The organism is Vibrio fluminensis (genome assembly GCF_015278125.1).
Lineage (GTDB): Bacteria > Pseudomonadota > Gammaproteobacteria > Enterobacterales > Vibrionaceae > Vibrio > Vibrio fluminensis.
On record NZ_JADILO010000021.1, the window covers coordinates 1 to 57,671 of the forward strand.

The 57,671-nt window shown below is 44.6% G+C and carries 55 protein-coding genes and 1 tRNA gene; 31 read left to right on the forward strand and 25 right to left on the reverse strand.

Annotated features, from left to right (window positions below):
- Positions 1 to 1,175, forward strand: a 1,175-nt coding sequence (locus IRQ95_RS14175; protein WP_284438309.1) for a transketolase-like TK C-terminal-containing protein, incomplete at its 5' end; no start/stop codon positions are given.
- A gap of 50 nt (positions 1,176 to 1,225) precedes the next feature.
- On the opposite strand, the gene IRQ95_RS14180 is transcribed toward IRQ95_RS14175, so the two are convergent.
- Positions 1,226 to 1,462, reverse strand: coding sequence for a hypothetical protein (locus tag IRQ95_RS14180; protein WP_194437538.1), 237 nt, complete (start codon positions 1,460 to 1,462; stop codon positions 1,226 to 1,228).
- Positions 1,463 to 1,683: 221 nt separating this feature from the next.
- Here IRQ95_RS14180 and epd point away from each other — a divergent pair, with 221 nt between their 5' ends.
- The 4 genes from epd to mscS all read left to right on the forward strand — a co-directional run bounded on the left by epd (position 1,684) and on the right by mscS (position 6,461).
- Positions 1,684 to 2,709, forward strand: a complete 1,026-nt coding sequence (gene epd, locus IRQ95_RS14185) for an erythrose-4-phosphate dehydrogenase (RefSeq protein WP_194437539.1) — start codon at positions 1,684 to 1,686, stop codon at positions 2,707 to 2,709.
- Between the two features lie 153 nt (positions 2,710 to 2,862).
- The gene (locus tag IRQ95_RS14190) at positions 2,863 to 4,023 is read left to right on the forward strand and encodes a phosphoglycerate kinase (RefSeq protein ID WP_194437540.1); all 1,161 of its coding nucleotides are present in this window, start codon (positions 2,863 to 2,865) and stop codon (positions 4,021 to 4,023) included.
- A 156-nt stretch (positions 4,024 to 4,179) separates the two neighbouring features.
- Positions 4,180 to 5,256: a class II fructose-bisphosphate aldolase gene (gene fbaA / locus IRQ95_RS14195; protein ID WP_194437541.1), complete on the forward strand. Its 1,077-nt coding sequence runs from the start codon at positions 4,180 to 4,182 to the stop codon at positions 5,254 to 5,256.
- Positions 5,257 to 5,594: 338 nt separating this feature from the next.
- Positions 5,595 to 6,461 carry a small-conductance mechanosensitive channel MscS gene (mscS, locus tag IRQ95_RS14200; RefSeq protein WP_194437542.1) on the forward strand — a complete coding sequence of 289 codons (867 nt, stop codon included), beginning with the start codon at positions 5,595 to 5,597 and terminating at the stop codon, positions 6,459 to 6,461.
- 78 nt (positions 6,462 to 6,539) lie between these two features.
- Here the strand turns inward: mscS and IRQ95_RS14205 are convergent, their stop codons facing one another.
- Complete coding sequence (locus tag IRQ95_RS14205) at positions 6,540 to 7,172, reverse strand: LysE family transporter (RefSeq protein ID WP_194437543.1); 633 nt, start codon at positions 7,170 to 7,172, stop codon at positions 6,540 to 6,542.
- A gap of 122 nt (positions 7,173 to 7,294) precedes the next feature.
- Here IRQ95_RS14205 and IRQ95_RS14210 point away from each other — a divergent pair, with 122 nt between their 5' ends.
- Together IRQ95_RS14210 and IRQ95_RS14215 are read left to right on the forward strand one after the other, a co-directional pair.
- A complete protein-coding gene (locus IRQ95_RS14210; protein WP_194437544.1) occupies positions 7,295 to 8,191 on the forward strand; it encodes a LysR family transcriptional regulator ArgP in 897 nt (298 codons plus the stop codon).
- A 79-nt stretch (positions 8,192 to 8,270) separates the two neighbouring features.
- A complete protein-coding gene (locus IRQ95_RS14215; RefSeq protein WP_194437545.1) occupies positions 8,271 to 8,984 on the forward strand; it encodes an oxidative stress defense protein in 714 nt (237 codons plus the stop codon).
- Positions 8,985 to 9,009: 25 nt separating this feature from the next.
- Here IRQ95_RS14215 and IRQ95_RS14220 read toward each other — a convergent pair whose 3' ends face one another.
- On the reverse strand, positions 9,010 to 9,669 hold the full coding sequence (locus IRQ95_RS14220; RefSeq protein ID WP_194437546.1) for a GntR family transcriptional regulator: 660 nt from the start codon (positions 9,667 to 9,669) through the stop codon (positions 9,010 to 9,012).
- Between the two features lie 169 nt (positions 9,670 to 9,838).
- Positions 9,839 to 11,251: a pyruvate kinase PykF gene (pykF, locus tag IRQ95_RS14225; protein ID WP_075649585.1), complete on the reverse strand. Its 1,413-nt coding sequence runs from the start codon at positions 11,249 to 11,251 to the stop codon at positions 9,839 to 9,841.
- Between the two features lie 464 nt (positions 11,252 to 11,715).
- Between pykF and IRQ95_RS14230 the strand changes: the two genes are divergently transcribed.
- The 3 genes from IRQ95_RS14230 (at position 11,716) to IRQ95_RS14240 (ending at position 16,430) form a co-directional block, all read left to right on the forward strand.
- Positions 11,716 to 12,477: a DeoR/GlpR family DNA-binding transcription regulator gene (locus IRQ95_RS14230; RefSeq protein WP_194437547.1), complete on the forward strand. Its 762-nt coding sequence runs from the start codon at positions 11,716 to 11,718 to the stop codon at positions 12,475 to 12,477.
- 59 nt (positions 12,478 to 12,536) lie between these two features.
- Complete coding sequence (glmS, locus tag IRQ95_RS14235) at positions 12,537 to 14,369, forward strand: glutamine--fructose-6-phosphate transaminase (isomerizing) (protein WP_194437548.1); 1,833 nt, start codon at positions 12,537 to 12,539, stop codon at positions 14,367 to 14,369.
- A 912-nt stretch (positions 14,370 to 15,281) separates the two neighbouring features.
- Positions 15,282 to 16,430, forward strand: a complete 1,149-nt coding sequence (locus tag IRQ95_RS14240) for a porin (protein WP_194437549.1) — start codon at positions 15,282 to 15,284, stop codon at positions 16,428 to 16,430.
- 98 nt (positions 16,431 to 16,528) lie between these two features.
- Here IRQ95_RS14240 and IRQ95_RS14245 read toward each other — a convergent pair whose 3' ends face one another.
- The 5 genes from IRQ95_RS14245 to IRQ95_RS14265 all read right to left on the reverse strand — a co-directional run bounded on the left by IRQ95_RS14245 (position 16,529) and on the right by IRQ95_RS14265 (position 22,685).
- On the reverse strand, positions 16,529 to 17,059 hold the full coding sequence (locus IRQ95_RS14245) for an MltR family transcriptional regulator (RefSeq protein WP_194437550.1): 531 nt from the start codon (positions 17,057 to 17,059) through the stop codon (positions 16,529 to 16,531).
- A 45-nt stretch (positions 17,060 to 17,104) separates the two neighbouring features.
- Positions 17,105 to 18,253, reverse strand: coding sequence for a mannitol-1-phosphate 5-dehydrogenase (locus IRQ95_RS14250; RefSeq protein ID WP_194437551.1), 1,149 nt, complete (start codon positions 18,251 to 18,253; stop codon positions 17,105 to 17,107).
- Between the two features lie 104 nt (positions 18,254 to 18,357).
- Positions 18,358 to 20,310, reverse strand: coding sequence for a PTS mannitol transporter subunit IICBA (locus IRQ95_RS14255; RefSeq protein ID WP_194437552.1), 1,953 nt, complete (start codon positions 20,308 to 20,310; stop codon positions 18,358 to 18,360).
- A gap of 538 nt (positions 20,311 to 20,848) precedes the next feature.
- Entirely contained in the window at positions 20,849 to 21,958 is a 1,110-nt protein-coding gene (locus IRQ95_RS14260; protein ID WP_431358056.1) for a TRAP transporter substrate-binding protein, read from the reverse strand.
- Positions 21,959 to 22,241: 283 nt separating this feature from the next.
- Complete coding sequence (locus IRQ95_RS14265; protein ID WP_194437554.1) at positions 22,242 to 22,685, reverse strand: exoribonuclease R; 444 nt, start codon at positions 22,683 to 22,685, stop codon at positions 22,242 to 22,244.
- Between the two features lie 391 nt (positions 22,686 to 23,076).
- Between IRQ95_RS14265 and IRQ95_RS14270 the strand changes: the two genes are divergently transcribed.
- On the forward strand, positions 23,077 to 24,453 hold the full coding sequence (locus IRQ95_RS14270) for an NCS2 family permease (RefSeq protein ID WP_194437555.1): 1,377 nt from the start codon (positions 23,077 to 23,079) through the stop codon (positions 24,451 to 24,453).
- Between the two features lie 130 nt (positions 24,454 to 24,583).
- Here the strand turns inward: IRQ95_RS14270 and IRQ95_RS14275 are convergent.
- The 5 genes from IRQ95_RS14275 to rpsU all read right to left on the reverse strand — a co-directional run bounded on the left by IRQ95_RS14275 (position 24,584) and on the right by rpsU (position 29,333).
- Positions 24,584 to 24,659, reverse strand: a tRNA-Ile gene (locus IRQ95_RS14275).
- Between the two features lie 142 nt (positions 24,660 to 24,801).
- The gene (rpoD, locus tag IRQ95_RS14280; protein ID WP_194437556.1) at positions 24,802 to 26,667 is read right to left on the reverse strand and encodes an RNA polymerase sigma factor RpoD; all 1,866 of its coding nucleotides are present in this window, start codon (positions 26,665 to 26,667) and stop codon (positions 24,802 to 24,804) included.
- A gap of 98 nt (positions 26,668 to 26,765) precedes the next feature.
- Complete coding sequence (dnaG, locus tag IRQ95_RS14285) at positions 26,766 to 28,529, reverse strand: DNA primase (protein ID WP_194437557.1); 1,764 nt, start codon at positions 28,527 to 28,529, stop codon at positions 26,766 to 26,768.
- Positions 28,530 to 28,647: 118 nt separating this feature from the next.
- Positions 28,648 to 29,091, reverse strand: a complete 444-nt coding sequence (locus tag IRQ95_RS14290) for a GatB/YqeY domain-containing protein (RefSeq protein WP_194437558.1) — start codon at positions 29,089 to 29,091, stop codon at positions 28,648 to 28,650.
- A gap of 26 nt (positions 29,092 to 29,117) precedes the next feature.
- Positions 29,118 to 29,333, reverse strand: a complete 216-nt coding sequence (gene rpsU / locus IRQ95_RS14295; protein WP_001145625.1) for a 30S ribosomal protein S21 — start codon at positions 29,331 to 29,333, stop codon at positions 29,118 to 29,120.
- Positions 29,334 to 29,796: 463 nt separating this feature from the next.
- On the opposite strand from rpsU, the gene tsaD reads away from it, so the two are divergent.
- Complete coding sequence (gene tsaD / locus IRQ95_RS14300) at positions 29,797 to 30,813, forward strand: tRNA (adenosine(37)-N6)-threonylcarbamoyltransferase complex transferase subunit TsaD (protein WP_194437559.1); 1,017 nt, start codon at positions 29,797 to 29,799, stop codon at positions 30,811 to 30,813.
- Positions 30,814 to 30,932: 119 nt separating this feature from the next.
- Positions 30,933 to 31,751 carry an alpha/beta fold hydrolase gene (locus tag IRQ95_RS14305; protein ID WP_194437560.1) on the forward strand — a complete coding sequence of 273 codons (819 nt, stop codon included), beginning with the start codon at positions 30,933 to 30,935 and terminating at the stop codon, positions 31,749 to 31,751.
- 34 nt (positions 31,752 to 31,785) lie between these two features.
- Here the strand turns inward: IRQ95_RS14305 and plsY are convergent, their stop codons facing one another.
- The gene (gene plsY, locus IRQ95_RS14310) at positions 31,786 to 32,424 is read right to left on the reverse strand and encodes a glycerol-3-phosphate 1-O-acyltransferase PlsY (protein WP_194437561.1); all 639 of its coding nucleotides are present in this window, start codon (positions 32,422 to 32,424) and stop codon (positions 31,786 to 31,788) included.
- Between the two features lie 220 nt (positions 32,425 to 32,644).
- Between plsY and folB the strand changes: the two genes are divergently transcribed.
- From folB to rpoS, 11 genes are all read left to right on the forward strand, one after another.
- Entirely contained in the window at positions 32,645 to 32,998 is a 354-nt protein-coding gene (gene folB / locus IRQ95_RS14315) for a bifunctional dihydroneopterin aldolase/7,8-dihydroneopterin epimerase (protein WP_194437562.1), read from the forward strand.
- A complete protein-coding gene (gene folK / locus IRQ95_RS14320) occupies positions 32,995 to 33,477 on the forward strand; it encodes a 2-amino-4-hydroxy-6-hydroxymethyldihydropteridine diphosphokinase (protein ID WP_194437563.1) in 483 nt (160 codons plus the stop codon). The genes folB and folK overlap by 4 nt, the downstream gene beginning before the upstream one ends.
- Before the next feature lie 22 nt (positions 33,478 to 33,499).
- Positions 33,500 to 34,303 (forward strand): undecaprenyl-diphosphate phosphatase, encoded by an 804-nt coding sequence (locus tag IRQ95_RS14325; protein ID WP_194437564.1) that lies wholly within the window; start codon positions 33,500 to 33,502, stop codon positions 34,301 to 34,303.
- A 108-nt stretch (positions 34,304 to 34,411) separates the two neighbouring features.
- Complete coding sequence (gene ftsB, locus IRQ95_RS14330) at positions 34,412 to 34,693, forward strand: cell division protein FtsB (protein WP_194437565.1); 282 nt, start codon at positions 34,412 to 34,414, stop codon at positions 34,691 to 34,693.
- Positions 34,693 to 35,400, forward strand: coding sequence for a 2-C-methyl-D-erythritol 4-phosphate cytidylyltransferase (gene ispD, locus IRQ95_RS14335; RefSeq protein WP_194437566.1), 708 nt, complete (start codon positions 34,693 to 34,695; stop codon positions 35,398 to 35,400). The genes ftsB and ispD overlap by 1 nt, the downstream gene beginning before the upstream one ends.
- Positions 35,401 to 35,403: 3 nt before the next feature.
- Positions 35,404 to 35,883 carry a 2-C-methyl-D-erythritol 2,4-cyclodiphosphate synthase gene (gene ispF / locus IRQ95_RS14340; RefSeq protein WP_194437567.1) on the forward strand — a complete coding sequence of 160 codons (480 nt, stop codon included), beginning with the start codon at positions 35,404 to 35,406 and terminating at the stop codon, positions 35,881 to 35,883.
- A gap of 44 nt (positions 35,884 to 35,927) precedes the next feature.
- Positions 35,928 to 36,974, forward strand: coding sequence for a tRNA pseudouridine(13) synthase TruD (gene truD / locus IRQ95_RS14345; RefSeq protein WP_194437568.1), 1,047 nt, complete (start codon positions 35,928 to 35,930; stop codon positions 36,972 to 36,974).
- Positions 36,971 to 37,729 carry a 5'/3'-nucleotidase SurE gene (gene surE / locus IRQ95_RS14350; RefSeq protein ID WP_194437569.1) on the forward strand — a complete coding sequence of 253 codons (759 nt, stop codon included), beginning with the start codon at positions 36,971 to 36,973 and terminating at the stop codon, positions 37,727 to 37,729. Before truD ends, surE begins: the two co-directional genes overlap by 4 nt.
- A 2-nt stretch (positions 37,730 to 37,731) precedes the next feature.
- On the forward strand, positions 37,732 to 38,358 hold the full coding sequence (locus tag IRQ95_RS14355; protein WP_194437570.1) for a protein-L-isoaspartate(D-aspartate) O-methyltransferase: 627 nt from the start codon (positions 37,732 to 37,734) through the stop codon (positions 38,356 to 38,358).
- Positions 38,359 to 38,360: 2 nt separating this feature from the next.
- Positions 38,361 to 39,281, forward strand: coding sequence for a peptidoglycan DD-metalloendopeptidase family protein (locus IRQ95_RS14360; RefSeq protein WP_194437571.1), 921 nt, complete (start codon positions 38,361 to 38,363; stop codon positions 39,279 to 39,281).
- 74 nt (positions 39,282 to 39,355) lie between these two features.
- Entirely contained in the window at positions 39,356 to 40,339 is a 984-nt protein-coding gene (rpoS, locus tag IRQ95_RS14365) for an RNA polymerase sigma factor RpoS (protein WP_123782321.1), read from the forward strand.
- 71 nt (positions 40,340 to 40,410) lie between these two features.
- On the opposite strand, the gene IRQ95_RS14370 is transcribed toward rpoS, so the two are convergent.
- Together IRQ95_RS14370 and IRQ95_RS14375 are read right to left on the reverse strand one after the other, a co-directional pair.
- Positions 40,411 to 41,685, reverse strand: a complete 1,275-nt coding sequence (locus tag IRQ95_RS14370) for an HlyC/CorC family transporter (RefSeq protein WP_194437572.1) — start codon at positions 41,683 to 41,685, stop codon at positions 40,411 to 40,413.
- Positions 41,686 to 41,800: 115 nt separating this feature from the next.
- A complete protein-coding gene (locus tag IRQ95_RS14375; RefSeq protein WP_194437573.1) occupies positions 41,801 to 42,595 on the reverse strand; it encodes a cytochrome C assembly family protein in 795 nt (264 codons plus the stop codon).
- A gap of 182 nt (positions 42,596 to 42,777) precedes the next feature.
- Between IRQ95_RS14375 and ffh the strand changes: the two genes are divergently transcribed.
- From ffh to rplS, 5 genes are all read left to right on the forward strand, one after another.
- On the forward strand, positions 42,778 to 44,160 hold the full coding sequence (gene ffh / locus IRQ95_RS14380) for a signal recognition particle protein (RefSeq protein WP_194437574.1): 1,383 nt from the start codon (positions 42,778 to 42,780) through the stop codon (positions 44,158 to 44,160).
- A 212-nt stretch (positions 44,161 to 44,372) separates the two neighbouring features.
- On the forward strand, positions 44,373 to 44,621 hold the full coding sequence (gene rpsP / locus IRQ95_RS14385; protein ID WP_005593968.1) for a 30S ribosomal protein S16: 249 nt from the start codon (positions 44,373 to 44,375) through the stop codon (positions 44,619 to 44,621).
- Positions 44,622 to 44,647: 26 nt separating this feature from the next.
- Positions 44,648 to 45,196, forward strand: a complete 549-nt coding sequence (rimM, locus tag IRQ95_RS14390) for a ribosome maturation factor RimM (RefSeq protein ID WP_194437575.1) — start codon at positions 44,648 to 44,650, stop codon at positions 45,194 to 45,196.
- Between the two features lie 27 nt (positions 45,197 to 45,223).
- Positions 45,224 to 45,973, forward strand: a complete 750-nt coding sequence (gene trmD / locus IRQ95_RS14395; RefSeq protein ID WP_194437576.1) for a tRNA (guanosine(37)-N1)-methyltransferase TrmD — start codon at positions 45,224 to 45,226, stop codon at positions 45,971 to 45,973.
- A 49-nt stretch (positions 45,974 to 46,022) separates the two neighbouring features.
- Entirely contained in the window at positions 46,023 to 46,376 is a 354-nt protein-coding gene (gene rplS, locus IRQ95_RS14400) for a 50S ribosomal protein L19 (protein ID WP_159655596.1), read from the forward strand.
- Between the two features lie 415 nt (positions 46,377 to 46,791).
- Here rplS and yacG read toward each other — a convergent pair whose 3' ends face one another.
- The 8 genes from yacG to mutS form a co-directional block, all read right to left on the reverse strand.
- Positions 46,792 to 46,986, reverse strand: a complete 195-nt coding sequence (gene yacG / locus IRQ95_RS14405) for a DNA gyrase inhibitor YacG (RefSeq protein ID WP_194437577.1) — start codon at positions 46,984 to 46,986, stop codon at positions 46,792 to 46,794.
- A gap of 54 nt (positions 46,987 to 47,040) precedes the next feature.
- Positions 47,041 to 47,781, reverse strand: coding sequence for a cell division protein ZapD (gene zapD, locus IRQ95_RS14410; protein WP_194437578.1), 741 nt, complete (start codon positions 47,779 to 47,781; stop codon positions 47,041 to 47,043).
- A gap of 33 nt (positions 47,782 to 47,814) precedes the next feature.
- Entirely contained in the window at positions 47,815 to 48,423 is a 609-nt protein-coding gene (gene coaE / locus IRQ95_RS14415; protein ID WP_194437579.1) for a dephospho-CoA kinase, read from the reverse strand.
- 1 nt (position 48,424) lies between these two features.
- On the reverse strand, positions 48,425 to 49,294 hold the full coding sequence (locus tag IRQ95_RS14420; protein WP_194437580.1) for a prepilin peptidase: 870 nt from the start codon (positions 49,292 to 49,294) through the stop codon (positions 48,425 to 48,427).
- A 48-nt stretch (positions 49,295 to 49,342) separates the two neighbouring features.
- Positions 49,343 to 50,605 (reverse strand): type II secretion system F family protein, encoded by a 1,263-nt coding sequence (locus IRQ95_RS14425; RefSeq protein WP_489114238.1) that lies wholly within the window; start codon positions 50,603 to 50,605, stop codon positions 49,343 to 49,345.
- Positions 50,568 to 52,253 carry a type IV-A pilus assembly ATPase PilB gene (gene pilB / locus IRQ95_RS14430; RefSeq protein WP_348541613.1) on the reverse strand — a complete coding sequence of 562 codons (1,686 nt, stop codon included), beginning with the start codon at positions 52,251 to 52,253 and terminating at the stop codon, positions 50,568 to 50,570. The genes IRQ95_RS14425 and pilB overlap by 38 nt, the downstream gene beginning before the upstream one ends.
- Positions 52,254 to 52,260: 7 nt before the next feature.
- The gene (locus IRQ95_RS22340; RefSeq protein WP_194437582.1) at positions 52,261 to 52,677 is read right to left on the reverse strand and encodes a pilin; all 417 of its coding nucleotides are present in this window, start codon (positions 52,675 to 52,677) and stop codon (positions 52,261 to 52,263) included.
- Positions 52,678 to 52,907: 230 nt separating this feature from the next.
- Positions 52,908 to 55,475 (reverse strand): DNA mismatch repair protein MutS, encoded by a 2,568-nt coding sequence (gene mutS, locus IRQ95_RS14440; RefSeq protein ID WP_194437583.1) that lies wholly within the window; start codon positions 55,473 to 55,475, stop codon positions 52,908 to 52,910.
- An 84-nt stretch (positions 55,476 to 55,559) separates the two neighbouring features.
- Between mutS and pncC the strand changes: the two genes are divergently transcribed.
- Both pncC and recA read left to right on the forward strand, forming a co-directional pair.
- The gene (pncC, locus tag IRQ95_RS14445) at positions 55,560 to 56,051 is read left to right on the forward strand and encodes a nicotinamide-nucleotide amidase (protein WP_194437584.1); all 492 of its coding nucleotides are present in this window, start codon (positions 55,560 to 55,562) and stop codon (positions 56,049 to 56,051) included.
- Positions 56,052 to 56,242: 191 nt separating this feature from the next.
- Positions 56,243 to 57,283, forward strand: a complete 1,041-nt coding sequence (recA, locus tag IRQ95_RS14450) for a recombinase RecA (protein WP_194437585.1) — start codon at positions 56,243 to 56,245, stop codon at positions 57,281 to 57,283.
- Positions 57,284 to 57,671: the final 388 nt, after the last annotated feature.

The following is a 57,671-nucleotide window of genomic DNA, read 5'->3' on the forward strand; positions in this document are numbered from 1 at the left end:
AATTCCTTGGTTGGGAACACCCTGCATTTGAAATCCCTGCTGACGTGTACGCGCAGTGGGATGCAAAAGCGGCAGGCGCAGATAAAGAAGCGGCTTGGGACGCGAAGTTCGATGCTTACGCAGCAGCATACCCAGCAGAAGCGGCAGAGCTTAAGCGTCGTTTAAATGGCGAATTGCCTGCTGAATGGGAAGAGAAAGCGAACCAAATCATTGCTGACCTTCAAGCAAACCCAGCGAACATTGCATCACGTAAAGCATCGCAAAATGCACTAGAAGCATTTGGTCAAATGCTACCAGAATTCATGGGCGGCTCTGCTGACCTAGCGCCGTCTAACCTAACCATGTGGTCGGGTTCTAAGTCTCTAGAAGCAACTGACTTCTCTGGTAACTACATTCACTACGGTGTACGTGAGTTCGGTATGACGGCTATCATGAACGGTATCGCGCTACACGGCGGTTTTGTTCCTTATGGTGCAACTTTCCTAATGTTTATGGAATACGCACGTAACGCGATGCGCATGGCTGCACTGATGAAAGTTCAGAACATCCAAGTGTACACGCACGACTCTATCGGTCTTGGCGAAGATGGTCCAACTCACCAACCTGTTGAGCAAATCGCGTCTCTACGTCTAACACCAAACATGAGCACATGGCGCCCATGTGACCAAGTTGAGTCAGCAGTCGCGTGGAAACTGGCGATTGAGCGTAAAGATGGTCCATCGGCACTTATCTTCTCGCGTCAAAACCTAGCGCAGCAACCACGCTCTGCTGAGCAAGTGGCTGACATCGCTAAGGGTGGTTACATCCTTAAAGATTGCGCAGGTAAACCTGAGCTAATCCTAATCGCGACAGGTTCTGAAGTTGAACTTGCAGTGAAAGCGGCAGAAGAGCTAACCGCAGCGGGTAAAGCAGTACGCGTCGTATCTATGCCTGCTACGGATGCATTTGATAAGCAAGATGCAGCTTACCGTGAATCAGTACTGCCATCAGATGTGACTGCACGTATTGCGATTGAAGCTGGTATTGCGGACTTCTGGTACAAGTATGTTGGCTTTGATGGTCGCATCATCGGTATGACAACGTTCGGTGAGTCTGCGCCAGCAGACCAGCTATTCGAAATGTTTGGCTTTACCGTAGAAAACGTAGTGAATACTGCTAACGACCTACTGGCGTAAGCAAAGATTAAAAATGAAAAACCGAGCGATTTTGCTCGGTTTTTTTATGTCTATTCAAACTCGCTACCTTTATTGTCCAGTTCTTTCTGACCACAAACTTTACACTCAACGTAGCGATCCATATCGTGATATTCGCCACCATTAACAAAAGTGTGTGCGAATAACTTAATACGGCCCATCAGTGAAGTGTCCGTATCGTAACTGCTAGGTTTACGAGCCAAAATTTCACTATGTGGCGTATCTGACTGACATTTCTTGCAATAGTGTGACGCTGGATATGACATCATAACCTTTCCCTCTGGTTGGTAAACTGTAGAAAAAGAGCCAAAGGTTGTTCAACACTATTTGGGATGTTAGCAGTGAGAAAGTGTAAATTGTTAATGGCATCAAGGATTACATAAGTGTACAGCGAGGCGCTGCGTAATATGTCACTCTTTTGCTGCTTATAGGGGGGATATCGAGTACCATCGGTAACCGATAGAACACATATAATAAAGGCGATGGAACTATGCTGAAAGTTGCGATCAACGGGTTTGGACGAATCGGTCGGAATGTCTTACGCGCGATATATGAAAGCGGCAGGCATCAACAGATCAAAGTGGTAGCAGTCAATGAATTAGCCCAGCCAGAAGCTATGGCACATCTACTTCAGTACGACACTAGCCACGGTCGATTCGGCAAGCGCATTAGCCATGATCAAGAACATCTCTACATAAATCACGACAACGGCGATCAAGATGCCGTGCGTATCCTACATCTAAATGAAATAAAATTACTTCCTTGGCGAGATCTGGATGTCGATATCGTTTTCGACTGTACCGGTGTGTATGGATGTCGAGCTGACGGTTTAGCCCATATTGAAGCGGGGGCGAAGAAGGTCTTGTTCTCCCATCCCGGTGATAATGATCTTGATAACACCATTATCTACGGTGTTAACCATGAAACTTTAACCGCAGAACAGACCATTGTTTCCAATGGCTCTTGTACCACTAACTGTATCGTGCCGATCATTAAAGTATTGGATGATGCCTTTGGCATTGATTCTGGCACCATTACGACGATTCATTCATCAATGAATGATCAGCAAGTGATCGACGCTTATCATACCGATCTGCGTCGAACTCGCGCGGCAAGTCAATCAATCATTCCGGTTGATACCAAATTGCATCAGGGTATTGAAAGGATCTTCCCGAAATTTTCTAACAAATTTGAGGCAATTTCTGTAAGGGTACCGACGGTAAACGTTACAGCAATGGATTTAAGTGTCACAATTAGTACAAATGTGAAAGTTAATGACGTAAATCAAACCATTATTAACGCTTCTCAGTGTACATTACGTAATATTGTTGACTATACTGAAGCACCACTGGTTTCGGTGGACTTCAATCATGATCCGCACAGCGCCATTGTTGATGGTACCCAGACAAGGGTAAGCAATGGTCAGTTAGTGAAAATGCTGGTGTGGTGTGATAACGAATGGGGCTTTGCCAACCGCATGCTGGATACGGCATTAGCGATGCAGGCAGCGAAATAGAGAGCCCTTAACGGATATGGAGAAATAATTTATTTCCACCCTTGAAATAAATTATGACGATCTCCATATTCGTTAACAGATTAAAGAATTCACAGGCTTGGCAGGGTTGCCGAGTTGTCAAAAAACTTTATTTAATATTTGAGAGGACAAATCATGTCTGTAATCAAGATGACTGACCTGGATCTAGCAGGTAAACGTGTATTCATCCGTGCTGACCTTAACGTGCCAGTAAAAGACGGTAAAGTAACTTCAGATGCACGTATCATCGCATCACTTCCAACTATCAAACTATGCCTAGAAGCAGGCGCGAAAGTGATGGTTACTTCTCACCTAGGTCGCCCAACTGAAGGTGAATATGCAGAAGAGTTCTCTCTACAACCTGTAGTTAACTACCTAAACGACGCACTAGACTGCGAAGTTAAACTAGCGAAAGATTACCTAGATGGTCTAGAGCTAAATGCTGGTGAACTTGTTGTTCTTGAAAACGTTCGCTTTAACAAAGGCGAGAAGAAGAACGAAGAAGAGCTATCTAAGAAATACGCATCACTATGTGACGTATTCGTAATGGATGCATTCGGTACAGCTCACCGTGCGCAAGCTTCAACTCACGGCGTGGGTATGTTTGCTGACGTAGCGTGTGCAGGTCCTCTACTTGCTGCTGAACTAGAAGCACTAGGTAAAGCAATGAGCAACCCAGAGCGTCCACTAGTGGCTATCGTTGGTGGTTCAAAAGTTTCTACTAAACTGACTGTTCTTGAGTCGCTATCTAAAATCGCTGACCAACTTGTTGTTGGTGGTGGTATCGCGAACACATTCATTGCAGCTGAAGGCCACAATGTAGGCAAGTCTCTATACGAAGCGGACCTAGTTGAAACGGCACAAAAACTAATGAAAGAGTGTGCAATTCCAGTTGCAACTGACGTTGCTTGTGCAAAAGCATTCGATGAAAACGCAGAAGCTGAAATCAAAAACGTTGCTGACGTTCAAGATGACGACATGATCTTCGACCTAGGTCCAGATTCAACTGCAGCTCTAGCTGAAATCATCGCAAACGCGAAAACTATCCTTTGGAACGGCCCTGTAGGCGTATTCGAGTTCAAGAACTTCGAAGCGGGTACGAAAGGTATCTCTGAAGCAATCGCTAAGTCTGCAGGTTTCTCTGTAGCAGGTGGTGGTGACACACTAGCAGCAATCGACAAGTTCGGTATCAAAGCTGACGTATCATACATCTCTACTGGCGGCGGCGCTTTCCTTGAATTCGTTGAAGGTAAAGTACTTCCAGCTGTTGAAATGCTAGAAGCACGCGCAAAGTAAGAATTAAAAGAGCGGGAGAGTAATCTCCCGCTCTGTTGTTTGCTGCATGTCACAATATTCTCTGATAGAATAGCTTGAGTTGTGAGCAAACGTTTGCAAAATTTTAAATTAGTAAGTTTTAATTTTTAAAACGACAGATAAATAGGACTACATCCCATGTCTAAGATCTTCGATTTCGTAAAACCAGGTGTAATCTCTGGTGATGACGTTCAGAAAGTATTTGAAGTTGCTAAAGAGAACAACTTTGCACTTCCAGCAGTTAACGTAGTTAACACTGACTCAATCAATGGCGTACTAGAAGCTGCAGCAAAAGTTAAAGCTCCTGTTGTTGTTCAGTTCTCTAACGGCGGTGCTGCTTTCTTCTGCGGTAAAGGTCTAAAACTAGAAGGTCAAGAAGCTCAAATTCTTGGCGCTGTAGCGGGTGCAAAATACGTACACGCTGTAGCTGAGTCTTACGGTGTACCTGTAATTCTTCACACTGACCACGCAGCAATGAAACTGCTTCCTTGGATCGACGGTCTACTAGATGCGGGTGAAGAGTTCTTCGCTCAAACTGGTAAGCCTCTATTCTCTTCTCACATGATCGACCTATCTGAAGAGTCTCTAGAAGAAAACATCGAAATCTGTGCTAAGTACCTAGAGCGCATGGAAAAGATGGGTATGACTCTAGAATTTGAACTAGGTTGTACTGGTGGTGAAGAAGATGGCGTAGACAACTCTGATATGGATCAGTCTGAGCTATACACTTCTCCAGAAGACGTTGCATACGCATACGAGAAACTAAGCCCAATCAGCCACCGTTTCACTATCGCAGCATCTTTCGGTAACGTACACGGTGTTTACCAAGCGGGTAACGTTGTACTGACTCCAACTATCCTACGTGATTCTCAAGCATACTGTGCAGAGAAATTTGGTATTGCACCAAACGCTCTAAACTTCGTATTCCACGGTGGTTCTGGTTCAACTGAAGCAGAAATCAAAGAGTCTATCTCTTACGGTGTTATCAAAATGAACATCGATACTGATACACAGTGGGCAACTTGGGATGGTATCCGTACTTACGAAGCTGAAAACCGTGATTACCTACAAGGTCAAATCGGTAACCCTACTGGTGAAGCAGCTCCTAACAAGAAGTACTACGATCCACGCGTATGGCTACGTTCTGGCCAAGCGTCAATGGTTGCACGTCTAGAGAAAGCTTTCGCTGACCTAAACGCAATCGACGTACTATAATTCTTAATTGAATTAGTATTTTCGAAAACCCGCTCATTGAGCGGGTTTTTTTATATCAATACATTGATACTTCAGTATATAAATTAAGACAGTGACGCGATTCACAAAAAAAATGTGGCGAAATGTTACGTGAATGATTAGGCTTTAACGAGCCTGTACCACAATAGGTAAGTAAGCTGTTGTTTTAGATTGTCTTTGCAGAATCTTTACTTTTCTAAAATAACATTCTGAGCTATCTTGCCGGCAAACTGACATTCGTTCAGTAAGTGGATAAGGATATTGTCGTTATTTAAGCAGCACGTAGCGAAATTCGCTGCGTATTTTAAGAGGAAAATTATATGGCAGGTGAGTCAACGGGGATCGAAGCTCCATTGGTAGATGGCCTTTCTCAAGCTCAGGTTTGGTTAACCGATAACTCTGACCTTTTGGTTCAGTACGGGGTTAATATCATCTCAGCGGTACTGATTTTATTCATTGGTAACATCGTAGCGAAAATGGTTGCGAATAGCGTTGCCAAAATGCTTGATAAAAAGAAAATGGATAAAGCCGTTGTTGAGTTTATCCATGGCATTGTGCGTTACACGCTATTTGTAATCGTTCTAATTGCAGCACTAAGCCGAATCGGTGTTCAAACTGCTTCTGTGGTAGCGGTAATCGGTGCAGCGGGTCTAGCGATTGGTCTTGCTCTACAAGGTTCACTTTCTAACTTTGCAGCAGGCGTACTGATTGTAGGTTTCCGTCCATTCAAGTCTGGTGACTATGTTGAAGTTGGTGGCGTAGCGGGTAGTGTTGAAGCGATTCAAATTTTCCAAACGGTACTAAAAACACCAGACAACAAAATGGTTGTAGTGCCTAACTCAGGTGTTATTGGCTCGCCAATTACTAACTACTCGCGCCATGATACGCGTCGTGTAGACCTAACGATTGGTGTTTCTTACAGCTCAGATCTAAAACTGACTAAGAAAGTGATTCAAGAAGCTCTAGAAAAAGATGAGCGTATCCTGAAAGACCACGACATCACAATTGGTGTGGTAGCACTAGCAGATTCATCAGTAAACTTCGTGGTTCGCCCATGGTGTAAGACGGCTGATTACTGGGACGTGTACTTTGATTCAAACCAAGCAATCAAAGAGGCGTTAGATGCGAACGGCATCGAGATCCCATTTCCGCAAATGGATGTTCACCTCAACAAGGTGGAAGCGTAATTATTTCTCTGAAATAACGCAAAATAGATAGCAAAAGCGAGGCAATTAATGCCTCGCTTTTTTATACCTCAATGAATCTTAAAACCAGTATTTTTCAAGCAATCCGTTGGCTAATACTGCCGCAATGGTGAACATCATGGTCGCCACCAATATATCGATGCCTTTTTTCACTTTTGGCTTTGACAGTGTTGGACCTAACTTTGCTGCGCCAATCGACAAAGTATAGAACCAAGCAAAGGACGCCATGATGGTTCCAATCGCAAAGGAGATTCTATCTTGTCCTTCAAACTGTCCGCCAATTGAGCCAAGAATCACCACTGTATCTAAGTAAAGGTGCGGGTTAAGAATGGTCACTGCCATTGCACCTAAGATCACTGTGCGGCGACCGCGAGCCAATACATGTTGGGCTTGCTCTTGTTTCGCAGGATCGCGAAAAGCACTTTTAAGCGCTAAAGCACCATAAATCGAAAGAAACGCAATACCGCCGAGTGTCACTAAATTGAGCAGCAATTCGTTTTGTGACAGCAGCGCACCACCACCAAAGATACCGAGAGAAATAAAAATCGTATCTAGAATGCTACAGGTAATCGCGGTGGTGAGATGATGCTGGCGTTTAATGCCCTGGTTAAGCACATACGCGTTCTGAGCACCAATGGGAATAATCATCGTTGCACCAAGCCCAAACCCTTGTAATAACACCCAAAAATTCACTGTTTCCTCTCCAAAGTGACATCAAATCTGCAGCGAAGATAACGGCAACAGTAAAATAAGTATATGTAATGATTTTAATGTAATATAAGTTTTTCTTATACAGTGTGCAGCAAGGAAAAGATATGCGTGGTTTAGATTACAAATGGATAGAAGCACTGGATGCAATAGTGCAATTTGGCAGCTTTGAACATGCGGCAGAGCAGTTGTTTATTTCACAATCTGCTGTCTCTCAGCGGATAAAGCAGCTCGAAAAATTTCTCGCTCAACCCGCACTGATTCGTGAGCATCCACCCCGTCCGACTCCTGTCGGTAAAAAGCTGTTAGGTCTTTATCGTCGAGTGCGCTTACTTGAAAGCGAATTGGTTCCTGAGTTGCACAATGATGCCAGTTTTACCCCTTTAGAATTATCTATAGCCACCAACGCGGACAGTTTGGCAACTTGGTTACTTCCAGCATTAACGCAGCTTCTAAAGCGTGAACGAGTCGCGCTAAATTTAGTGGTTGATGATGAAGGACGGACGTTAGAAAAGCTCAAAGGGGGTGAAGTGGCGGGGGCGATTAGCTTGGAGTCCCAATCGATCCCAGGTTGCGATGCGGACTACCTTGGTCGAGTCGATTATCTGTGTGTCGCCAGCCCAGAATTTTATCAGCAGTACTTTGCTGGTGGGGTTAACCGAGAAACGCTACTTAAAGCCCCTACATTGGCGTTTGATCACCATGATGATATGAACGACCGTTTCTTGCATCAGCATTTTAATTTGCCCAAAGGCAGCATTCTCAAGCACACCGTGCGCAGCTCTGAGGCGTTTGTAAAACTGGCGTTGTCCGGTGTGGCTTATTGCTTGATCCCCAAATTACAAATTGAAGATGAATTGGCAACGGGGGCTCTAGTGGATATCACCCCTGGTTTCTTCCTTTCCCAACGGATTTATTGGCATCACTGGCAGCTTGAAACCGGTCTGCTCAAAGCGATCTCTGATGCGATCATAAGTCATTCACGAGAAATATTGCCAAGTTGACACAGTTAGTTTTGTGTCATTTTCATCGTAGTTGGCTGGTTAACGAGTGATATTTACTTATTATGTATTGGTCAACTATATGAATAAGGTGATTGAGATGAATAAGTTATCTTTGGCTGTGATTGCACTTTCAACCAGTTTAAGTTTTGGCGCAATGGCAAATGAGTTGAGCTTTCCACATTTGTCGACTTCTGGGTACGGTGAAGTGGTTGCTAAGCCAGATATGGCGGAGTTTTCGGTACAAGTGGTTGAAACCACAATGACTGCCGAACAAGCTAAGCAGGGCGTTGATAAAGCGGTGGCCGCTTTTCTAGCTCAACTGAAAAAGCAAGGGGTGACGGCTGATGATATTGCTAGCACTAACCTTTACATCTCGCCTCAATACCACTACCCGAAAAAAGGGCAGGCTGAGTTAGTCGGTTATCGCGCGAGCCGCACAATTACGGTAACCGTAGACGAATTAGAAAACCTTAATCGTTACCTTGATATTGCATTAAGTTCAGGCATCAACCAAGTTGATAACATTACGCTGAAAGTAAAAGATGAAGCCAAGTATCAGCAACAGGCACGGATGGCGGCGATTAATGATGCTAAAGCAAAAGCGCAGTCATTAGCTCAGGGCTTTGAACAAGATTTAGGTAAGGTGTGGCAGATTAATTACAACTCACCGAGCACGAGACCAGTTTTGATGCGCGCCATGAGTATGGATATGAAATCAGAGTCGAATGGTTATCAGGATTCAACCATAGTGATTCGTGACAGAGTGGATGTGGTTTATCGACTTGAGGAGTGATCCTCAAGCCGAACAGTAATTAAGGTTATGCGGCTGGGCTAACTGCTTGGTCCAGCTGTAGAACCATATTAGATACGTAGTGCTCGTATTTCTGTACCGCATTGTCGGTATCTTTAGCCAGTACGCACTTCACGATAGATTCGTATTCATCAGCATTGAGATTGCAGATGTTCAAGCCGTTATTAATCGCATGGAACTGATAACGTTGTAGCTGAGTCAGCAATTCAGTAAAGAAAGAAAGCATGATCTTTGAGCTGGCTGCATTCAGTAGACAGTGATGGAAATGACACAGGCGGTTCTGCCACTCTAGCCATTCATACTCATCTTGCATTGTTTTCATGCGAGATAGCTTATGGTAAGCCGTAAGCAATTCAAGCTCCCAGCTTTCATCACCATATGCAATGGCTTGTTTGAGTAATACAGGAGTGATCACACGTAAACTGTCATGCAGGTCAGTGAGTTCATCGGCTGAAATGGGTGCTACCCAACAGCCTTTTTGAGGTTCTACTACCACAAATTTAGACCAAGAAAGCTGAACCAGTGCTTCGCGTATTGGCGATGCACCTACGTCATATCGGGTCTTAAGATCAGCGACAACGAGCTTTTCACTTGGAGCAAAATTTCCGACTAAGATGTCGTGACGAATCATCTTAGCGACTTTATCAGTTAATGTTGGACTTGGCACTATACAATCCTCGCTATAGCAATCAGAGCTACTTCAACCTTGAATCTGATTTAACGGTACGGAGTACTTTCGCGCGAATATACAGCGAGGTGAATAGGGTGGCAAGCAGGTATATAAAAAAAGGGGGCATAGCCCCCTTTTTGTTTATTTGTCACTGTACATTTTAAAATTATAAAACGTGTACAGATGCAGTGTTAGTTGTACCAGAAGCTACTAGAGCACCAGAAACCATAACTACGATGTCGCCTTTCTTACCAAAACCAGAAGTTAGAGCGTACTCTTTACCGTTTTTGTAGAAATCATCAGTGCTGTCGATAGAATCAACAAGAACTGGACGAACACCTTTAGTAAGAACTAGCTGTGCCGCAGTCTTAGGGTTAGTTGTTAGTGCAACGATGCTTGCTGTTGGGAAGTACTTACGTACTGAACGAGCAGATTTACCGCCTTCAGTTGCAACGATGATTAGTGGAGCTGCTAGTTTCTCAGCAGTGTCTACCGCGCCTTTACATACTGCTTCAGTGATGCGTAGACGTGGGCTGTCTAGACGAGAACCTAGCTCAGCTTTTAGAGCAGAGTCAGTGCGGTTCGCGATTTGAGCCATGATAGATACCGCTTCAACTGGGTACTTACCTTTAGCCGTTTCACCAGAAAGCATCACTGCGTCAGTACCGTCCATGATTGCGTTCGCAACGTCACCCGCTTCTGCGCGAGTTGGGCGTGGGTTGTTGATCATAGAATCTAGCATTTGAGTAGCAGTGATAACTACTTTACGTGCACGGTTACATTTCTCGATCATCATCTTCTGAGCGAAGATTACTTCTTCAGCTGGGATTTCAACACCTAGGTCACCACGAGCAACCATGATACCGTCAGAAAGCTCTAGGATCTCATCGAAGTTATCAACACCTTCTTGGTTTTCGATCTTAGAGATGATTTGGATATCTGCACCGCCGTTAGCCGTTAGGATCTCACGGATCTCTTTAACGTCAGATGCTTTACGGATGAAAGATGCTGCAACGAAGTCAACGCCTTGCTCACAGCCGAATTTAAGGTCGTTCTTATCTTTTTCAGATAGAGCTGGAAGTTGAACAGAAACGCCAGGAAGGTTCACACCTTTGTTTTCACCTAGTGCACCGTTGTTAAGAACTTTACACTTAACTTCAGTGTCAGTCGTAGAGATAACTTCCATCTCGATTAGACCGTCGTCTACTAGGATAGTGTTACCTGCAGAAAGGTCTTGTGCGAAACCTGCGTAAGTTACTGCTACAGTTTCTTTGTTACCTACAACTGAAGTATCAGTTGTGAAAGTGAATTCTTGACCAGCTACTAGATCAACGTCGTTACCGCCTTCTAGTTTGATAGTACGGATTTCTGGACCTTTAGTATCTAGAAGGATAGCTAGTTGCTTACCAGTTACTTCCATTACTTTACGGAAGTTATCGATACGAGTGCCGTGTTCAGCGTAGTCACCGTGAGAGAAGTTTAGACGCATTACGTTCATGCCAGCGTTTACAAGTTCAGTTAGCTTCTCTACTGATTCAGTTTTAGGGCCAATCGTACATACGATTTTGGTCTTTTTCATGGAAGATACTCTCCGGTAAATAAATATAGTTACAATTTCAAACCTAGTTTCTGAAAGTGTCGGCGTTATGCCGAACACTTCCGCTCCTGAAGCAAGCGCTGATCATTACATTTTGTGCCTGTAAGTAATCAGTGTAGTTACGCCTTCTGTATTTGCTCCAGTTTTGAAAGTCTTTTATCGAATTTAGTCATTTTATGACCATTCTGACTTCATAAAAGCGGGTTTTTTTGCGATTTTCACCACTTTACCCACCTTTGATTGCAAAAAAATTGCCGAATTCTGTAATTTTTTTTCTTTTCGGTTGCGAATTCTACCACCGAATCAAATCAATATCACTGCTTAAGAATTGTCTTAGGACAAGGTTTTCTCTCTAAATATTAATTTTTTGCTTCAAAATAAATGGACGAATAAGTTTCGAAATGACTATAATAAATTACGAATCGAAACTTAATGTCAGCCAGCTAATGTCAAAACGAAACACACAACTAAGAAGACACGCGATTTCAGCCTTGGTGAATACTAAAGGTGAGGTCAGTGTCGAAGAGCTTTCGATCAAATTTGAAACCTCAGAAGTCACAATTAGAAAGGATCTCGCTTCATTAGAGAAAAACGGTCAATTATTGCGCCGTTATGGTGGTGCAATTGCGCTCCCTTCGGAAGTTGTCAGTGAAGAATTGAATGGAAAAGTTTCGGTTCGTAAGATTGAGTTAGCAATAGCCGCTGCAGAGTTAATCCGAGATCACAATCGTATTGTTATCGACAGTGGCAGTACGACAACGGCATTGATCCAACAGCTAAATGCTAAACGTGGTTTAGTGGTAATGACTAACTCTCTAAGTGTCGCCAATGCGCTTAATGAACTGGAAAGTGAGCCACATTTGCTGATGACTGGCGGTACTTGGGACGCGCATTCAGAGTCCTTCCAGGGTCAGGTCGCTGAAAGTGTACTACGATCGTATGACTTTGATCAGTTGTTTATCGGCGCTGACGGCGTAGACCTAGAACGCGGAACGACCACGTTTAATGAACTTGTTGGACTAAGTAAGGTCATGGCGGAAGTGTCGCGTGAAGTGATCGTCATGGTCGAGTCTGAAAAAGTGGCGCGTAAGATCCCTAACTTAGAACTTAGCTGGGATGCGATCGATGTCTTGATTACCAACCAAGATCTCTCGCCAGAGTACCAGCAACAAATTGAATCACAGGGCGTAAGAGTCATTCTTGCGTAAATAAAATTTAGGGCCTTTGCTTGCTGCCCTTTGGAAACATAAAAAATCGGAGAAACTTTATGTGCGGAATCGTAGGTGCCGTAGCGCAACGAGATGTAGCAGAAATTCTGGTCGAAGGACTTAAACGCTTAGAATATCGTGGCTATGACTCGGCAGGGGTGGCGGTGGTCGATAGCCAGTCTAATCTGACTCGTCTGCGCCGTTTGGGCAAAGTGAAAGAGCTCGCGGACGCGGTAGAAAGCGCGCAAGTTTCTGGCGGCACTGGTATTGCACATACTCGCTGGGCGACTCATGGAGAGCCTTCTGAAATTAATGCTCATCCACATATTTCAGGTGATATCACCGTGGTACATAACGGCATTATCGAAAACCATGAAGAGCTACGCGCAGTGCTGCGTGAGCGCGGTTATGTGTTTGAGTCTCAGACAGACACTGAAGTGATTGCGCACTTGGTTGAGTGGGAGCTGCGTTCCGCTTCGTCGCTTCTTGAAGCGCTGCAAAACACCGCGAAGCAGCTTGAAGGCGCTTATGGTACTGTTGTGATGGATCGTAGAGATCCAAGCCGTTTAGTCGTGGCTCGCTCGGGCAGTCCGATTGTCGTGGGCTTTGGTGTTGGTGAGAACTTCTTAGCATCAGACCAACTTGCACTGCTTAATGTGACACGTCGCTTTATGTACCTCGAAGAGGGAGATGTGGCAGAAATCACTCGTCGTGAAGTAAACGTCTTTACTCAAAATGGTGAGCAAGTAGAGCGTGAGATTATCGAATCCAATGCAGAGCATGATGCGGGTGATAAAGGTAAATATCGTCACTTCATGCAAAAAGAGATTTATGAGCAACCAACCGCGTTGATCAATACTATGGAAGGACGCCTTACTGTCGATTCAGTCGTTACCAATGCGATTGGTGTTAAAGCTGTTGAAATTTTAGATAAAGTAGAGCACGTGCAGATTGTTGCCTGTGGTACTTCTTACAATGCGGGCATGGTGGCACGCTACTGGTTTGAAGATATCGCAGGGGTGAGCTGTGATGTCGAAATCGCTTCTGAGTTCCGTTACCGCAAGTTTGTGACTCGTCCAAATAGCTTGTTGATCACCTTATCGCAATCAGGTGAAACCGCCGATACACTTGCGGCGCTGCGCTTGGCGAAAGAAAAAGGCTACATGGCAGCAATGACCATCTGTAACGTGGCGGGTTCATCTTTGGTACGTGAATCTGATTTTGCCTTTATGACTCGTGCCGGTGTAGAAATTGGTGTGGCGTCAACCAAAGCCTTTACTACCCAATTGTCAGCGTTGCTGATGCTGGTAACGGCATTAGGCAAGCAGCAAGGTCGTATTGATCAATCTCGTGAGAGTGAGATTGTTGAAGCACTGCATGCACTGCCAAATCAAATTAACCAAGCTTTGTCGCTCGAGAAAGAGATTGAAGCACTCGCTGAAGATTTTGCCGATAAGCACCACACGCTTTTCCTTGGTCGCGGAGAGTTTTACCCAATTGCGATGGAAGCATCACTTAAGTTAAAAGAGATCTCTTACATTCACGCTGAAGCCTACGCAGCGGGTGAGCTGAAGCATGGCCCGTTAGCACTGATTGATGCCGATATGCCAGTCGTGGTCGTTGCACCAAGTAACGATTTACTTGAGAAGTTGAAGTCGAATATAGAAGAGGTACGCGCGCGCGGTGGTCTTTTGTATGTATTTGCCGATGCGAATGCGGGCTTTGCGGCAGATGAAACGATGAAGATCATCACTATGCCACACGTCAGCGACATTACTGCGCCAATCTACTACACCATTCCAATGCAGTTACTTTCTTACTATGTTGCTTTGATTAAAGGTACTGACGTAGACCAACCTCGTAACTTAGCGAAAGCGGTTACCGTAGAATAATATTTCACCGAATTAAATTAGTTTAAGCCTCCACTGATGTTGTGTCTGTGGAGGTTTTTTTGTTGTATCGAAACCGTTGTAACGTCAGCGTTTAGACGTGTTGCTCTGCGAAAAGCTGCGTCTAGTTTTTTGATTTTGTTGATAGTTTTCATTCGGTTGAACATATTGAACAACAGGGAGATTTAGTTGCAAATGATAGTTGCAAATTATGGCCGTTAAAATGATATTAAAATTATATTAATTTAATTATCAAAATATTTTATTGCCTAAAGTGTTTATTAAAACTTGTCTAAACAATAAAAATATATCCTGTGTCTTGTTGAATATGTGCTTTGATAAAACTGTGATAAATAGAATGTTTTAATTTTAGTGAAAAGATAAGGATCACACTTAACTATTAATTCTATTCGATTAATAAGTTTTTTGTTTGATTATTGCTCGGTCGGATTAATTTTAATTAGTAGTGAGAAAAATGAAGTCTATATTCAAATCAAGGCGATTAGGGTTAAAGGGTTACAGAGCTTGGTATACCTTTGATTTTAAACTTTCTATCCTACCATCTTGCCGTCATATCTAGTCTTTTATACTCGTCCCACTTGAAGTTGTAGCGGTGCTGATTGGCACTCACAAACCTCATTACATAGTACATCTATGCTCAGAGGCTTTGTTCCTTGGTCGCCTACCTACACCTCCAAGTTGTTTGGGTATACCCCTAGCATCACTTGCTATGGGATCCTCATGATTTACAAAATTTATTTTAATTACTCTTTATAAACTCCATTGCCATTTATATCTAAAGAGTACATTAATTAAGATTATTTAATCTAATTAACTTTAGTTCGAACTCTACTGCCTAAAATAACCCACCTATATGGATGGGTAGAATAACTATATCCAATATTGGAGCGTGAAATGAAATTTAATAATAAGAAAGTTATTTTATTATCTAGCTTAGTGGTATCAAGCCAAGCGTTTGCTGTAAATGTGTTTAAAAATGACACGACCAGTGTCGATATCTCTGGTGCATTTTTAATGGATTACTGGCAACCAGTACAATTCTTTGATGATCATGACTTCAATACCAGTCGCAGTACACTAGGCTTTGGTATTGCTCACCAATTTGGTAATGGTTGGTCTGGCGATGTGAAGTTTGAATGGGATAACTTAACCAGCGCTCCTACAGAAGGCGTATCTGGTTCAGGCGATCAATTCCGTACCCGTTTAGGTTACTTCTCAGTGCATCATGAAGAGTACGGTAGCTTGCGTTTTGGTAAACAGTACTCTGCCTACCATGATGTGGCTGGCTATATGGATAACTTGATTGTATTCGATCCAGATGCAACGCCAATCTTTAGTGACACTAAAGACGGTGGTTTTATGGGTACCGCACGTGGTGATGATCTAGTTACTTACCGTAATAGCTTTGAAAATTTAAATATTTCGGCGCAATATGGGTTTGAAGAAAATGGACCAGGTTCTCTGACTGCGCCAAGCGGTGATAACGCAGATCCTGACAACAAGATTGCACGTACATCAAACTATGCATTTGCAGCCAGCTATGATTTTGATTTTGGTCTAAGCATTGGTGCGACACATTTGGTTAACAAGGTTGAGACGACTGAGGGCACCCCTCTATTGAATCTTGACCCGAGTGATGAACAAAAACTTACGACTCTCGCAGTTAAGTATTCATACGAAGCGTTTAAAGTGACTGCCGCTTATACTGATGGTACTAAAGCGCATGAGACGGACTATCTAGGCTATGGTTTTGACGTCCCTGGTAAAAAGAATAACTATGCTGATGCAACCGGTATGGATATCTATGCAGAGTACTACTTCGCTATAGGTCTTCGTCCGTACGTTTACCTATCAAACGTAGATTTTGATGGTGACACTGCGGATACTAAAGGTGAGCGTAGCATCTATTCGATGGGTTTAAGCTACCACGCTGCGCCTAACTTCATCATTTCGGGAGAAGTGAGAAAAGTAGAAGAAGAAGCTTTAGGTGCTGGTGACCAAGATGATACGATTTCTGGTGTCACTGTAATTTACGCGTTCTAACCACTTAAAAAATGGGTCTCAATGAGACCCATTTTACTCTTTGAGATAAGTTAGTTTCAGAACCGTGTCTAAGTAGCGGTTTCGATGGTTAAACAAACTTAAAATGGGCTCTCTTTGTTGAGTTCATCGCAGATACCAACGATCGCCAATGACAACCCAGATTTTATTATTTGTTGTTGTCGTTGTAGTTGCAGCTGGTAAAACTCAAGATCGATATCATCGTCAGGTTCACTGACCTCCAATTGCACCATGCTCATTTTATTGACCAAATGCAGCTGTTTGATGGCTTCCAAAATCTTCGGGTCAGTAAAAGCAAAATCCTTTTCTTCACTGTTGAGTTTGTGCTTGAGCTTAATGATGCTATCGATATCGTGATAGACATCGTCAGGTAATACACCTAATCCATAGAGAAGCTTTAAACGTACCGATAGGTCACCTAATGGTCCTGAATCTTGCAATAACGGACCGACAACCGACTGCACGGCGAAGTTATCTTTGCGGAAAATACGCTGTATTAACGCGTCAATTGAGTCGTTAAATACATCCACAGCGGCAACAAAGAATCCGCGCACGGAAGCTGCGCTGTTCAGCCGTTCTATAATCTCGGTTTCGTTGATTCTATTTGCCATATACTGATCTAAAAATTAATGGGGGGAGCCGAGCTCCCCTGGTTGTTATAGTTGTTGGTATAGCGAGTCAATTTGAGCGACTTCAGCACTGTTTTTATCTAAGCCAGTGTAGTGTGCTAAAGTTTTCTTAACGCCCTGTTGCTGTAAAGCCGTTTGGAGCTCAATGGCTTGCGGGTCACTGTCACTTGTGTATTTCAGTGCCGCGGCGATACCTTTTAAAAGTGTTTTATTTTCAACACCATACTCAATTGTACCCAGTAATGGTTTAATTAATCTATCATTTGCGCCTAATTTGCGAATTGGTTGGCGTCCAACACGATCCACTTCGTCGACCAAGTAGGGATTGGCAAAGCGAGAGAGGATTTTGTCGATATACGCAGCATGAAATTCGCGGTCAAAGCCATAGCGACGAATCAGTACCTCACCACTTTCAAACATGGCTTGTTTTACTTCAGCGTGAATTTCAGGATCTTCAATAGCTTCACGTATGGTGCGGTGTCCTTTTAGATTACCCAAATACGCTGTAATGCAGTGACCGGTGTTGAGAGTAAACAGTTTACGCTCGACAAACGCCATTAAATTATCGGTCTTTTCCATGCCGTTAATTTCTGGAATCTCACCTTTAAACTGCTGTTCATCAACAATCCACTCGCTAAAGCTTTCCACCGTCACTTCCAGTGGATCATCGTTGGCAGCATCCGCTGGTGGTACGATGCGGTCAACCGCTGAGTCAACAAAGCCCACTAGCTCATCTACTTGTGGATGAAGTTGCTCATCTAAGTATTTGTAGACTTCACCTTTAAGGTGAGTGGTACCACGTACCATATTCTCACAGGCGATAATATTGAGCGGTTTGATATTGCCAGAGGCGAGGCGTTTCTCAATCCCCTTAGCGATAGTTTTGGCAATAATGTCTAAAACATTTGGACCCACTGCCGTGGTGACCATATCGGTTTTTACGATTTGGTTGATCACATCTTCGCTCGCAGAGTTCACTGCTGTAACGTGCGTAACCGTGTCGATAGTGCACTCAGAGCCGACGACCTTTACTTTGTATTCTTGTTTATGGCTGATTTGATCGACCAACGGCTCGTTAACATCAGCAAAGGTTACTGCTACATCGGCATCAGCGAGTAGCTTACCAATAAAACCGCGACCAATATTGCCTGCGCCAAAATGAACTGCATTTTTCATAATCTTACCTACTATAAATTAACTAACGACATGCTTAGGGGGAGGTCAACCGCATAGGGGGTGACAGTTGACCTCGGGACGCTCAGGAGCGCCTGTTTGCTGGTTTACGCAGCTTTAGTACCAGACAGAATGTTCAAAATCTCATTCACATCGGTGGTACTGGTGAGCGTATCGATGGCGTCAGGCTCATCGAGTGCGTTAGTAATGGTGGTAATTACTTGAATGTGTTCATCGTTTTTCGCTGCAATGCCAATGACTAGCCTTGCGACATCATCTTGGTCATCGGTAAATTGAATACCTGCTGGGTATTGGCAAATCACAATGCCGGTTTTCTTTACTTTATCTTTTGCTTCAATCGTGCCGTGTGGTACCGCAATCGACTCACCTAAATAGGTTGAAACCATCTTCTCACGCTCGAACATCGCATCGACATATTCAGGTTCGACATAGCCAAGTTCCACAAGCTTGTTGCCAGCAAAGCGAATCGCTTCTTGCTTGTTGGCAGCTTGCAATCCTAGATGAATATTTTCTGCTTGAATCTGAAATACAGACGGTTGTTGTGGCTCAAAGCTGTCGTCATTCGCGGCAAGCACCGACACTTTTACTAATTGGTCATCATTCGCGGCGGTTTGTTTTTGCGCTGCTAGCAGTTTAGTCACTAGCTGGTTATACATCTCGCTATCAAGGAAGTTAGTTAGCGAAATATGCATGGCATTCGGTGCGTGCTTACGAGCACGATCGGTTAGGTCTTTATGAGTAATCACGATTTCGACGCTCTCTGGCAAATTGTTGATGGCAAGGTTAGTGACATGGATAGTGAGTCCCGCATCTTGGACTTTTTTACGCAACATGCTGGCACCCATTGCGCTTGAGCCCATGCCTGCATCACAGGCGACGATGATGCTTTGTACGGTTGCCATGTCGATATTGTTTTTGCTCTTTGCCTCTACAGTTTGACCCGCTTTTGCGCTTGATTTCATCTCACGCATTTGGCTGGTTGCTTTGTCCAGTGCTGTCTCATCACCCTCTTCTTCTGTAGTGGTTTGAGTTTTCATGAGTAGTGCAGCGACCGCAAAAGAGACGGCTGTTGCAGAGAAAATTGAAGCAAGTACACCCACAATTGAGCCTTTTTGCGTCATCAGTAGAATCGCGAAGATTGAGCCCGGCGATGCTGGAGAAACGATACCTGCGTTAAACACTGTTAGAACAAATACACCCGTCATACCACCTGCAATCGCTGCCAGAATTAGGCGAGGATTCATTAAGATGTATGGGAAGTAGATTTCGTGAATACCACCAAAGAAATGGATGATCGAAGCACCACCAGCAGTTTGACGAGCTGTACCTTTGCCGAACACCATGTAAGCCAATAGGATGCCTAGACCAGGACCTGGGTTTGCTTCAATTAAGAAGAAGATAGATTGACCAGTTTCTGATGCTTGCTGAATGCCCAGTGGCGAGAAGATGCCGTGGTTAATCGCATTGTTTAGGAACAGGATTTTCGCTGGTTCAACAAAAATAGAAGTCAGTGGCAGTAGGTGTGCCGATACTAGGAAGTTTACGCCAGCAGCCAGACTACCAGAGAGGATCTTCACAAACGGACCAATTAGGTAGAAAGCGAGGATCGCACAGATCATACCGATGATGCCTGCTGAGAAGTTGTTAACCAGCATCTCAAAGCCGCTTTTCACTTTACCATCGATATAGTTGTCGAATTTCTTGATTGCCCAACCACCCATAGGACCGACCATCATCGCTCCCATGAACATTGGAATGTCGGTACCGACAATCACGCCCATCGTCGTGATGGCACCCACGACAGCACCGCGATCGCCCCCCACCAATTTACCACCCGTATAGCCAATGAGTAGCGGTAGAAGGTAAGTGATCATTGGACCAACCATCGAGGCTAATGTTTCATTTGGTAGCCAGCCAGTTGGGATAAAGAGTGCAGTAATAAAGCCCCACGCGATGAACGCGCCAATGTTGGGCATAACCATATTGGATAGGAAGCGACCAAAATTTTGTATCTTGATCTTAGTGTCTGGTGATATCATAAGGATTCCCCGTTCGACGTTCTGATGAAATTGTTTGAGTAACGGCTCGCCAAAAGCCGCTGATTGCTTAGTACCCAATCAATTTACCACACCATTTCAGTTTAGAACCGACGACGGGTTTTTCGTGATCATCTCCAAGAAAATTGCGCGATCAAATGATTTTTGCGTGATCTCTTTCAAGCTTCTTCGCTGTAATTTTTTGACAAAATTCGCATGGTCAAAAAGTCAACAATAATTAAATGTTCAACATCTCAAAATTAAATATTTAACATTAAGGTTAAGCGTGATATGTATCACTTTACTGCTTTATTTGATCATCCAAATAACACTAAACGTGATCTTTGTTTGATTTTTGTTTTGGGGTGTTAGAGGTTTAAGTGTGATATTTCTCGCATTTGCATTTGTTTTGAAACTTAATGACAGATTGAGACTTGAGGTTGGAGTAGGGCTGTGATAACCCCAAAGAGGTAGCTAGCCTCTATTTGATATCCTGATGGGATATAGAGACTAGCGGTCTGAAGTGGTTGATTGACTGCGCTTAATTACTATTTAGGTAAGCCTTGGTTGAAATGTCTGTCCATGGGCGAACCTTGCTTAAGTATTGACGCTGAGATTCGATAATGCGTTTTGCTAAAGGATCTTTGGCGGCAAATTCATTTAGTAGGTTTTCTTTTTCTTGGTTCAGACGTTCGATGACTTCAGGCGGCAAGTCCATCACCTTAATATCTGGGTACTCTTCACTCATTGAAGCCCAACTGTTGGCATTGGCATCAATGGCTTGAGTGTACATATCAAATGCAGCCACGCGGAAAGCAGTTTCCAGGATCACTTGCAAGTCACTTGGGAGCTTCTCCCATACCCTTTTATTGACTAAGAATTGGGTTTCTGAGCCCGGCTCATGCCACGCAGTATAGTAGTAGGGCGCGACTTTTTGGAATCCCATTCGTAAATCAAAAGCAGGACCAACCCATTCAAGCGCGTCGATAGTGCCACGCTCTAAAGAAGTATAGAGCTCACCTGGAGCTATATTGGTTGGCTTGGCGCCGACACGAGCCATGACCTCGCCCGCAAAGCCAGGAATGCGGATCTTAAGACCTTTTAGATCATCGATGCTCTTGATCTCTTTTTGAAACCAGCCACCCATTTGAATATCTGAGTTACCGCCTGGGAAGGACAGTAAGTTATGCGGAGCGTATACCTCTTGCATCAGCTCCATTCCACCACCGTGATAGAACCAAGCATACTGTTCGGTGGACATCATGCCAAAAGGCATGGCTGAGAAGTACATGGTGTTCGGGACTTTGCCTTTCCAATAGTAAGAGGCAGAGTGGCCCAGATCGTATTGACCCGATTTAACCATATCGAAGACACCAAGCGGTGCTTTGTGTTTATTGGCGGAATCGATGCGGATTTGCAGTCGGCCGTTAGACATCTCTTCGGCTAGCTTCGCCATGTTTTTTGAAGCGTCACCGAGTATGGGGGTGTTTGGGCCCCAAGTTTCAGCGAGTTTTAGACGGTAAACTTTCTCTTGGGCGAGGGCACTGCTAGAGGCGAAGCTGAATGAGACAGCAACCACGCTCGCTAGTGCGTTCTTAATCCATTTATTCATTATTATAACTTCCTGTTTTGACCACTTTAACAGTGTCAGAATTAAAGTGGTTTGTTCTATACGTCAAGCCAACATGTGGTTAACTATTGCTCATAGTTAAGCATAAGCTGTGGAGATTAGGCTTATTAATAGAAGGTGATCGGGTATCACTCTAGCTGAAATAGTGTTGATCACAAAGATAGCTATCTTGTTAGCGCATCATCGCTTTTTTATTAATCAAACTTGGATCACGACTGGGATTGATATCGCAATGATTATGCTTAGAAGAGAGATAATGGTTGGGATAAAGAAAAACCCGCGTTGGTGCGGGCTTTTGGTGTGATTAGGCTTGAGCGATTTGTGCGTATTGGCGCAGTAAATCTGTCAGTGTGGTTACCCACTCTAGCGTATTTTCTGGGCTTTGTTTGAGTAGCGTTTCGACATGATTACAGTGAACTTCCAATGGAATCGCACGCTCAAGACGAAATGATACCGCATAAAAATGCCACAGCACTAAACGCTGCATACGCAGAATATTTTGTGCTGCGTTTTCTGACTGTTCGAATAGAGCTGGCAGTTGACTCAAAGCAATCGCGTTTAGACGCAGCATGGCGTCCAACTGCGCCTCTTGCAGCTTATCTTCTGATTCAGTTTCTTCGCCATCAAATGTAAACAGTTCACTCATGTACTCTTCAGGTACGAGACGGTGAATCAAACGCTGGCTGAGTTCTTCCAACTCTTCGCGTGGCGTGTTCGATAAGTAGTTAAAGCTGTAGTCTTGCTGCATCGTAGTTATCTCATGTTCAGTGAGGTGGCATTGTATCTGGTTTAATTTAGTTTGCTAAGTTTTGTCATCTATAACTATAGGGAGTTAGCTTAGTGATTGAATTTAAGTTGGAATATTTTCGATTGTAAAACCATTAATACAATGGTGAAGAATCATTTGACGGTAACGTTTGCGGCAAAGGTTTAAATCACTTGTCATTGTGCTCATTTACAGGTAATTTCGTCGCCTTTAAATAGTTTGGGCTGCAATTTTCCCGCTATTTAACCAAAATTAGCAGCTTTGTTAAATTGCCATTACAGACCTGTTTCCTCCCATTCGATTATCAATTATTGGCTGTTTTTAATTGATATCACTGATGGTATTTGGGTCTAAAACGTAAATAGGAACTCCCATGTCTGACAAGACTCCATCCGATGTTCAACAAATTGAAAATCGACCTACGACTGGCGCAGGTAAATTAGATTCGTATTTCTCTATTACTGCTCGTGGCAGTAATGTTCGCCAAGAAGTGCTGGCTGGCTTAACGACTTTTCTAGCGATGGTTTATTCGGTGATTGTTGTACCGAGCATGCTGGGAGCGGCTGGTTTTGATCAGGGTGCCGTCTTTATTGCCACCTGTTTAGTCGCGGCATTTGGTTCGCTGCTGATGGGCTTTTGGGCAAATCTACCAATGGCGATTGGTTGTGCTATCTCGCTAACCGCATTTACCGCATTTAGCTTGGTATTGGGACAAGGTGTCTCGATTCCTGTCGCACTTGGTGCAGTATTTTTGATGGGTGTGGTGTTTACCGCAATTACGGTTACTGGTCTTCGTCAGTGGATTTTGACCCACCTGCCAACTGGTATCGCTCATGGTACGGGAATCGGTATTGGTCTATTTCTACTGCTGATTGCCGCTAATGGTGTTGGCTTAGTAGAGAAGAATGCTGCAGCCGGTCTACCCGTCAAATTCGGTGATTTCACCTCGCTACCGGTGATTATGTCAGTGCTAGGCTTAGCTGCAATTTTTGGTTTGGAGAAACGTCGCGTACCGGGTGGTATTTTACTGGTGATCGTTGCGATCTCTGTATTCGGTTTGATCTTTGATCCTAATGTGCAATACCAAGGCTTATTCGCGATGCCTTCATTTGGTGGCGAAAACTCTTTGTTTGGTACCATGGATATTATGGGCGCGTTTAGCCCACTGGTTTTACCAAGTGTACTTGCGTTAGTGATGACGGCAATCTTTGATGCAACTGGTACGATTCGCGCAGTAGCAGGGCAAGCCAACCTACTGGATAAAGATGGCAATATCATTGATGGTGGTAAAGCACTCACTTCAGATTCAGTGGCAAGTATTGCTTCAGGCTTCTTTGGTGGTTCACCTGCAGCGGTTTACATTGAATCGGCAGCGGGAACAGCCGCTGGTGGTAAAACAGGTTTAACGGCGGTTGTGGTCGGTTTACTGTTCTTACTTGTATTGTTTATTTCACCAATCAGTTACTTAGTACCAAGTTACGCAACTGCGCCTGCTTTGATGTATGTGGGTTTGCTGATGTTAAGTAATGTCAGTAAGCTAGACTTTGCTGATTCAGTGGATGCGCTATCAGGTCTTTTATGCGCAGTATTTATCGTGCTGACTGCGAATATCGTAACCGGTATTATGCTGGGCTTCTTGTGCCTTGTATGCGGTCGTGTTGTTGCGGGTGAGTGGAAGAAGCTAAGCTTTGGTATCGTGCTGCTGACAGCTGTATTGGTCGGCTTCTACGCAGGCGGTTGGGCGATTTAACTGTTCATCTGAACCGTCGCAAGATTTTGAGGCCAGCGCTTTAGCGTTGGCCTTTTTTGTGGCCATTTAAATTGCTGTGGCAATAAAACGAAAAAAGACCCGTAGATTTCTCTACGAGTCTTTCGAAACTTGGTGGCCCCTCCCAGACTTGAACTGGGGACCAATCGATTATGAGTCGACTGCTCTAACCACTGAGCTAAGGGGCCGATAGGTCAACGATTATAGGGGAAGCAGCTTAGAGTGTCTAGCCACTACCTAGGGTAATTCCGTTTAGTTTTTATCCACTTAAACCAATCAAATACAAAAAAGGTGAGCTATTGCTCACCTTTTTGTTTAGTTGACCGCGAATTACTCGTCTAGGAAGCTGCGCAGAGTTTCTGAGCGGCTTGGATGACGCAGTTTACGCAGTGCTTTTGCTTCGATTTGACGGATACGTTCACGAGTAACGTCGAACTGCTTACCAACCTCTTCTAGAGTGTGGTCAGTGTTCATGTCGATACCAAAGCGCATGCGTAGTACTTTCGCTTCACGAGGTGTAAGACCTGCTAGAACATCTTTAGTCGCAGCTTTCAGGCTTGTTGCTGTTGCTGAGTCTAGTGGTAGCTCTAGAGTGGTATCCTCGATAAAGTCGCCTAGATGCGAATCTTCGTCGTCACCGATAGGTGTCTCCATAGAGATAGGCTCTTTAGCGATCTTCAGTACTTTGCGGATCTTATCTTCTGGCATTTGCATACGCTCTGCCAATTCTTCCGGTAGCGGCTCACGACCCATCTCTTGTAGCATTTGACGAGAGATACGGTTTAGCTTGTTGATCGTTTCGATCATGTGTACCGGAATACGGATAGTACGTGCTTGGTCTGCGATAGAACGAGTGATCGCCTGACGAATCCACCAAGTCGCGTAAGTTGAGAACTTGTAACCACGACGGTATTCAAACTTATCAACGGCTTTCATTAGACCGATGTTACCTTCTTGGATTAGATCCAAGAACTGTAGACCACGGTTGGTGTATTTCTTCGCGATAGAGATTACAAGACGTAAGTTCGCCTCTACCATCTCTTTCTTCGCACGGCGAGCTTTTGCTTCACCGATAGACATACGACGACTGATTTCTTTGATGCTTTGAACAGTTAGAGAGGTCTCTTCTTCAATCATCTTAAGCTTAGTGATTGAACGACGGATGTCATCTTCACTTAGCTTGATCTTGTCAGCGTATGGCTTGTCTGATGCAAGGATTTCATCTAACCAAGCTTCGCTTGATTCGTTGCCAGTAAACAGAGTGATAAATGACTTCTTAGGCATTTTGCCGTATTCAACAGTTGCCTTCATGATTAGGCGCTCTTGAGTACGTACACGTTCCATTGAAGTGCGTAGCTCTTCAACTAGGTAGTCAAACTGTTTTGGTGTTAGACGGAATTCTTTAAATACGTCTAGAACTAGCTCATGAGCGATTTGCGCCTTCGGACTTTCTTGGCCGTGTTCGTTAACCGCTAGTTGGTAGTTCTGGAATGTATTACGAAGTGCAGTGAATTTCTCCAAAGCAACTTCAGGGTCGATACCGGTATCTTCTTCGCTGTCAGATTCAGAATCGTCATCGCCTTCTTCTTCCTCTTCATCTAGATCATCGTCTTCATCTTCAAGATCTGACTCTTGTAACTCTGAACCGATGTGAGTTGCCGTAGGTGCAGCTGTTTCTTCCGCATCTGGGTCAACAAAACCAGTGATAAGGTCGGTTAAGCGAAGCTCTTCCGCTTGAATCTTATCAAACTGTTCTAGGATGTATGGAATAGTGCCTGGGTATTCCGCAACGGCATTTTGAACTTGGTTGATACCATCTTCGATACGCTTCGCGATGTCGATTTCGCCTTCGCGAGTCAGTAGTTCAACCGTACCCATCTCGCGCATGTACATACGCACTGGGTCAGTGGTTCGACCGATTTCGCTTTCTACGCTTGAAAGCGCTGCCGCCGCAGCTTCTGCTGCGTCTTCATCGGTAATTGTGTCATCATCATTAAGCGCTAGATCATCAGCGTCCGGAGCAGTTTCCACCACTCGGATACCCATGTCATTAATCATTTGAATGATGTCTTCAACCTGCTCAGAATCTACGATTTCTGCTGGCAGGTGGTCGTTAACTTCTGCGTAGGTCAGATAGCCTTGTTCCTTGCCTTTAATGACAAGTTGTTTCAGCTGTGACTGCGGATTTTGATCCATAGACGGTATCCAACTTAGTATTTGGTGAAGGAATTAGTATGCGAGATGCAAACCATACATGTTAACAAATTAATTGATTGCTGCCTATACAAACAGGGTTACGCTTTCAAATCTAGCATTAGGGCTAGCAGCTCCCTTTTTTCCTCGGCTGATAAACCGACGCTTCTTTCTTTGGCCTGCAGGTTTTCAATTTGTTTTTCGACGCACTGGGACAGAATTTTGTCCAATGAGTCTAAGAATATATCCATTTCGTTGTCGTCATCGAGGGGAATTTCCCATCCCGCAAGACGCAACATAAGTGCTGAGTGGCTACTATTTCGCCATTGTTCTAGCAATTGACCTGTAGTGATATTGGGGTGAGCTTGACAATATTCAAGCACTTCAAGCAATAAACTTAGCCCCGGAACTGTTAGGCTCTTCACACTACTTAAATCCGGTACCATTTCAGCATAGCTCGGATTTTGGATTAGCAAAGCGATTACCTCACGCATTGGCGTTCGTTTAATCTCTTTATGCGGCAGCACGCGGACTTCTTTTTGTCCTTCTTTGCTAATTAATTGTTGTAACTGCCGCTCATCCATCAGGCCTAGGCGCTTACCCAGTAGATCTCTTAAGTAGAGACGCAGTGTTCCACCCGGAACCTTATCGATCAGCGGTACCGCGAGGCTGGTTAGTTTTGCCATCCCTTCACGGTTTGAGATGTCGACTTGCTTCATTAACGAGCTGAACATAAAGTCAGACAGAGACATAGATGTTTCAATCTGTTGTTCAAATGCTTCTTTACCATGTTGGCGAATATATGAGTCTGGATCTTCACCGTCAGGCAAGAACATGAACTTTAGCTGACGACCATCGGTTAAGAAGGGCAACGCGTTTTCCATTGCGCGCCACGCTGCGTCTCGACCCGCTCGGTCACCATCGTAGCAACAAACCACAGTACTGGTTTGTCTAAATAAGACTTGTAGATGATCGCCGGTGGTGGATGTACCCAATGATGCAACAGAGTAATCGACGCCATATTGCGCCAAAGCCACCACGTCCATATAGCCTTCTACGACGAGGATTCGAGGTGGTTCACGGTATGCTTGTAAAACTTCATAAAGACCGTACAGTTCTTTGCCTTTATGGAAGATCGGTGTTTCTGGTGAGTTAAGGTATTTTGGCGTCCCGTCACCAATGACTCGACCACCAAAGCCAATCACGCGACCACGACGATCTCGGATAGGGAACATCACACGACCACGGAAGCGGTCATAGCGGTTGCCTTTGTCGTTTTCGATCAACATCCCGCCTGTCACCAGCATTTCTTGGGTGGTGTTTTGTTGACCAAAGTTTTTACGTACCAGATCCCATTCATCGGCAACATAACCAATACCGAACTTTTGCACGATCTCGCCGGATAAGCCTCGATCTTTCAGATATTGGATCGCGATCTTACTGCTTGGCTGCTTAAGTTGGTCACGGTAGAACTGACCGATACTGCCCATAAGATCATACAAACTGCGCTTTTGATCGCTGCTGGCTTGTGGTTGATCTTTACGGACGTTGCCGCCTTGGCGTTGCTCTCGAGGAACGTCGAGTCCGAGGAAAGAGGCCAATTCTTCGATAGCTTCAACGAACTCTAAGCGTTCGTACTCCATCATAAAATCAATGGCATTACCGTGGGCACCACAACCAAAACAGTGATAAAACTGCTTTTCTTGGCTTACGCTAAAGGACGGGGTCTTTTCATTGTGGAAAGGGCAGCAAGCACCGTAGTTCTTACCTTTTTTCTTAAGTTTCACCCGTGCGTCGATGATATCGACAATATCAAGTCGAGCTAGGAGGTCATCAATAAAACTGCGGGGGATGTGTCCAGCCATAAAACCTAACAAAAAAGAGTGGTGAGTTGGATAACTATCATAGATATTCTGTTATCCAGATACAAACAAGCCGTGCGATCCAATGGAGAGCACGGCTTGCTGCAATATGGTTGGGTTATTAAGCCAGTTTAGCGCGAACTAAACCACTTACTTTACCCATATCTGCGCGCCCTTGAATTTGTGGTTTAAGAACACCCATTACTTTACCCATGTCTTGCATGCCCGCAGCTCCAGATTCCGCAACTGCAGCTTCAATAAGCTGAGCCACTTCGTCATCAGATAGCGGTTGAGGCATAAAATCCTCAAGTACAGTAATTTCAGCGCTTTCCACATCGGCTAAGTCTTGACGACCCGCTGATTCGTATTGAGCGACAGAGTCGCGACGTTGTTTAACCATTTTGGTCAGCACAGCAATAATGTCGTCGTCGTTCAGAGTGATCTGTTCATCGACTTCACGTTGCTTAATGGCTGACAAAGCTAAACGAATAGTACCAAGGCGCAATTTGTCCTTGGCTTTCATCGCTAATTTTTGCTCGTCTTTGAGTTTATCAATTAGAGCCATAACTATAATCCTTTAGGACTTAGTTATTAGTACAGGCGAACGCGACGAGCGTTTTCGCGAGCTAGCTTCTTAGCGTGACGCTTTTGAGCAGCTGCTTTAGCGCGTTTGCGAACTGTAGTTGGTTTTTCGTAGTGCTCACGACGACGCACTTCAGAAAGGATACCTGCTTTTTCGCATGAGCGCTTGAAACGACGTAGTGCAACGTCGAACGGTTCGTTTTCACGTACTTTAACTACTGGCATATGCCTTTCACCTCAGGGGTTAATTCGTTAACGCTGGCATTGGCAGTCCGAACGACTCTGTTCGGTCTATAACCAGCTTGATCAAAAATGGTGCGGAATTTTAATCCGATCACTATGGCTTTGTAAAGCACTTTGTCGAGTATATACCCATGTATTGCTTAGGGGTAGGTTGAGGTAATAAGCTTTATCTACAAAGGCTTTAGGGTGTATCGGTGCTTATTATTTTTAAATCAGCGTGTTAGTGCAGTTATTCAACCGCAGAGCACGCGAGGAAATCGAGTCTCGCTTACGCGAGGTGGACACGGTATTGAGCGGTGGAAATTGGTTTTTCCGCGGTGTTGAGTTGGTCAAAGCATAGACAATAAAAGTAACAATCCCATTTGTACAAAATTTGTTTGCAAGACGAAGGCGAGTTAAGATTGCCCCCAATTTGCAATTAATCAAGAAACATCCCGAGTAGACCATGCGTATTATTGGTATCGAAACTTCCTGTGACGAAACAGGTATTGCCATCTATGATGACGAGAAAGGCTTACTTTCTCACCAGCTTTATAGCCAGATCAAACTGCATGCCGATTACGGCGGTGTTGTGCCAGAACTTGCATCACGTGATCATGTGAAGAAAACGATCCCATTGATCAAAGCGGCCTTGGCAGAAGCAAACTTAGAGCCAAAAGACATTGATGGTATTGCCTATACTGCAGGTCCTGGTCTTGTTGGGGCGCTATTGGTTGGTGCAACGATCGGTCGCAGCCTTGCTTACGCTTGGGGGGTACCAGCCGTGCCTGTTCACCATATGGAAGGCCACTTGCTCGCCCCAATGCTAGAAGATAACCCACCCCCATTCCCATTTGTTGCGGTATTGGTATCCGGTGGTCACTCGATGATGGTTGAAGTTAAGGGTATTGGTGAATACAAGATCCTTGGTGAATCCATTGACGACGCGGCAGGCGAAGCCTTTGATAAAACCGCCAAGTTAATGGGCTTAGATTACCCAGGTGGTCCGCTGCTATCTAAATTGGCAGAAAAAGGCACGCCTGGTCGTTTCAAATTCCCACGCCCAATGACGAACGTGCCAGGTTTGGATATGAGTTTTTCTGGTCTTAAAACCTTTACTGCAAATACCATCGCAGCCAATGGTGATGACGAGCAAACTCGCGCGGATATCGCTTTGGCGTTTGAAGAAGCGGTATGTGGCACCTTGGTGATAAAATGTAAGCGCGCATTGGATCAAACAGGCTTTAAACGCATTGTAATTGCGGGCGGTGTAAGTGCGAATAAGCGTTTACGTGCTGAGTTAGGCAAGTTAGCACAGAAGGTTGGTGGTGAAGTGTATTATCCTCGCACTGAGTTTTGTACTGACAACGGCGCAATGATCGCATACGCGGGCATGCAACGTCTGAAGAATGGTGAAGTAGCGGATCTTTCTGTGACCGCGAAACCTCGCTGGCCAATTGATCAATTGGATCCGATCGCTTAAGTCATTTGGCTTTGCTCGTGGATCTTTAAGTAAAGATCCCAATGATTAAATAAAAAAGGTCGCCTTATTTGCGACCTTTTTTATCTTTGAACTGACAATAATAATCAATGGATAGAGTTATGAATAAATTTACGATTGACGGCAAACAAATGGCGTACCTCGACGTGGGTCAAGGTCCAGTTCTACTGTTTGGTCACAGTTACTTGTGGGACAGTAAGATGTGGGCGCCGCAAGTGGCGCATCTTAGCCAATCGTATCGCTGCATCGTGCCTGAATTTTGGGCGCACGGTGAGTCAGATTTTGCACCACAAGCAACTCGTTCATTGCAAGATTACGCTCAACATATCCTTGGTTTACTTGACCACCTTGAAATTCAACAATGTACTATGGTCGGCCTATCTGTTGGCGGTATGTGGGGGACTGAATTAGTTACGCTCGCCCCGACAAGAGTGAAAGCTTTAGTGTTGATGGATACGTTTGTAGGCTTAGAGCCAGAAGTTACCCACAAAAAATACTTCGCTATGTTGAGTACGATTGATAAAGAGCAAGCAGTACCTCAAGCGATTATCGATGCAGTCGTGCCGCTATTTTTTGCTCATAACGTCACTCAAGATAATCCACACTTGGTAGCCGAATTTACTGCTAGCCTTGCTGCATTAAAGGGAGATCAAGCTCGAGAGATTGCTCGAATTGGTCGTATGGTCTTTGGTCGACGCGATCAAATTGAAGAGGTTGAGAACTTTGCTTTACCGACTCTGATTGCGGTAGGGCAAGAAGACAAGCCAAGGCCTGTTCTTGAGTCCTATTTGATGCTCGATTGCATTGATTGCTCTGAGTTAGTGCAAATTCCTAATGCGGGGCATATTTCTAATCTTGAACAACCAGAAATTGTTAACCAGATGCTAGAAAGCTTTCTATCTCGAGTTCATGCTAAGTGATTTGTTTCTGTTATACCAAACAATAAAACAGGCCTCATTCTGAGGCCTGTTTTATTTGTTCATCATCTTGCTTGCTATTACTGATCTTCTTCTCACCAAGTTTCGGTTCTGTTCCATCGTAGAGACGACGAATGTTTTGGTGATGTTTAAAGACAATCAAACAACACAACATGGCAACGGGCAATGTATATTGCGGTTTGATCATCCATGTATACATAGGAGCCAGTAGCACGGTAACTAAAGCGGCGAGTGAAGAGTAGCGGAAGGTTAGTGCAATCACCAACCAAGTTGCGATGACCATCGCAGTAAGATCTAAGCCGATAGGAGCGATTGCACCAAGCGCAGTGGCCACCCCTTTTCCACCTTTAAAATGGAAAAATAGCGGGTACATGTGACCTAGGCAAGCAGCAATAGCAACCAAACCAAGCATGATAGGTTCTATATTAAGGAAATAGCCGCCCCAGACAGGAATGGTACCTTTTAGCATGTCGCAGACCAGAACAGAAAGCGCTGCTTTTCGTCCGCCAATACGTAAAACGTTTGTCGCGCCAGGGTTGTTAGAGCCCACTTTTCGCGGATCTGGCAGTCTCAGAACTCGGCAGATCAAAACCGCACTTGAGATCGAACCTAACAAGTAGGCTGAGATGATCATGGCAAGTGCTAAAGGGGTCATAAGGCTCAACTCGATAAATCAGATATTTGGATGCAACCCTTGATAGAGGCTAATGAGATCTCAATGCAGGATTCATCGGCATGTTACTCGCATATCTAGGTTACTTGGGTATATCATATCGCGCTTGTCGTGAGCAAACTACTCGCGACAAACATTTGATAGCAAATAGTACGATTTTTTCTCTTGATTGGGTATCCGACCTGTACAGGAAGCAGTAAGTATGGACAAAGTATTTATCGAACAACTAGAAGTTATTACGACGATCGGTGTGTATGACTGGGAACAGGAAATCAAGCAAAAGCTCGTGCTTGATATCGAAATGGCGCACGATAACCGTCCGGCGGGTAAGAGTGATGACGTACAAGATGCACTGGATTACGCACAAGTGAGTGAAGCGGTTATTAATCATATTGTGAACGGTCGATTCCTTTTGGTTGAGCGAGTTGCGGAAGAGGTCGCCGAGTTAATCATGTCACGTTTTAATGTGCCTTGGATAAAAATCCGACTAACTAAACCAGGTGCTGTACCACAAGCTAAAGGCGTGGGGGTTGTGATCGAGCGAGGAAGTGTATGATCACTGCCTATATTGGCGTTGGCTCAAATTTGGAACGCAGAAAACATATTGAGGCAGCGATTGTTGAGTTGTCTCAGATTGGAGAAAATTTACGACTTTCAAGTATTTATGAATGCGATGCGGTTGGCTTTAACGGCGAGGCTTTTTACAATCTTGTCGTAGAAATGAAAACAAGCATGAAGTTGACGGATTTTTCACGCGCCCTTCGTAAAATCGAACTTAAATGGGGCCGCAAGGAAGATGCCGCGAAGTTCGAACCACGTACTTTAGATCTTGATATTATCCTGTTTGGCGACGAAATTTCGTCAGCAGAGCCTAAAATTCCGCGTGATGATATCTATCAGTATGGGTTTGTTATTCAACCACTTAGTGAACTATGTCCGAATTTGGTTGTCCCTAATGACGGACGAACAATTGCACAAATTTTCCAGCAAGCAAATCATCCCGAAGTGTTAAGTAAGGTGCTTCGTTGGTTCTAGTTTTTTCTTTTGGTGAGTATACATGGGTTATTTTGAAGCGTTTGTATTGGCATTAATTCAGGGTTTGACTGAATTTTTACCGATATCAAGTTCGGCGCATTTAATTCTGCCATCGGCAGTGTTTGGTTGGGCAGATCAAGGTTTAGCATTTGATGTTGCAGTACATGTTGGCACTCTAGCTGCTGTGATGATCTATTTTCGAAGTGAAGTGGTGAGTCTTCTCAGTGCTTTTTTTGCCTCCATTTTTAAAGGTGATAGAAGTAAGGAAGCAAAACTGGCGTGGATGATCCTATTGGCGACGATCCCCGCCTGTATTTTTGGTTTGTTGATGAAAGATATCATTGAGATCTATTTACGTAGTGCTTGGATCATCGCGACCACAACGATCATTTTTGGCCTTTTACTTTGGTATGTAGATAAAAACTCCGCTCTGTCTGACGATGAATATCAAACGACGGGTAAGAAAGCGCTATTTATCGGTATAGCTCAGGCTCTAGCGATGATCCCTGGAACTTCACGCTCCGGTGCGACGATCACGGCTGCACTTTATCTGGGCTTTACTCGTGAAGCGGCTGCTCGTTTTTCATTTTTGATGTCAATTCCGATCATTTTGCTTGCAGGTGGCTATTTAACGTTGCAATTGGTGGTGAGTGGCGAACCGGTTGATCTTACTGTTTTGGCAACAGGCATCGTTACGTCATTTATTAGTGCCTATATCTGTATTCATTTCTTCTTGAAGCTGATTTCGCGTATGGGTATGACGCCATTCGTTATTTATCGATTGATTTTAGGCTTTGGTTTATTTGCTCTACTAGCACTTAATTAATTCGCCTTAAACAAACTCTAACTGCAAGACCATATAACCCAATCTCGCGCCTCTCGCGACATTGTGGTATATATGTGGTCTTTCTTTTTTCTTTCCTAACAAAATTTTATGCGAGTTTTTGCACTGTTCTTATTGTTACTTTTAGGCTGGCTCCAGTACACCTGGTGGGCGGGCAAAAATGGTATGGCTGATTATCAAACCGTCAGCTCTGAGATTGAGGTGCAAAACCAAGTGAATACCAACCTAACCCTGCGCAATAACGAAATGTTTGCCGAGATTGATGACTTGCGCCAAGGATTAGATGCGATTGAAGAGCGTGCACGACATGAACTTGGCATGGTGAAAGAGGGAGAAACCTTTTATCGCATGATCGGAGAAGAGCACGAATAATGACAACTATGAACTCTCCATCTATTGTCGCGATTGTCCCTGCGGCTGGTGTTGGCAGTCGTATGAAAGCCAACAAGCCTAAACAGTACCTGACCATTGGTCAGTTAACCGTTTTGGAACACACCGTGTTTAAACTGCTTGCTCACCCCAAAGTGAGTAAAGTGGTAGTAGCGATCACTCAAGGTGACCCTTATTTTCCTGAGCTATCAATTGCGACTCATCCTGATGTGGTGCGTGTTGATGGCGGCAGCGAACGTGCGGACTCTGTGTTATCTGGATTGCAGTATGTTGAGCAGCAGCAACTCAGTGAATGGGTGATGGTACATGATGCGGCGCGACCATGTGTGCGTGAGGCAGATTTAAATACACTGATAGAAGTATCGCAAGCGCATGCGGTAGGCGGCATTTTGGCCTCGCCTGTGCGTGATACGATGAAACGCGCTAATAGTGGACAAAATATTGATCACACTGTTGAGCGTGAAGCGCTGTGGCATGCGTTAACCCCACAAATGTTTAGAACAACTCAGCTTACGCATAGTTTATCTGCTGCTTTGGCGGCGGGTGCTATCATTACAGATGAAGCATCAGCGCTAGAATGGGCAGGATTACAGCCTGCACTGGTGCAAGGTTCTGCTGATAATATTAAGATCACTCAACCGGAAGATTTAGCGTTAGCCGAGTTCTATCTTGAGCGAAATAAAGGATAACCCATGATACGAATTGGTCACGGCTTTGATGTACACAAATTTGGTGGTGAAGGCCCGGTAATTATCGGCGGTGTTGCTGTTCCATACGAGCAAGGTTTGATTGCTCACTCAGATGGTGATGTCGCACTCCACGCGCTAAGTGACGCGCTATTGGGCGCGATTGCCGCTGGAGATATTGGCCGCCATTTTCCTGATACCGATGATAAATGGAAAGGAGCAGATAGCCGTATGCTGCTGCGTGACGTCTATCGCCGAGTGAAGGAGCAAGGTTACGTATTAGGTAACGCTGACGTTACCATTATGGCGCAAGCACCAAAAATGGCACCGCATATAGAGAGTATGTGTGTCGCTATTGCACAAGATTTAGAAACCGAGATTGGCAACGTTAACGTCAAAGCGACCACAACAGAGCGTCTTGGCTTTACTGGTCGTAAAGAAGGCATCGCTTGTGAAGCGGTGGTATTACTGATCAAACAAAACTAATTAAAATCGCTTATTACATGAAGTGATAGGTGATGGAATCAATCATGTCAGATATTTTATCTTCGCTAGCTTATTTAAATGGCAAACCAACCGCTCAAGGCAAACTGAAATTAAAGCCAGAGCACTTTCAAGTCTATGAAAACCTAGGTTTTGATTTTACCGGTGAAGGTGAGCACTTGATGGTGCGCATCCGTAAAACCGGTGAGAACACTAGCTTTGTCGCCAATGAATTAGCAAAAGCGTGTGGTGTAAAATCGAAAGATGTCAGCTGGGCAGGTCTTAAAGACCGTCATGCGGTGACAGAGCAATGGCTAAGTGTGCACTTACCTAAAGGTGAGATGCCAGATTTTAGCGCTTTCCTTACGCAGTACCCGTCAATTGAGATTGTTGCAACCGATCGTCACAACAAAAAGCTCCGCCCTGGCGATCTGGTTGGCAACGAGTTTGTCGTGACATTAGCTGAAGTGAGTGATGTTGATGATGTCCTTGCGCGTCTAGAAAAAATCGCTCAAACCGGCGTGCCAAATTATTTTGGCAACCAGCGTTTTGGTCATGATGGCAATAATGTCACAGAAGCGCGTCGTTGGGGACGTGATAATGTACGTACTCGCAATCAGAACAAACGCAGTCTATATCTTTCTGCAGCACGCTCTTGGATTTTCAATGGCATTGTTTCGGCACGTATCGAGCAAGGTGCGTTCGAGCAACCATTAGAAGGTGATGTTGTGCAAGCCGGTCGTGAACAACGTTTGGTTGAGCAAAGTAATCTCGCTGAAATGAGCGAAAAGATCACTCTAGGTGAATACCTAATCACTGCGGCGCTAGCGGGCGATAATGCACTGCCAACCCAAGCAAAAGCGCTAGAGATTGAACAGCCTCAATTGGATGCTGAGCCTGATTTAATGGCATTGATCCGTGGTAATCGCATGCGTCATGATCGCCGTGAGATTGCATTGAAAGCGCATAATTTAACCTGGCAAGTTGAAGGTAATGAGATCACTTTGCGCTTTGCACTGGACTCAGGTTGTTTTGCTACTGCTATCGTTCGAGAGTTAATTGAAGAGATTGAAGTGGAGCGCAGTTACTCATGAGTGAGTCACGCCTAAAAATTTTGCTCAGTAATGATGATGGAGTACATGCTGAAGGGATTCATACTTTAGCAAAAGCTTTGGCGTCGTTTGCGGATATTACTATCGTTGCCCCCGATCGTAATCGATCGGGAGCGTCTAACTCATTAACGTTAGAACAGCCATTACGTGTCACCGAAATAGCGCCTAGTGTCTATTCAGTGCAAGGCACACCGACAGATTGTGTCCACTTTGCGCTGAATGAACTAATGAAAGATAACCTGCCAGATTTGGTGTTATCCGGCATCAATCATGGCGCTAACTTGGGTGATGACGTGCTTTATTCCGGCACGGTTGCGGCGGCGATGGAAGGGCATTTTTTAGGTGTTCAAGCGATTGCGCTCTCTCTAGCCGGTAAAGTGAACTTTGCCACCGCGGCACAAGTCGCGGTTGAATTGGTTAAGCAGCACCTTAAACAGCCGATTCCGACCAATCGTTTGCTAAATGTCAATATTCCTGATCTTCCGTATGCGGATTTAGCGGGAACGGTGGTGACTCGTTTGGGGGCTCGCCATCACGCTGAAGATATGATTAAACAAAAAGACCCGCGAGGGCATGATATCTATTGGCTTGGTCCTCCGGGTAAAGAGCAGGATGCAGGTGAAGGTACAGACTTTTTTGCTATCGAACATGGCTTTGTCTCTATTACACCATTGCAAGTAGATTTAACAGCTCATGAGTCAATCGGAGCGATGTCTCACTGGTTAAAAGGTAATTAACAATGGCAAACCCACATGCCGACAAATTGATGCAGTTTCTTGTCGCGAGTGGCATTCAAAACCAAGCGGTACTGGAAGCGATCTATCGACTTCCTCGCGAAAGCTTTGTATCACAAGCTATGATGCATCAAGCTTATGATAACAATGCATTACCGATTGGCCATGGACAGACTATCTCACAGCCATATATCGTGGCAAAGATGACGGAAATGCTTGAACTTAAGCGTGAAAGTAAAGTCCTAGAGGTGGGAACTGGTTCCGGATATCAAACCGCAGTATTAGCGCAGTTAGTTGATCATGTGTATTCCGTGGAGCGAATTAAGGCGTTGCAGTGGGATGCCAAACGTCGTCTAAAGCAGCTTGATATCTACAATATATCGACGAAACATGGTGATGGATGGCAAGGTTGGTCAGCGAAAGCGCCGTTTGACGCCATCATTGTGACGGCGGCTGCGGAAAATATTCCTCATGACCTACTCGAGCAATTGTGTGATGGCGGTATTTTAGTCATCCCAGTTGGCGTTGACGAACAACAGTTGTTAAAGATTACCCGTCATGGGCATGACTATCTAACAGAAGTAATAGAAATGGTGCGTTTTGTGCCTTTGATTGCAGGTGAACTCGCTTAATCATGCGTAATAAGTCTAATTCATTAATGATATTTGCTTTGAGTAGCATTCTTGCAGGATGTGCTGCTCACTCCCCCGCACCCGTATCAAGTTTGAATAAAGATTATGACTCGATCTCCCGTGGGAGTTATCGAGGCAGTTACTATGAAGTTAAAAAAGGCGACACGCTCTATTTTATAGCCTATGTCACAGATAAAGATGTAAACGAGATCGTTCGTTACAATCAATTGTCGGCTCCGTACACTATTTATCCAGGGCAAAAGTTGAAGCTTTGGCAACCGGCTTATCGTCCGCCTGCCTATGCAGGTACTGGGGCGGGCGCATCATCAACTAAAGCGGTAGCAGTGGCTTCATCGACTGCTGTTGTAAAGCCAGTGGTTTCGAGTAAAAACTCGAATCAACAAGTTGCAAAACAAAAGACCAACAATACTAAACCAGTGGCACAAAAAACTGCGACAAAAGGGGTTGAACAATCTAAACCAAAGGAGTATGTTGAAACCAAGGGTAAACAAAACGTTAACAAAACTGTCAATAACACGACACCTGCTAACAGTAAAGTTACCAAGTGGTTATGGCCAACTAAAGGGAGAGTGATTAAAAACTTTTCGTCGGGAGACCAGGGAAATAAAGGCATTGATATCGCGGGACAACGCGGACAAGCAATACAATCTACAGCCGCTGGTACCGTCGTATATTCAGGTAATGCGTTAAGAGGTTATGGAAACCTCGTCATAATAAAACATAACGATAAATTTTTGAGCGCCTATGCGCACAACGACAAGTTGCTAGTAAAAGAAGGTCAGAGTGTTAAATCAGGCCAAAAAATTGCAACTATGGGCAGTTCAGGAACCAACAGTGTTCGCTTGCACTTTGAAATTCGCTACCAAGGTAAGTCGGTCAATCCGAAACGTTACCTACCATAACATTTGCTAACAGAGATCTATCAAGGACATGAGATGTTTTGAAATGTCTTGCTAACTCGCCAGGGGGAGGCGCTATGAGTATCAGCAACGCAGCAGCAAAAGTAGAAGAGTTTGACATCGAAAGCACGGAAAGCTTTGAGTCCGAATCACAACTCGATCAAAAGAACACCACATCCAATGAAACTGAAAAAGAAGAGTTTGAAGTATCGAATAAAAATCTCGATGCCACTCAACTATATCTTGGGGAAATCGGTTTCTCACCACTACTAACCGCAGAAGAAGAAGTACTTTACGCTCGACGAGCATTACGTGGCGATGAAGCGGCACGTAAACGTATGATTGAAAGTAACTTACGTTTGGTAGTCAAGATTTCTCGTCGCTACAGCAATCGTGGTTTAGCGTTACTCGACTTAATTGAAGAAGGTAACTTAGGCTTGATTCGAGCGGTAGAGAAGTTTGATCCAGAGAGAGGCTTCCGCTTTTCAACCTACGCAACATGGTGGATTCGTCAAACCATTGAGCGTGCATTGATGAATCAGACTCGTACGATTCGCCTACCTATTCATGTCGTAAAAGAGCTCAATATTTATCTGCGTACTGCTCGAGAGCTATCGCAAAAGCTTGACCATGAACCGACCGCAGAAGAGATTGCCACGCAGCTTGATAAGCCAGTGGATGACGTGAGTAAAATGTTACGTCTCAACGAGCGTATTAGCTCTGTTGATACGCCAATCGGTGGTGATGGTGAAAAAGCACTGTTAGATATTATTCCAGATGTGAAACATTCCGATCCGGAAGTTTCAACGCAAGATGATGATATCAAGAGCTCACTGATTAATTGGCTTGATGAACTTAACCCTAAGCAAAAAGAAGTTTTAGCTCGCCGTTTTGGTTTGCTAGGGTATGAGCCATCAACGCTTGAAGAAGTTGGTCGTGAGATTAATTTAACTCGCGAGCGAGTGCGTCAGATTCAAGTGGAAGGTCTACGTCGTCTACGTGAGATTCTTGTGAAACAAGGCTTAAGCATGGAAAACCTGTTTAACGTTGAAGACGACTAATAATTGTAAATAGAGCGCAAAACGCCTTGGCTAGCCAAGGCGTTTTTGTATCTTCAATATGAACTTACGGTTTAACTAGCTTGTTTGAGTTTGGGAAAAACCTTTACCAGTTTGATGCGGTTTTCTTCTAGCTCAACAATCTCCATAGGATGCCCAGAGACTTGCACACTGAGATGGCTTTCAGGAATATCTTCTAAGTGCTCTAAGATAAGGCCGTTTAATGTGCGAGGACCATCGGTTGGCAATTTCCACTTAAGTCCTTTGTTGATATCGCGAATATTCGCGCTACCTTCGATTAAAAAGCTACCGTCGCCTTGTGGAATGATCTCTTCCGATAAACTTGGCGCAATAGAAGTTGTAAATTCGCCAACAATCTCTTCTAAGATATCTTCTAGGGTGACTAAACCAATAATGTCACCATATTCATCTACAATCAGACCAATGCGCTGTTTCTTACGTTGAAACTTAAGCAGCTGAACATTGAGCGGTGTTCCTTCAGGGATGAAGTACACTTCATCGGCTGCGCGTAGTAGTTGCTCTTTAGTGAACTGATTCTTTTCCAACATTAAGCGGTATGCTTCTCGTAGACGCAGCATACCTACCGCTTCATCGATTTGATCTCGGTATAACACCACTCGACCGTGAGGAGAATGAGTAAGTTGACGTACAATCGACTTCCAATCGTCATTGATATCGATACCGGTAATTTCGTTTCTCGGCACCATAATGTCATTTACGGTGACATTTTCGAGGTCGAGAATCGAGACCAGCATATCTTGGTGGCGACGAGGAATAAGGCTGCCAGCTTCATTAACTACCGTTCGTAACTCTTCTGAACTTAAGTGATCCTCATCCCCATGGCTCGCTTTTACGCCCAGTAGGCGAATGAATCCATTGGTAATAAAGTTTACCAAAATCACTAAAGGAGAAAGTACTTTCATTAATAGTGATAGTAGAACGCTGCTGGCATAGGAAACGCGTTCAGGATAAAGCGCGGCAAGTGTTTTTGGGGTGACTTCAGCGAAGACTAAGATAACTAAGGTAAGGGCACCAGTGGCAATGGCAACACCGATGTCACCATAAAGGCGCATACCAAGAATGGTAGCGATAGCAGAAGCGAGAATATTGACGAGGTTGTTACCGATTAGAATAAGTCCAATTAAGCGATCGGGTCGGTCGAGTAGCTTTTCTACCCGTCTGGCACCTTTATGACCACTATTGGACAAGTGTTTTAATCGATAGCGATTCAGAGCCATCATGCCGGTTTCTGAACCTGAAAAATAACCTGAAATTACTATGAGACACGCGAGTAGCGCAAACAAGATACCCGTTGATATGTCGTCCAAAACTTACCTGTTCCTTGAGATGTTTAGATTAATTTATGACCTAACTGTTGCTGTAAGTCAATGATGGTAGAGTGAAAACTCATTTATGAAAAAAGGTGCATTATTGCACCTTTAATTAGTTGAGAATGATCTCACGCACAAAACGACTGCCAAAATAGGCAATGGTGAGTAATGTTGCTCCTGCGATGGCAAACCATGTCACCTTCTTACCGCGCCATCCTCTTTGGTAATGTCCCCAAATCAAGACTGAATAGATCACCCAAGCGATAAAGGAAAGAATCGCTTTATGTGCTTTACCTTGGGCAAACATGTCATGAACAAAAGTAAAGCCAGTGAGAAGAGTCGCGGTGAGCAGCAAATTACCGATTAAGATGATCTTAAAGAGCTGACGCTCGATTAGCATCAGTGGTGGCACATTTGGATTGATGACCAGCGCTTTTTTGGCTTTTAAGCGATTATCCAACCAAGCCAGTTGCAGAGCATAAAGCGCTCCGATTGTCAGAGTAGAATATGAGAATAACGCCAAGGAAATATGAATCAGTAACTTAGGGTCGTTCTCGAAATGAGTAACATAGCTACTTGGTAATAAGGTGGCCGCGAGTAAGTTAATGGCAGAAAAACTGTAGACGACAGGTAAGATAAACCACAAGCGGGTTTTAAGCATCGCGCCGCTCATTACGAGAGAGATAATAAAGCTAATTAAAGACGCAACATTGAGAATACTAAGGTTTTGTCCTGAGCCCGAAAAGATAAGATCGGCCAATGACCAAGCGTGAAATACCAAGGCGAGTATGGCACTAACCAAAACAGTTTTTGCTCGAATACCTGTTTGATGAACTAATCCAGGTATGATCGTGGCAATTGCCAAGATATAGAGAATTGCTGCGCTTACAGCGACTAAGTTGTCCATTACTCTCGATTAAGCTGGTGGATTTTTAACAAATTATACCCTGCATCAAGCTTTTGGGCTATGGGGTAACAAGTAGGAATTGCGAGAGATGAGATATCAAATTCCAATCGGCTAGTGCCAAGCGAGGGTTGGCTAAGGTATACTCATAGTAATTTATCGCCGAATTTAGCGAAGAGAACAAGATGTTTGAGAATTTAACGGATCGCCTATCCCGTACCCTGAAAAACATCAGTGGTAAAGGGCGTCTTACCGAAGACAATATTAAAGAAACCCTGCGTGAAGTGCGTATGGCGTTACTTGAGGCAGATGTAGCACTGCCTGTTATACGTGAATTTATCAACCGTGTAAAAGAGAGCGCGGTCGGTGTTGAAGTTTCTAAATCGCTCACACCAGGTCAAGAGTTCATTAAAATCGTTCAAGCTGAACTTGAAGCGGTTATGGGTGAATCTAACGAAGCTCTCAATCTAGCGGCTCAGCCTCCAGCGGTTATTCTGATGGCTGGCCTGCAAGGTGCAGGTAAAACCACCTCGGTCGGTAAACTATCTAAGCTTCTAAAAGAGCGCGATAAGAAGAAAGTTCTTGTTGTGTCTGCCGACGTTTATCGTCCTGCAGCGATTAAACAGCTAGAAACTCTAGCCGCTGACGTAGAGGTGGATTTCTTCCCGTCGTCAGCCGATCAAAAACCGATTGATATTGCTAACGCAGCCATTGACCATGCGAAGAAGAAGTTCTACGACGTTCTAGTTGTCGATACTGCAGGTCGTTTGGCGATAGATGAGCAGATGATGTCAGAGATCCAAGATCTGCATTCTGCTATTAATCCCGTTGAGACTCTATTCGTTGTTGATGCAATGACGGGTCAAGATGCGGCGAACACAGCAAAAGCCTTTGGTGATGCACTGCCTCTAACGGGTGTGATCCTAACTAAGGTGGATGGTGATGCTCGTGGCGGTGCTGCGCTTTCAGTTCGTCATATCACGGGCAAACCAATCAAGTTCTTGGGTGTTGGTGAAAAAACCGATGCTCTGGAGCCATTCCACCCTGATCGCGTCGCTTCACGTATTCTTGGCATGGGTGACGTACTGTCGCTTATTGAAGATCTGCAACGCAATGTTGACCATGAAAAAGCAGAGAAACTGGCGAAGAAGTTCAAAGAGAAGAAAGGTTTCGACTTAGAAGACTTCCGCGAACAGCTTGGTCAAATGCAAAACATGGGCGGTATGATGGGTATGCTAGACAAACTACCAGGTATGTCTCAGTTACCAGCAGATGTAAAAGATAAAGTTGATGACAAGATGTTCAAACAGATGGAAGCGATCATCAGCTCAATGACGATGAAAGAACGTCAGCGCCCAGAAATCATCAAAGGTTCACGCAAGAAACGTATCGCAGCGGGTTCTGGTGTTCAGGTACAAGACGTTAACCGCTTGCTAAAACAGTTCACCCAAATGCAGAAGATGATGAAGAAGATGCAAAAAGGTGGCATGAAAGGCATGATGCGCAACATGCAAGGCATGATGGGCGGCATGGGTGGTGGCGGTGGCTTCAACCCATTTGGTCGATAATTACCCATACCTAATTGAAGTTTCAAGGTGTTAGCTAGCTCACATACTTATTAGCCAATTTGTGGTGGTGAAAAAATAGCTAAAGACCTTGCATTGCTCCGGAATAAGAGTAAAATTCCGGAGCTTTATTTTGGCACGAGACCCCAAACTGTTTAATAAAATTGGACGGTTATTGGGGTTAATTTTATTTTTGAGAAAGCAAAGAGGACGACATGGTAACCATTCGTTTGGCACGTCACGGCGCTAAAAAGCGTCCATTTTATCAAATCGTAGTTGCGGACAGCCGCAACGCATCAACTGGCCGTTTCATCGAGAAAGTTGGTTTCTTTAACCCAACTGCTCAAGGTCAAGAAGAAGGTCTACGTCTAGACCTAGACCGCGTTAACCACTGGGTTGGTCAAGGCGCGTCTCTATCTGACCGCGTTGCTAAGCTAGTTAAAGACGCTCAAAAAGCGGCTTAATTCTTACCAGAAGAAGAAATTAGCTTATGTCGATGAAAGGTAAAGAAGCAGTGAGTAATGACAAGATTGTTGTAGGCAAGTTTGGTGCTACTTACGGCATTCGTGGTTGGCTCAAGGTTTTTTCCTACACAGACAATGCTGAAAACATCTTTGATTACAGCCCTTGGTTTTTAAACCAAAAAGGCGTGTGGGTTGAGCACAAAGTAGAGAGCTGGAAACGTCATGGCCAAGGTTATGTATGTAAGCTAGCAGGTTTGGATGTGCGCGAAGAAGCGCAACTTCTAACTAACTTTGAAATTGCTATTGACCCTGCGGTACTACCAGAATTGTCATCAGATGAATTCTATTGGCGTGAATTGTTTGGTATGCAAGTTGTGACCACGAAAGGTTACGATCTAGGTATTGTTTCTGACATCCTAGAAACTGGCTCAAACGATGTTCTAGTAGTTAAAGCAAATCTTAAAGATGCTTTCGGGCAAAAGGAACGATTAATTCCGTTCCTTACAGAGCAAGTGATCATCAAAATTGATCGCGAAGCTCAACGGATCGAAGTTGACTGGGATCCTGGATTCTAATCACCCCAATTACAGAGCGAGATAAACATGTGGGTTGGCGTAATTAGCCTTTTTCCTGAAATGTTCCGTTCTGTTACTGATTTTGGGGTAACAGGTCAAGCGGTAAAGAAAGGTCTTTTGTCTATTGAGACATGGAATCCTCGTGATTTCACTCATGACAAACATCGCACTGTTGATGATAGACCTTACGGTGGTGGTCCTGGCATGTTAATGATGGTGCAGCCTTTGCGCGATGCCATTCATACAGCCAAACAGGCATCACCGGGTAAGACGAAAGTGATTTACCTATCGCCTCAAGGTCGTAAACTCGACCAAAAAGGGGTTGAAGAGCTGGCAACAAACGAGAACTTGCTTCTTATTTGTGGTCGCTACGAAGGGGTAGATGAGCGCATCATTCAATCCGAAGTTGACGAAGAATGGTCAATCGGTGATTTTGTGATGACCGGGGGAGAGATCCCAGCTATGACGTTAATTGACTCAGTCTCAAGGTTTATTCCTGGGGTACTTGGAGACTTTGCGTCGGCAGAAGAAGATTCTTTTGCCAATGGCTTGTTAGATTGCCCTCACTATACGCGCCCTGAAGTGTTGAATGATAAAGAAGTACCTTCGGTACTGATGTCAGGCAACCATAAGGACATTCGTCGCTGGCGATTACAACAATCGTTAGGCCGTACTTGGCTAAGAAGACCAGAACTCCTGGAAAACCTAGCTCTGACTGACGAACAGGAACAATTACTGGCCGAATTCATTAAAGCGCATCGCGCTGATGAAAAGTAAGCAGTAACCTATTTTATTAAGTATCAGTTTATTCTAGGAATTTATTAAAATGAGTAACATCATCAAGGCTCTTGAAGAAGAGCAACTAAAATCAGGCCTACCTAAATTCGCACCAGGTGACACTGTTGTTGTACAAGTTAAGGTAAAAGAAGGTGAACGTGAGCGTCTACAGGCTTTTGAAGGCGTTGTAATCGCAATCCGTAACCGTGGCCTACACTCAGCTTTCACTGTACGTAAGATCTCTAACGGTGAAGGTGTTGAGCGTACGTTCCAAACACACTCTCCAATCGTTGATAGCATTGAAGTTAAACGCCGCGGTGCAGTACGTCGTGCCAAGTTGTACTACCTACGTGAGCGTTCTGGTAAGTCAGCTCGTATCAAAGAGAAACTTGCTAAGAAGTAATGCTATAACTAGCGTTCTCATAGTATTAGCGGAGACCAATTGGTCTCCGCTTTTTTATTTGCTTTTCTGCAAAGAAAAAGAGAGAACGCGCAGCGTTTCGAGAGTCGAGAAGCGGGAACGCTTCGCTTACGGAGTGGGGAACGCTCGGCTAAAGCCTCGCTGCGGGAAGAGAGTGACTAAAATCTCGTCTCTAAATTCTCATTTCTCAGCCATAAAAAAAAGCCGATGTACTCACATCAGCTTTCAATAAAATAATCCGTAATCCGTAATCCGTAATCCGTAATCCGTAATCCGTAATCCGTAATCCGTAAGCGAAGCGTTCCGTAGTTTACGTTCCCGCATCCGCAGCAAAGCTTGCTAGCTTTGCGTTCTCGCATCCGTAGTGAAGCTCTTGAGCTTCATGTTCCCGCTTCTATCAGTACTGATCTTCCGACCAGCCATCGCTATCTGACATATCCGGTGCACCAGCAATGCTGTTTTCTTCATCTGCCCATTCACCAAAATCAATCATTTGGCATTTCTTGCTGCAGAAAGGACGGAAAGGGCTCTCATCACCCCAAATAACTTCGGTGCCACATTGTGGGCAGGCCACTTTAGTAATTTTGCTCATAACAACTGTAATCGGTTGGAAAAGTTAAACGCAGTATAGCGGCTAGTTGCTATGTTAGCAGCAAACCGCCAATTGGAATTCAACGTCATCCGCATAAGCTTGACCGGTTTTGAAATCAATAAACTTGATAGCAAAACGGTTTTTATGGCCGGAAATCATCGGATAGACGCTGTAATGCATAGGAATGTTTAGGCGCAGAATATTGGCTTCTTCAGCATCACTTTGGAAAAAGGCACTCTGGGCGACTCGAGATTGGAAATGCCCTGTAGCGCGTGTTAAACGCAGCCATAGTTTAAGAGCATTTGACAATGAGTTTAGAGATTCTAGCCAGCTACGCGCATCTTGTTGCTTGTTTTCGCATGGTAAATGCAGCCAGTGGTGCAGCGCGGGCAAATCAAAACAGCATGAGCCACCAGGCAGGTTAAAGCGCTGGCGAATGGCGCTTAAAAAGCGGTCTTCTTTTAGGCTTTGCCCAAATCTCTCTGCGCTCATCAATTCGCTATGAACTTGATCGATTTCCAGCAGGATAGATTGCAACATTTCCTGATCGACACCCTCAACGTTGAGCCAAGTACGATAGGTAAGACGCTGCTTCTCGATATCCTTTGCCAGTTCACTCTTTAATTGGATTTGCTCAAAGATTTCGAGCAAATCAAACAGACCACGGAAGAAGTTCAAGTGCTGAAGTTCATCACTGAATTTCGATGACACGTCCAACTGATGTAGCAAAGCCTCTACACGAAGATAGATTCTGGTTTTTTCATTCAGCGGATGTTCGAAGGATTGCGTGGTCATTAAGCGGCGCCTTGATATTTTGTAGCTTTATTCTCACAGATTTGCCCTGCACATTTCTAGGTACTTTTTATGTAATTCTGTGATTTGGGGCAAAAGTTGTTGGTTTTGTGAATGGTTTTTAATCACATCGTTAGCAATTGCCAAGCGTTGTTGACGACTTGCTTGAGATTGCAGTATCGATTCGGCTTGCTGATGTGAAACACCATCACGATTCATAGTTCGTTCGATCTGAATCTTTTCATCCACATCGACAACTAAAATGTGGTCTGCCAACTCTTGTAAGTTGTTTTCTACCATCAATGGAATCACCAGTAGAGCATACTCTGAGGTGACTTGCTCTAGTTGTTGTTGCATATTGCGACGAATCATCGGATGCAGCAGGCTATCTAGCCATATTTTCTCATTTCTGTCGGCAAAGATAATTTCACGTAGGGCCGAACGATCTAGGCTTCCGTCTTCTAACAAGATTTCTCTTCCGTAGCGTTCGACAATCGCATTCAAACCATCGCTATTCGGTTCTACGACTTCGCGTGCTACGACATCGGCGTCGATGATGTCGATCGCAAACTGGTCGCGGAAAATATTGGCGACGGTAGTTTTACCACTGGCGATACCACCAGTTAATCCAATGACGAGTGCCATCTTATACTCCTAGTAGAAAACGGTAGTAATGGTTAAGAATGTTAGAACCCCAAAGCATCGCAACCCAACCCGCGATAGCGAGGTAAGGACCGAAAGGAAATGCCATATCAATACCTTTTTTCTGCATTCTCAATTGAATAATACCAAATACCAATCCGACGACAGAGGAAAGTAAAATGATCATTGGTAAATATTGCCAACCAAGCCAAGCGCCAAGAGCTGCGAGCAATTTAAAGTCGCCATAACCCATGCCTTCTTTGCCCGTAATCAGTTTGAAGCCCCAGTAGACACTCCATAGACAGAGGTAGCCGGCAATCGCGCCAATCACAGCATCCTGTAGGCTTACAGGGCTGATTCCGAGTAGCGATAAACTGATTCCTGCCCACATCAGTGGTAGAGTTAATTGATCAGGCAGCAGCATCGTATCAAGATCGATAAAAGTCGCGGCGATCAGCACAAATGTGAAGAACAGTAAGGCAATGGTAAAGGTGCTATAACCAAATTGCAGAGCAGTGAGTAAACACATGACAGCCGTGAGAGCTTCAATTAATGGATATCGGGCACTTATCTTACACTGACATTGACGACATTTTCCCCCTAGCAGCAACCAGCTAATGACAGGGATATTATCAAGGATACGAATAGGGGTATGACAACTTGGGCACGCTGAGCGAGGGATACTGAGATTATACGTACTGTTATCAACATCTAAGTTACAGTCTGGAAAAGTCTCATTGCATTCTTTGCGCCACTCTCGCTCCATCATGATCGGTAAGCGGTGGATGACTACATTAAGGAAGCTACCAACAATTAAACCAAAAACAGTGGCCAAAAAAGGAAATAGCCAAGGGTAGTGAATAAATACAGCCATAGATTACTCAGTATATGCAAGAAATGGAGCAGGGATTGAGTGGCTATCTTAGCCTATAACATTCATTAAGTTAAAGATGGGTAAATAGATTGCTAGAACTAAGCTGGCGACTATCACACTCAAGATCACAATTATTGCTGGTTCGAGTAACTTGGTAAGGTTTTCAATGTCCTCATTAAGTTGATTCTCGTGCAAGATAGCAACACGATCGAGCATCTCATCGAGCCGTCCGGACTCTTCCCCTATCATGATCATTTGTATACTCATTTCGCAGAACAGATGACTGTCTCGCATTGCTAAATAGAGCGGCATCCCAGAGTTGGTATTGCGATATATGTCAGTGAGCGCTTGTTTTCTACAAAGTGTCTGGTGATTTTGTGATGCAGATTTTAGGCAAGTAAGCAGCGGAATTCCTGCAGTAATGCAAGTTGCTAAAGTTCGAGTATACCTTGCAATAAAAGCCTTGTGGCTAATTGAGCCAATAATTGGCAGCTTGCCTGTTAATTGGCTTATCAAGTGATTGAAGTGAGAGGCGCGCTTTCTTGTCCATTTGAGCACCATTATGCTGGCTGCGAGGCTGATAATAAGGGAGAAGCCATATGTTTGGAGAAAAACGGAAAGTTGAATGACTTGTTGGGTGAACCAAGGCAGTTCTGCATCAAAACTATCAAACATGATTTGAAATTCTGGAATGACGAGCGTTAGCATCAAGTAAGTGATTGAAAGTGAAATGAGCAACACGATAGTAGGATAGATCGAGGCCTTACGTAACTTGTTATGGAGTTGCTGTGATTTTTCTCTATGGTCGGCTATGTGCTGAAATACTTGGGCTAGATTACCACTAAGCTCAGCGGCACAAAGTAGTTCTATATAAAGAGAGTCAAAGTGGGGGATGCCGAGAAAGATTTGCTTAAGAGGCGAACCAGCAGTGGTTCTTTGTTTAAGTCGTAATAGCAAAATTTTCATTGCAGTATTGGTTTGTCGTTCCCCAATCAAGTTAATTGCTTGGATTAAAGGAATTCCCGCGGCGAGCATTGTTGCAAGTTGACGAGTAAGCAGCGTGATTTCTTTACTCTTTATTTGGTTTAATCGAATGCGTGATTTTGATAAAGGTTTGCATATTAAAGAGGTCGGTTGGATACCTTGTCGTTTTAATTGTTCTCGAACTTCATGTTGAGTGATTGCCACTATCGTCCCTGAGCATCGTTTACCGCGCCGATTGACACCTCGCCAGCAATATTGGGCTATGTGTTTTTCGTCTGAATCGTCCAACTTACTTACCCCAATCGAGATGTCGTTCAAGTTCTGCAATAGTGGTTTCTCCTCGTATCAATTTATTTCTGCCAGACTGTGCCAATGTCGTCATACCTTGCATGTTGGCTTGAGACTGTAATGTAGCGGTGCAGGCCTGTTCTAAAATAAGCTGGCGAATTGAGGAATCAACGTTCATCACCTCAAACAGCCCAATTCTTCCCATATAGCCTTGATTGCAATGATGGCATCCTACTGGCGAAGCGCGATAGAGAATGGTTGTTGTGGTTACTTGATATTGAATGCACTCTTCAGTAGTCGGCTGGTAACTCTGTTTACACATAGGGCATAAGCGACGCACTAGTCTCTGTGCAATGACTAAAGTAAGTGAAGCGGCAATGTTATAAGCTTTTATGCCCATGTTTTGTAGGCGGGTTAGGGTTTCGGTTGCCGAGTTAGTATGCAAAGTCGATAGAACTAAATGCCCGGTCTGGGCCGCTTTGACAGCAATATCAGCGGTTTCAAAATCGCGTATTTCGCCAACCATGATTACATCGGGGTCCTGACGTAAAAACGAGCGCAGCGCACAAGCAAAATCAAACCCAATTTGCGGTTTGATCTGTACTTGGTTAATGCCGGGTAAATTAATTTCGACAGGGTCTTCTGCGGTAGCGATATTAACCAGAGATGTGTTGATTCGATTAAGTCCTGAATACAAAGAGAGAGTCTTACCGCTTCCTGTTGGGCCTGTTATTAGTATTAGTCCTTGAGGATGATTTAGCGCGTCTATGTATAACTGTTGCTGTTCGGGGTCTAAGCCCAACTGCTCAATACTCAGTTGATTGGTGTGATTGCCCAAAATACGTAGAACGATCTTCTCGCCCCATAGGGTAGGTAGTGTCGAGATACGAATGTTGATGTTTTGGTTATTCGTTAATTTCAGTTTTGCGCGCCCATCTTGAGGTAAACGTTTTTCTGTAATATCGAGAAGGGCGAGTATTTTTACTCGAGAGGTAAGACGACGACCAAGTTGGACTGGCGGTTGATGGGCTTCTATTAATATGCCATCGCACCGGATACGGATACGAAACTGGTCCTCATAAGGCTCAAAGTGAATATCTGACGCGCCTTTACTGATGGCATCCAGCAGAACTTGATGGATATAGCGACTGACAGGGGCCTCATCACCATCAATTTGACGGGTATCTTGAGTTTCTTCCTCGGTAAGCTCGACCATGTTTTTTAGTGCGAGGCCGTCTATTTCCTTAAAATCAGAAGTATGTTCAGCGTGCGCTCTTCCATAGAGTGAATGAATGGCAGCTTTAATTGATTCCACATTGCTTAAGACCAACTGCGTCTCTTTTCCTGTCGCAAAACGGAATTCTTTTTCAATTACCTCATTGCTTGGATCGTAAACGGCGAGAGTAAGCAGGTTATTTTCTAGCTGTATTGGTAATGCATGGTAACGCGTGATCAGAGATCTTAGCCCGAGCTCGCGGCACAGCGGCTCGAAGGGATAATGACTAGGTTCGATCAGTTTGAGTTGAAACAGACGGGCAAATATCAGAGCGAGTTGTTTGTTGTTGATGATGTTGTTTTCTACTAACCATTCGCAAGGAGAGTTCGGGTTAACTTTATCCAGTTCAATGAGTTGCTTAGTTTGGATATGTCCCTCTCTAAGCAACAGGTCAATAAGGGGATTTTTCACTGTACTGTTATTTGAACTGTGCACAGTTACTGGCATCATCGCTGATAGACCACGTCATTATCCCCCCGCTGGTTACATTGGGGCTATAGCTAAAGGTGTTGTTCGTCGCTGAGTTGTTGTCACAATCTACCTGCGGGTTTAAGGCTATTTTCCCTTTGGTGACCCCTGTTACCCGAGAGGCAGCATTAGGGATACTGCCTGTTCCAGCATCACACTGCGAGAGGTCGCCATTTTCTGCGAAACACAACCCAACGGCCGTTTTGTACGAACCCGCCTCAGCAAGCGTCGCAATAACATTAGATTTCACAGTGTAGTTCTTGTAAATAGGGATACCAATAGTAGCAAGCACAGCGATGATGGCGACGACCACCATCAATTCAATTAAGGTAAAACCGCGAGTGCACTTCTGAGCGGAGCGAGTCATAACGATTTCCTTCTCTTTTTAGTTTAAGGATGACTAGCTTAGGCTTGGATTAAATGCGGGAGTAGGTTTGTTTGGCTAAGTTCTGATTGGCGCGGCATGATTAGCCACTTTTGTTACAAAGGCGGTGATGAGTGGGATTGATACTGCTCGGCAACTCTAAGCCAGTCTGTTATGGCATGAAAAAGCCGCATCATGGATGCGGCTAGAAATTGCTAATTTGAGCGAAATAGCTACAGTAGCTTCTTCAAGCGGTACAGCTCTTCCAAGGCTTGGCGAGGAGTTAAATCATCAGGGTCAATATTTGCTAGCGCTTCTTCTACTTCACTTGGCTCAGGAATCAAGCTCAGTTGATTTGCAATATCAACCGCTGTGCTGCGAGGTGCATTATTTTCCGTTGCTAGGCTAAGCTGTTCAAGTTGAGTGAGTTTAGCGCGCGCTTGCTTGATAACTGTTTTTGGTACGCCAGCGAGCCCTGCGACGGCAAGGCCATAAGATTTGCTTGCTGCCCCTTCTTGTACTGCGTGCATAAACGCAATGCTATCACCGTGTTCGACTGCGTCTAAGTGAACGTTAGCCAAATGTTCAATTTGGTTTGGTAGCTCGGTTAACTCAAAGTAGTGAGTGGCAAACAGCGTTAAAGAACCAATCTGTTTAGCTAACCACTCCGCACTTGCCCAAGCTAGCGATAGACCATCATAGGTACTGGTACCACGGCCAATCTCATCCATCAACACTAGGCTACGCTCGGTTGCGTTGTGCAGAATATTGGCCGTTTCTGTCATCTCAACCATGAAGGTTGAACGACCCGAAGCAAGATCATCCGATGCACCAATACGGGTAAAAATGCGATCGATTGAGCCAATATGTGCAGCTTCTGCAGGAACGTAAGATCCGATATGTGCCATAAGGGCAATCAAGGCGGTTTGGCGCATGTAGGTCGACTTACCCCCCATATTTGGGCCGGTAATGATCAGCATTTTGCGCTGAGTATTGAGCTCAATTGGGTTGGCAATAAACGGCTCATCCAACACTTGTTCAACTACAGGGTGACGACCTGCTTGAATCGAAATACCTGGTTCTTGATTTAGTGTTGGGCGACAGTAGTCCAAACTATCAGCGCGCTCAGCAAGGTTTTGCAATACATCTAACTGCGAAACTGCCGACGCAAGGTTTTGCAGTTGTTCTAGGTGAGGTAGGAGTAGGTCAAATAACTCTTCCCACAGTTTTTTCTCTACCGAAAGCGCTTTAGATTTTGAGCTAAGCACTTTGTCTTCGTGCTCTTTAAGCTCAGGAATAATGTAGCGCTCTGCGTTCTTTAGCGTTTGGCGGCGTACATAGTGCGCAGGCACTAAATGGCTTTGTCCACGGCTTACCTGAATAAAGAAGCCATGTACGGCGTTATAGCCGACTTTTAGCGTGTCGATGTCGTGACGTTCACGCTCTTCACGCTCGAGCTTTTCTAAATACTCAGTCGCGCCGTCAGCGAGGTTGCGCCATTCATCAAGCTCAGCGTTATAACCTGTCGCTATCACACCACCTTCACGGATCACCACTGGAGGGTTTTCTTTAATCGCACGCTCAAGTAAATCGCAAACATACTCAATTGGTGCGGCGTATTGTGCCAACTTAGCGAGATAAGGGTGGTTGAGTGATGATAATACTTCTGCCAGTTCAGGTAGTTGCTGCATTGCATGGCGCAGACGCGCGAGATCTCGCGGGCGTGCTGAGCGCAATGCTAAACGTGCCAAAATACGTTCGATATCACCAATCTGCTTTAGTACCGGTTGTAAGTCGCAGAAAAGGCTTTGTTCTTTGATGTCGGTAATCGCATCCAGGCGTTGGTTTAGCGTATCAATGCAGCGCATCGGTTGGTGCAACCAACGTTTGAGCATTCGGCTACCCATAGGCGTTGCCGTTTTATCTAACACATCGGCAAGCGTGTTATCCAAGCCGCCAGCAAGGTTTTGGGTGATCTCAAGGTTACGGCGAGTTGCCGCATCTAGAATGACAGAGTGATCTTGGCGATCAAATGTCAGTGAGCGAATATGCGGTAGCGCAGTACGTTGAGTATCTTTCACATACTGAATCAAACAGCCAGCTGCGCACAGACCGAGCTTGGCATTTTCTACACCAAAGCCAATTAAGTCACGGGTACCAAATTGCTGATTGAGTTGCTGCTTGGCCGTGTCGATTTCGAATTCCCAAACTGGACGACGACGGTTGCCACTGCGCGAGGACATCAAATGTACCGGCTCGAAATCCTCAGGGAAAAGCAGTTCGCGCGGTGAAGTACGTTGCAGCTCAGCTGCCATGGCTTCTTCGCTTTCCGGTTCAGTTAATTGGAAGCGACCCGAAGTGATGTCCAGTGTGGCATAGCCGAATTTATCATTGTGGTGATAAATAGCCGCAATTAGGTTATCAACACGTTCAGACAGCAGAGCTTCGTCGGTCACGGTACCAGGTGTGACAATGCGCACCACTTTACGCTCTACCGGGCCTTTGCTGGTGGCAGGATCACCAATTTGTTCACAGATCGCGACCGACTCACCCAATTGCACAAGTTTGGCTAAGTAACCTTCTACTGCGTGGTAAGGCACACCCGCCATCGGGATTGGTTCGCCCGCTGATGAGCCACGCTTGGTCAATGAGATATCGAGCAGTTGTGAAGCGCGTTTCGCGTCATCATAAAATAGTTCGTAGAAGTCACCCATACGATAGAACAGCAAGATATCAGGGTTCTCTGCTTTCAACTTTAGATACTGTTGCATCATTGGAGTGTGTTTTTGTTCGGCTTTCACGGCTAACTTCTTTCGTTTATGACAATTGCGGCTTAGGATACGTGAATCGATTACGGGCGAAAAGTCACATTGAGGTTTTTGAACATGGAATCACATCAAATTTTAAGCGTTGAGCTTGGTAAGTTATTGCAGCAACGCCACCAGACTCTCGCAACCGCAGAGTCTTGCACCGGTGGGGGGATTTCAGCAGCAGTGACTGATATTGCTGGTAGCTCTGCGTGGTTTGACCGTACGTTCGTGACTTATAGTAATGAAGCTAAAATGGAGATGTTGGGTGTTCAAGCGAAAACGCTAGAAACACATGGTGCGGTGAGTGAACCAGTAGTGATTGAAATGGTGCAAGGTACGCTGACAAACTCGAATGCGACTATCGCCGTCTCGGTGAGTGGTATCGCAGGACCGGGGGGAGGAACTCCAGATAAACCCGTTGGTACAGTGTGTTTTTGTTTCACAGATAATACTGGTTGGTTAAAAGTAACGACGGAACATTTTTCTGGCGATAGAGCAGGGGTGCGCGAGCAAGCGGTTGAGTTTGCACTTAAAACCCTGTGTGACTATTTGGGCGAGAGATCATAGTTTCATTGTTTGAGGTTTAAAATCCTCGCCAGATCAGTACTCTATCGAGCGACTGCAAAAAAAATCCATACAGGTATGGACACTGTATGAATCAACAGTATAATGGCACTCATAAATTGTTCAGTTGATGCTGAACAGCACGAATCAGATTTTTGTATTCATCAGCCATGATGGATAGCTTGGAGAAAGTGATGGACGAGAATAAACAGAAAGCCCTCGCCGCTGCGCTAGGTCAGATTGAAAAGCAATTCGGTAAAGGCTCTATTATGCGCCTTGGCGACAACCGCACAATGGATGTAGAAACCATTTCGACAGGTTCACTTTCTCTAGATATCGCACTCGGTGCTGGTGGTCTACCAATGGGTCGTATCGTAGAAATCTACGGTCCAGAATCTTCAGGTAAAACAACCTTAACTCTTGAGCTGATTGCTGCTGCGCAACGTGAAGGCAAAACTTGTGCCTTTATCGATGCTGAGCATGCGCTTGATCCAATCTATGCGAAGAAGCTAGGTGTTGATATTGATGCGCTATTGGTTTCTCAGCCAGATACAGGTGAGCAAGCGTTAGAAATCTGTGATGCATTAGCACGCTCAGGTGCAATTGACGTTCTAGTGGTTGACTCAGTAGCGGCACTAACACCAAAAGCTGAAATTGAAGGCGAGATGGGCGATAGCCACATGGGTCTTCAAGCGCGTATGCTATCGCAAGCAATGCGTAAGCTAACGGGTAACCTCAAGCAGTCTAACTGTATGTGTATCTTCATTAACCAAATTCGTATGAAGATTGGTGTAATGTTTGGTAACCCAGAAACAACAACGGGTGGTAACGCGCTGAAGTTTTACGCGTCTGTTCGTCTTGATATCCGCCGTACTGGGTCTATCAAAGAAGGTGATGAAGTTGTGGGTAACGAAACCCGCATCAAAGTGGTGAAGAACAAGATTGCTGCACCATTTAAACAAGCAGAAACGCAGATCCTTTATGGTCAAGGCTTTAACCGTGAAGGCGAACTGATCGACCTAGGTGTAAAGCACAAGCTAGTTGAGAAAGCGGGTGCATGGTACAGCTACAACGGTGACAAGATTGGTCAAGGTAAAGCGAATGCTTGCAAGTTCCTTAAAGAGAACCCTGAAGCCGCTCAAACCATCGATAGCAAGCTGCGAGAAATGTTGCTAACACCAGTTCAGCCGGAAGAGCCTGAAACGGGTGAGATGCCACAAGAAGAAGAGTTTTAATTTTTCTTTGCTCACAGAGCTAAACTGAATCCATTGCCAAGCCCTGCATCATGCGGGGCTTTTTTTTATCTGTACTATCTCTTCTGCGTGATGCCATACATTCTACTTGTTGCTTGCAAACAAGTGTTATCTCTCTAGGCTATTTGACACAGCCACAGCCACAGCCACAGCCACAGCTAACAGGCAATCCGTTTCGAACGTTTGAGTGGACTGTTACTTTCCTTAATAGCAGCGTCTTATTTGAGGGATATATTGGTGGGATTTAGCCAATAGAATGTAGGCAGTATCATTAGCAATGATGAAAGCAAGTTGAAGGGAGCTGGCTATGAGGATTGTCTTGTTCTTTCTTAGCATCCTGTTAACGGAAAAACAGAGCTCATATTATTCG

Bases quoted from the DNA above. Each gene is read 5' to 3' on its own strand.
- IRQ95_RS14180 (WP_194437538.1), bottom strand. From the start codon at position 1,462: ATGATGTCATATCCAGCGTCACACTATTGCAAGAAATGTCAGTCAGAT.
- epd (WP_194437539.1), top strand. From the start codon at position 1,684: ATGCTGAAAGTTGCGATCAACGGGTTTGGACGAATCGGTCGGAATGTC.
- IRQ95_RS14190 (WP_194437540.1), top strand. From the start codon at position 2,863: ATGTCTGTAATCAAGATGACTGACCTGGATCTAGCAGGTAAACGTGTA.
- fbaA (WP_194437541.1), top strand. From the start codon at position 4,180: ATGTCTAAGATCTTCGATTTCGTAAAACCAGGTGTAATCTCTGGTGAT.
- mscS (WP_194437542.1), top strand. From the start codon at position 5,595: ATGGCAGGTGAGTCAACGGGGATCGAAGCTCCATTGGTAGATGGCCTT.
- IRQ95_RS14210 (WP_194437544.1), top strand. From the start codon at position 7,295: ATGCGTGGTTTAGATTACAAATGGATAGAAGCACTGGATGCAATAGTG.
- IRQ95_RS14215 (WP_194437545.1), top strand. From the start codon at position 8,271: ATGAATAAGGTGATTGAGATGAATAAGTTATCTTTGGCTGTGATTGCA.
- pykF (WP_075649585.1), bottom strand. From the start codon at position 11,251: ATGAAAAAGACCAAAATCGTATGTACGATTGGCCCTAAAACTGAATCA.
- IRQ95_RS14230 (WP_194437547.1), top strand. From the start codon at position 11,716: ATGTCAAAACGAAACACACAACTAAGAAGACACGCGATTTCAGCCTTG.
- glmS (WP_194437548.1), top strand. From the start codon at position 12,537: ATGTGCGGAATCGTAGGTGCCGTAGCGCAACGAGATGTAGCAGAAATT.
- IRQ95_RS14240 (WP_194437549.1), top strand. From the start codon at position 15,282: ATGAAATTTAATAATAAGAAAGTTATTTTATTATCTAGCTTAGTGGTA.
- IRQ95_RS14245 (WP_194437550.1), bottom strand. From the start codon at position 17,059: ATGGCAAATAGAATCAACGAAACCGAGATTATAGAACGGCTGAACAGC.
- IRQ95_RS14250 (WP_194437551.1), bottom strand. From the start codon at position 18,253: ATGAAAAATGCAGTTCATTTTGGCGCAGGCAATATTGGTCGCGGTTTT.
- IRQ95_RS14255 (WP_194437552.1), bottom strand. From the start codon at position 20,310: ATGATATCACCAGACACTAAGATCAAGATACAAAATTTTGGTCGCTTC.
- IRQ95_RS14265 (WP_194437554.1), bottom strand. From the start codon at position 22,685: ATGCAGCAAGACTACAGCTTTAACTACTTATCGAACACGCCACGCGAA.
- IRQ95_RS14270 (WP_194437555.1), top strand. From the start codon at position 23,077: ATGTCTGACAAGACTCCATCCGATGTTCAACAAATTGAAAATCGACCT.
- rpoD (WP_194437556.1), bottom strand. From the start codon at position 26,667: ATGGATCAAAATCCGCAGTCACAGCTGAAACAACTTGTCATTAAAGGC.
- dnaG (WP_194437557.1), bottom strand. From the start codon at position 28,529: ATGGCTGGACACATCCCCCGCAGTTTTATTGATGACCTCCTAGCTCGA.
- IRQ95_RS14290 (WP_194437558.1), bottom strand. From the start codon at position 29,091: ATGGCTCTAATTGATAAACTCAAAGACGAGCAAAAATTAGCGATGAAA.
- rpsU (WP_001145625.1), bottom strand. From the start codon at position 29,333: ATGCCAGTAGTTAAAGTACGTGAAAACGAACCGTTCGACGTTGCACTA.
- tsaD (WP_194437559.1), top strand. From the start codon at position 29,797: ATGCGTATTATTGGTATCGAAACTTCCTGTGACGAAACAGGTATTGCC.
- IRQ95_RS14305 (WP_194437560.1), top strand. From the start codon at position 30,933: ATGAATAAATTTACGATTGACGGCAAACAAATGGCGTACCTCGACGTG.
- plsY (WP_194437561.1), bottom strand. From the start codon at position 32,424: ATGACCCCTTTAGCACTTGCCATGATCATCTCAGCCTACTTGTTAGGT.
- folB (WP_194437562.1), top strand. From the start codon at position 32,645: ATGGACAAAGTATTTATCGAACAACTAGAAGTTATTACGACGATCGGT.
- folK (WP_194437563.1), top strand. From the start codon at position 32,995: ATGATCACTGCCTATATTGGCGTTGGCTCAAATTTGGAACGCAGAAAA.
- IRQ95_RS14325 (WP_194437564.1), top strand. From the start codon at position 33,500: ATGGGTTATTTTGAAGCGTTTGTATTGGCATTAATTCAGGGTTTGACT.
- ftsB (WP_194437565.1), top strand. From the start codon at position 34,412: ATGCGAGTTTTTGCACTGTTCTTATTGTTACTTTTAGGCTGGCTCCAG.
- ispD (WP_194437566.1), top strand. From the start codon at position 34,693: ATGACAACTATGAACTCTCCATCTATTGTCGCGATTGTCCCTGCGGCT.
- ispF (WP_194437567.1), top strand. From the start codon at position 35,404: ATGATACGAATTGGTCACGGCTTTGATGTACACAAATTTGGTGGTGAA.
- truD (WP_194437568.1), top strand. From the start codon at position 35,928: ATGTCAGATATTTTATCTTCGCTAGCTTATTTAAATGGCAAACCAACC.
- surE (WP_194437569.1), top strand. From the start codon at position 36,971: ATGAGTGAGTCACGCCTAAAAATTTTGCTCAGTAATGATGATGGAGTA.
- IRQ95_RS14355 (WP_194437570.1), top strand. From the start codon at position 37,732: ATGGCAAACCCACATGCCGACAAATTGATGCAGTTTCTTGTCGCGAGT.
- IRQ95_RS14360 (WP_194437571.1), top strand. From the start codon at position 38,361: ATGCGTAATAAGTCTAATTCATTAATGATATTTGCTTTGAGTAGCATT.
- rpoS (WP_123782321.1), top strand. From the start codon at position 39,356: ATGAGTATCAGCAACGCAGCAGCAAAAGTAGAAGAGTTTGACATCGAA.
- IRQ95_RS14375 (WP_194437573.1), bottom strand. From the start codon at position 42,595: ATGGACAACTTAGTCGCTGTAAGCGCAGCAATTCTCTATATCTTGGCA.
- ffh (WP_194437574.1), top strand. From the start codon at position 42,778: ATGTTTGAGAATTTAACGGATCGCCTATCCCGTACCCTGAAAAACATC.
- rpsP (WP_005593968.1), top strand. From the start codon at position 44,373: ATGGTAACCATTCGTTTGGCACGTCACGGCGCTAAAAAGCGTCCATTT.
- rimM (WP_194437575.1), top strand. From the start codon at position 44,648: ATGTCGATGAAAGGTAAAGAAGCAGTGAGTAATGACAAGATTGTTGTA.
- trmD (WP_194437576.1), top strand. From the start codon at position 45,224: ATGTGGGTTGGCGTAATTAGCCTTTTTCCTGAAATGTTCCGTTCTGTT.
- rplS (WP_159655596.1), top strand. From the start codon at position 46,023: ATGAGTAACATCATCAAGGCTCTTGAAGAAGAGCAACTAAAATCAGGC.
- yacG (WP_194437577.1), bottom strand. From the start codon at position 46,986: ATGAGCAAAATTACTAAAGTGGCCTGCCCACAATGTGGCACCGAAGTT.
- zapD (WP_194437578.1), bottom strand. From the start codon at position 47,781: ATGACCACGCAATCCTTCGAACATCCGCTGAATGAAAAAACCAGAATC.
- coaE (WP_194437579.1), bottom strand. From the start codon at position 48,423: ATGGCACTCGTCATTGGATTAACTGGTGGTATCGCCAGTGGTAAAACT.
- IRQ95_RS14420 (WP_194437580.1), bottom strand. From the start codon at position 49,294: ATGGCTGTATTTATTCACTACCCTTGGCTATTTCCTTTTTTGGCCACT.
- IRQ95_RS22340 (WP_194437582.1), bottom strand. From the start codon at position 52,677: ATGACTCGCTCCGCTCAGAAGTGCACTCGCGGTTTTACCTTAATTGAA.
- pncC (WP_194437584.1), top strand. From the start codon at position 55,560: ATGGAATCACATCAAATTTTAAGCGTTGAGCTTGGTAAGTTATTGCAG.
- recA (WP_194437585.1), top strand. From the start codon at position 56,243: ATGGACGAGAATAAACAGAAAGCCCTCGCCGCTGCGCTAGGTCAGATT.